The organism is Streptomyces sp. NPDC047017, assembly GCF_040644175.1.
Lineage (GTDB): Bacteria > Actinomycetota > Actinomycetes > Streptomycetales > Streptomycetaceae > Streptomyces.
This window is the reverse complement of sequence record NZ_JBEYVW010000005.1, coordinates 113053-169839: the sequence shown is the minus strand read 5'-3', so window position 1 is coordinate 169839 and position 56787 is coordinate 113053. Positions and strand designations below refer to the sequence as shown.

Annotated in this window: 51 protein-coding genes (2 of these 51 cut by a window edge); 15 read left to right on the top strand and 36 right to left on the bottom strand. The window is 72.4% G+C overall.

The features are described from left to right. On the bottom strand, positions 1-69 hold the 5' portion of the coding sequence (locus ABZ858_RS10565) for an ATP-binding protein (RefSeq protein ID WP_361374825.1). Its footprint begins 2256 nt before the window's first position; only the first 69 of its 2325 coding nucleotides appear in the window; its start codon is at positions 67-69; its stop codon lies off the left edge, out of view. 293 nt (positions 70-362) lie between these two features. Here ABZ858_RS10565 and ABZ858_RS10560 point away from each other — a divergent pair, with 293 nt between their 5' ends. The 3 genes from ABZ858_RS10560 to ABZ858_RS10550 all read left to right on the top strand — a co-directional run bounded on the left by ABZ858_RS10560 (position 363) and on the right by ABZ858_RS10550 (position 4687). Continuing rightward, complete coding sequence (locus tag ABZ858_RS10560; RefSeq protein WP_361374823.1) at positions 363-1802, top strand: APC family permease; 1440 nt, start codon at positions 363-365, stop codon at positions 1800-1802. Positions 1803-1904: 102 nt separating this feature from the next. Further along, positions 1905-2927 carry an acetamidase/formamidase family protein gene (locus ABZ858_RS10555; RefSeq protein ID WP_361374821.1) on the top strand — a complete coding sequence of 341 codons (1023 nt, stop codon included), beginning with the start codon at positions 1905-1907 and terminating at the stop codon, positions 2925-2927. 233 nt (positions 2928-3160) lie between these two features. After that, positions 3161-4687, top strand: a complete 1527-nt coding sequence (locus ABZ858_RS10550) for a glycosyl hydrolase family 18 protein (RefSeq protein ID WP_361374819.1) — start codon at positions 3161-3163, stop codon at positions 4685-4687. 59 nt (positions 4688-4746) lie between these two features. Here the strand turns inward: ABZ858_RS10550 and ABZ858_RS10545 are convergent, their stop codons facing one another. The 5 genes from ABZ858_RS10545 to ABZ858_RS10525 form a co-directional block, all read right to left on the bottom strand. Next, positions 4747-5793 carry an SAM-dependent methyltransferase gene (locus ABZ858_RS10545; protein ID WP_361374817.1) on the bottom strand — a complete coding sequence of 349 codons (1047 nt, stop codon included), beginning with the start codon at positions 5791-5793 and terminating at the stop codon, positions 4747-4749. 62 nt (positions 5794-5855) lie between these two features. Next, positions 5856-7484 carry a DUF4189 domain-containing protein gene (locus ABZ858_RS10540; RefSeq protein ID WP_361374815.1) on the bottom strand — a complete coding sequence of 543 codons (1629 nt, stop codon included), beginning with the start codon at positions 7482-7484 and terminating at the stop codon, positions 5856-5858. 20 nt (positions 7485-7504) lie between these two features. Next, complete coding sequence (locus ABZ858_RS10535) at positions 7505-8563, bottom strand: protein phosphatase 2C domain-containing protein (RefSeq protein ID WP_361374813.1); 1059 nt, start codon at positions 8561-8563, stop codon at positions 7505-7507. Positions 8564-8565: 2 nt separating this feature from the next. Continuing rightward, positions 8566-9246 (bottom strand): hypothetical protein, encoded by a 681-nt coding sequence (locus ABZ858_RS10530; protein WP_361374811.1) that lies wholly within the window; start codon positions 9244-9246, stop codon positions 8566-8568. A 193-nt stretch (positions 9247-9439) separates the two neighbouring features. Next, positions 9440-10921 (bottom strand): cellulase family glycosylhydrolase, encoded by a 1482-nt coding sequence (locus ABZ858_RS10525; protein WP_361374809.1) that lies wholly within the window; start codon positions 10919-10921, stop codon positions 9440-9442. 193 nt (positions 10922-11114) lie between these two features. On the opposite strand from ABZ858_RS10525, the gene ABZ858_RS10520 reads away from it, so the two are divergent. Together ABZ858_RS10520 and ABZ858_RS10515 are read left to right on the top strand one after the other, a co-directional pair. Further along, on the top strand, positions 11115-12647 hold the full coding sequence (locus tag ABZ858_RS10520; RefSeq protein WP_361374807.1) for a ricin-type beta-trefoil lectin domain protein: 1533 nt from the start codon (positions 11115-11117) through the stop codon (positions 12645-12647). A gap of 179 nt (positions 12648-12826) precedes the next feature. Then, on the top strand, positions 12827-13201 hold the full coding sequence (locus ABZ858_RS10515) for a DUF488 family protein (RefSeq protein ID WP_361374805.1): 375 nt from the start codon (positions 12827-12829) through the stop codon (positions 13199-13201). Between the two features lie 44 nt (positions 13202-13245). Here the strand turns inward: ABZ858_RS10515 and ABZ858_RS10510 are convergent, their stop codons facing one another. Further along, positions 13246-13626 carry an NUDIX domain-containing protein gene (locus tag ABZ858_RS10510; RefSeq protein WP_361374803.1) on the bottom strand — a complete coding sequence of 127 codons (381 nt, stop codon included), beginning with the start codon at positions 13624-13626 and terminating at the stop codon, positions 13246-13248. A 334-nt stretch (positions 13627-13960) separates the two neighbouring features. Between ABZ858_RS10510 and ABZ858_RS10505 the strand changes: the two genes are divergently transcribed. The 3 genes from ABZ858_RS10505 (at position 13961) to ABZ858_RS10495 (ending at position 15438) form a co-directional block, all read left to right on the top strand. After that, positions 13961-14437, top strand: a complete 477-nt coding sequence (locus ABZ858_RS10505) for a GreA/GreB family elongation factor (RefSeq protein WP_361374801.1) — start codon at positions 13961-13963, stop codon at positions 14435-14437. Between the two features lie 78 nt (positions 14438-14515). After that, the gene (locus ABZ858_RS10500; RefSeq protein WP_361374799.1) at positions 14516-14638 is read left to right on the top strand and encodes a hypothetical protein; all 123 of its coding nucleotides are present in this window, start codon (positions 14516-14518) and stop codon (positions 14636-14638) included. Positions 14639-14643: 5 nt separating this feature from the next. Then, the gene (locus ABZ858_RS10495) at positions 14644-15438 is read left to right on the top strand and encodes a pyrroline-5-carboxylate reductase dimerization domain-containing protein (protein ID WP_361374797.1); all 795 of its coding nucleotides are present in this window, start codon (positions 14644-14646) and stop codon (positions 15436-15438) included. Positions 15439-15496: 58 nt separating this feature from the next. Here ABZ858_RS10495 and ABZ858_RS10490 read toward each other — a convergent pair whose 3' ends face one another. The 3 genes from ABZ858_RS10490 to ABZ858_RS10480 all read right to left on the bottom strand — a co-directional run bounded on the left by ABZ858_RS10490 (position 15497) and on the right by ABZ858_RS10480 (position 19249). After that, a complete protein-coding gene (locus ABZ858_RS10490) occupies positions 15497-15922 on the bottom strand; it encodes a hypothetical protein (protein WP_361374795.1) in 426 nt (141 codons plus the stop codon). 254 nt (positions 15923-16176) lie between these two features. Next, entirely contained in the window at positions 16177-17733 is a 1557-nt protein-coding gene (locus ABZ858_RS10485; RefSeq protein ID WP_361374793.1) for a hypothetical protein, read from the bottom strand. A 67-nt stretch (positions 17734-17800) separates the two neighbouring features. Then, positions 17801-19249, bottom strand: a complete 1449-nt coding sequence (locus ABZ858_RS10480; protein WP_361374791.1) for a hypothetical protein — start codon at positions 19247-19249, stop codon at positions 17801-17803. Positions 19250-19271: 22 nt separating this feature from the next. On the opposite strand from ABZ858_RS10480, the gene ABZ858_RS10475 reads away from it, so the two are divergent. Beyond that, positions 19272-20168, top strand: a complete 897-nt coding sequence (locus ABZ858_RS10475; protein ID WP_361374789.1) for an endonuclease/exonuclease/phosphatase family protein — start codon at positions 19272-19274, stop codon at positions 20166-20168. Positions 20169-20289: 121 nt separating this feature from the next. Here ABZ858_RS10475 and ABZ858_RS10470 read toward each other — a convergent pair whose 3' ends face one another. Further along, positions 20290-24294 (bottom strand): CDP-glycerol glycerophosphotransferase family protein, encoded by a 4005-nt coding sequence (locus ABZ858_RS10470; protein ID WP_361374787.1) that lies wholly within the window; start codon positions 24292-24294, stop codon positions 20290-20292. Between the two features lie 377 nt (positions 24295-24671). Here ABZ858_RS10470 and ABZ858_RS10465 point away from each other — a divergent pair, with 377 nt between their 5' ends. After that, a complete protein-coding gene (locus ABZ858_RS10465) occupies positions 24672-25772 on the top strand; it encodes an LCP family protein (RefSeq protein ID WP_361374785.1) in 1101 nt (366 codons plus the stop codon). Positions 25773-25846: 74 nt separating this feature from the next. On the opposite strand, the gene ABZ858_RS10460 is transcribed toward ABZ858_RS10465, so the two are convergent. Together ABZ858_RS10460 and ABZ858_RS10455 are read right to left on the bottom strand one after the other, a co-directional pair. Continuing rightward, positions 25847-26896, bottom strand: a complete 1050-nt coding sequence (locus ABZ858_RS10460) for a hypothetical protein (protein ID WP_361374783.1) — start codon at positions 26894-26896, stop codon at positions 25847-25849. 260 nt (positions 26897-27156) lie between these two features. Then, complete coding sequence (locus tag ABZ858_RS10455; RefSeq protein WP_361374781.1) at positions 27157-28338, bottom strand: MBL fold metallo-hydrolase; 1182 nt, start codon at positions 28336-28338, stop codon at positions 27157-27159. Between the two features lie 113 nt (positions 28339-28451). Here ABZ858_RS10455 and ABZ858_RS10450 point away from each other — a divergent pair, with 113 nt between their 5' ends. Beyond that, positions 28452-29075, top strand: coding sequence for a TetR family transcriptional regulator C-terminal domain-containing protein (locus ABZ858_RS10450; protein ID WP_361374779.1), 624 nt, complete (start codon positions 28452-28454; stop codon positions 29073-29075). Positions 29076-29352: 277 nt separating this feature from the next. Here ABZ858_RS10450 and ABZ858_RS10445 read toward each other — a convergent pair whose 3' ends face one another. Further along, complete coding sequence (locus ABZ858_RS10445) at positions 29353-30138, bottom strand: SGNH/GDSL hydrolase family protein (RefSeq protein ID WP_361375318.1); 786 nt, start codon at positions 30136-30138, stop codon at positions 29353-29355. Between the two features lie 271 nt (positions 30139-30409). Here ABZ858_RS10445 and ABZ858_RS10440 point away from each other — a divergent pair, with 271 nt between their 5' ends. Then, positions 30410-31207, top strand: coding sequence for a tyrosine-protein phosphatase (locus ABZ858_RS10440; RefSeq protein WP_361374777.1), 798 nt, complete (start codon positions 30410-30412; stop codon positions 31205-31207). Positions 31208-31270: 63 nt separating this feature from the next. On the opposite strand, the gene ABZ858_RS10435 is transcribed toward ABZ858_RS10440, so the two are convergent. The 20 genes from ABZ858_RS10435 to ABZ858_RS10340 form a co-directional block, all read right to left on the bottom strand. Next, complete coding sequence (locus ABZ858_RS10435; protein WP_361374775.1) at positions 31271-31396, bottom strand: DUF6126 family protein; 126 nt, start codon at positions 31394-31396, stop codon at positions 31271-31273. Beyond that, entirely contained in the window at positions 31393-32022 is a 630-nt protein-coding gene (locus ABZ858_RS10430; protein WP_361374773.1) for an XRE family transcriptional regulator, read from the bottom strand. Before ABZ858_RS10430 ends, ABZ858_RS10435 begins: the two co-directional genes overlap by 4 nt. A 76-nt stretch (positions 32023-32098) precedes the next feature. Next, a complete protein-coding gene (locus tag ABZ858_RS10425) occupies positions 32099-33481 on the bottom strand; it encodes an aspartate aminotransferase family protein (RefSeq protein ID WP_361374771.1) in 1383 nt (460 codons plus the stop codon). Continuing rightward, positions 33478-35460 (bottom strand): 1-deoxy-D-xylulose-5-phosphate synthase, encoded by a 1983-nt coding sequence (gene dxs / locus ABZ858_RS10420; RefSeq protein WP_361374769.1) that lies wholly within the window; start codon positions 35458-35460, stop codon positions 33478-33480. The genes ABZ858_RS10425 and dxs overlap by 4 nt, the downstream gene beginning before the upstream one ends. A gap of 30 nt (positions 35461-35490) precedes the next feature. Next, positions 35491-36666: a flavodoxin-dependent (E)-4-hydroxy-3-methylbut-2-enyl-diphosphate synthase gene (ispG, locus tag ABZ858_RS10415; protein WP_361374767.1), complete on the bottom strand. Its 1176-nt coding sequence runs from the start codon at positions 36664-36666 to the stop codon at positions 35491-35493. Between the two features lie 4 nt (positions 36667-36670). Further along, positions 36671-37693, bottom strand: coding sequence for an adenosyl-hopene transferase HpnH (gene hpnH, locus ABZ858_RS10410; protein WP_361375316.1), 1023 nt, complete (start codon positions 37691-37693; stop codon positions 36671-36673). Positions 37694-37698: 5 nt separating this feature from the next. Beyond that, positions 37699-38340, bottom strand: a complete 642-nt coding sequence (locus ABZ858_RS10405) for a 1-hydroxy-2-methyl-2-butenyl 4-diphosphate reductase (protein WP_361374765.1) — start codon at positions 38338-38340, stop codon at positions 37699-37701. Beyond that, a complete protein-coding gene (gene shc, locus ABZ858_RS10400; RefSeq protein WP_361374763.1) occupies positions 38340-40364 on the bottom strand; it encodes a squalene--hopene cyclase in 2025 nt (674 codons plus the stop codon). Before shc ends, ABZ858_RS10405 begins: the two co-directional genes overlap by 1 nt. 116 nt (positions 40365-40480) lie before the next feature. Beyond that, on the bottom strand, positions 40481-41620 hold the full coding sequence (locus tag ABZ858_RS10395; protein WP_361374761.1) for a polyprenyl synthetase family protein: 1140 nt from the start codon (positions 41618-41620) through the stop codon (positions 40481-40483). Further along, on the bottom strand, positions 41617-43119 hold the full coding sequence (gene hpnE, locus ABZ858_RS10390; RefSeq protein ID WP_361374759.1) for a hydroxysqualene dehydroxylase HpnE: 1503 nt from the start codon (positions 43117-43119) through the stop codon (positions 41617-41619). Before hpnE ends, ABZ858_RS10395 begins: the two co-directional genes overlap by 4 nt. Further along, positions 43116-43253 carry a DUF6380 family protein gene (locus ABZ858_RS10385; RefSeq protein WP_361374757.1) on the bottom strand — a complete coding sequence of 46 codons (138 nt, stop codon included), beginning with the start codon at positions 43251-43253 and terminating at the stop codon, positions 43116-43118. Before ABZ858_RS10385 ends, hpnE begins: the two co-directional genes overlap by 4 nt. Further along, positions 43253-44203, bottom strand: a complete 951-nt coding sequence (hpnD, locus tag ABZ858_RS10380; protein ID WP_361374755.1) for a presqualene diphosphate synthase HpnD — start codon at positions 44201-44203, stop codon at positions 43253-43255. Before hpnD ends, ABZ858_RS10385 begins: the two co-directional genes overlap by 1 nt. After that, positions 44200-45096, bottom strand: coding sequence for a squalene synthase HpnC (hpnC, locus tag ABZ858_RS10375; protein WP_361374753.1), 897 nt, complete (start codon positions 45094-45096; stop codon positions 44200-44202). The genes hpnD and hpnC overlap by 4 nt, the downstream gene beginning before the upstream one ends. Before the next feature lie 362 nt (positions 45097-45458). Beyond that, positions 45459-46268, bottom strand: a complete 810-nt coding sequence (locus tag ABZ858_RS10370) for an ABC transporter ATP-binding protein (protein ID WP_361374751.1) — start codon at positions 46266-46268, stop codon at positions 45459-45461. Continuing rightward, positions 46261-47190: an ABC transporter permease gene (locus ABZ858_RS10365; protein ID WP_361374749.1), complete on the bottom strand. Its 930-nt coding sequence runs from the start codon at positions 47188-47190 to the stop codon at positions 46261-46263. The genes ABZ858_RS10370 and ABZ858_RS10365 overlap by 8 nt, the downstream gene beginning before the upstream one ends. Before the next feature lie 97 nt (positions 47191-47287). Next, positions 47288-48172: a glycosyltransferase gene (locus ABZ858_RS10360; protein WP_361374747.1), complete on the bottom strand. Its 885-nt coding sequence runs from the start codon at positions 48170-48172 to the stop codon at positions 47288-47290. Next, entirely contained in the window at positions 48169-48948 is a 780-nt protein-coding gene (locus tag ABZ858_RS10355; protein ID WP_361374745.1) for a CDP-alcohol phosphatidyltransferase family protein, read from the bottom strand. The genes ABZ858_RS10360 and ABZ858_RS10355 overlap by 4 nt, the downstream gene beginning before the upstream one ends. After that, positions 48926-49990, bottom strand: coding sequence for an iron-containing alcohol dehydrogenase family protein (locus ABZ858_RS10350; RefSeq protein ID WP_361374743.1), 1065 nt, complete (start codon positions 49988-49990; stop codon positions 48926-48928). The genes ABZ858_RS10355 and ABZ858_RS10350 overlap by 23 nt, the downstream gene beginning before the upstream one ends. Next, a complete protein-coding gene (locus tag ABZ858_RS10345; RefSeq protein ID WP_361374741.1) occupies positions 49978-50730 on the bottom strand; it encodes a phosphocholine cytidylyltransferase family protein in 753 nt (250 codons plus the stop codon). The genes ABZ858_RS10350 and ABZ858_RS10345 overlap by 13 nt, the downstream gene beginning before the upstream one ends. Further along, entirely contained in the window at positions 50727-52538 is a 1812-nt protein-coding gene (locus tag ABZ858_RS10340) for a DUF5941 domain-containing protein (protein ID WP_361374739.1), read from the bottom strand. Before ABZ858_RS10340 ends, ABZ858_RS10345 begins: the two co-directional genes overlap by 4 nt. A gap of 382 nt (positions 52539-52920) precedes the next feature. Here ABZ858_RS10340 and ABZ858_RS10335 point away from each other — a divergent pair, with 382 nt between their 5' ends. Further along, positions 52921-53853 carry a cation diffusion facilitator family transporter gene (locus ABZ858_RS10335; RefSeq protein WP_361374737.1) on the top strand — a complete coding sequence of 311 codons (933 nt, stop codon included), beginning with the start codon at positions 52921-52923 and terminating at the stop codon, positions 53851-53853. Between the two features lie 256 nt (positions 53854-54109). Continuing rightward, positions 54110-54700: an isopentenyl-diphosphate Delta-isomerase gene (gene idi / locus ABZ858_RS10330; protein WP_361374735.1), complete on the top strand. Its 591-nt coding sequence runs from the start codon at positions 54110-54112 to the stop codon at positions 54698-54700. A 30-nt stretch (positions 54701-54730) separates the two neighbouring features. Here the strand turns inward: idi and ABZ858_RS10325 are convergent, their stop codons facing one another. Further along, complete coding sequence (locus ABZ858_RS10325; RefSeq protein WP_361375314.1) at positions 54731-55234, bottom strand: ATP-binding protein; 504 nt, start codon at positions 55232-55234, stop codon at positions 54731-54733. 221 nt (positions 55235-55455) lie between these two features. Here ABZ858_RS10325 and ABZ858_RS10320 point away from each other — a divergent pair, with 221 nt between their 5' ends. Beyond that, positions 55456-56214: an enoyl-CoA hydratase/isomerase family protein gene (locus ABZ858_RS10320; RefSeq protein ID WP_361374733.1), complete on the top strand. Its 759-nt coding sequence runs from the start codon at positions 55456-55458 to the stop codon at positions 56212-56214. Positions 56215-56273: 59 nt separating this feature from the next. Here the strand turns inward: ABZ858_RS10320 and ABZ858_RS10315 are convergent, their stop codons facing one another. Next, on the bottom strand, positions 56274-56787 hold the 3' portion of the coding sequence (locus tag ABZ858_RS10315) for a DJ-1/PfpI family protein (protein WP_361375312.1). Its footprint extends 122 nt past the window's final position; the window shows 514 of its 636 coding nt (coding positions 123-636); the start codon falls outside the window, past its right edge — the gene reads right to left on this strand; the stop codon is at positions 56274-56276.

Below are 56787 nucleotides of genomic sequence, written 5' to 3'. Positions count from 1 at the left end.
GACCGGCCGGCCGTGCCGTCCGCCTTCTCGGCGGTCCGCACGGGCGGCCGGTGCGCGGAGGTGAGACATGTGGTCCTCGTACTGGTCCGTCGGGCCTGTGGGCTCGCGCACGGGACGCGAGCGGGCATGCGCCATCGCTGTGCCGGCCGGCCAGAACACGGCGAAGCGGCTCTGTGTCGCCCGACGGACACTGACAGTAGTCACCCCTGGCGTGCGTCCGGTGGGCTGTTGCGGAAATCCCCCGCGCAAGGTCCCGCTCTGGTATGAGGCATCGCACGAAAGACCGACCGGCGCCCTGCGGCTGGCCGGCAAGCCGTACGCTCTCCCCCGCGGCGCGGGCACTCGACGACGAGGAGAACGTGATGGGCGAACCACCGGCTTCCGACGCGCTCCACGACCACGGCTACCGCCAGGAACTGCGCCGCTCGCTGGGTTTCCGGGACCTGCTCGTCTACGGCCTGGTCTTCATGGTGCCGATCGCGCCCTTCGGGATCTTCGGCAGCGTCTTCCGGAGTTCCGGCGGCATGGTCGCCCTGACCTACGCGGTCGGCATGGTGGCGATGATGTTCACGGCGCTGTCGTACGCGCAGATGGCCGAGGCGTTCCCGATGGCCGGTTCGGTGTACGCGTACGCCGGGCGCGGGATCGCCGCCCCGGTCGGGTTCCTGGCGGGCTGGATGATCCTGCTCGACTACGTGCTGGTGCCCGGGCTGCTGTACCTGATCGCGGGGATCGCCATGAACTCGCTGGTGCCGGCCGTCCCGGTGTGGGTGTGGCTGGTGGGTTTCGTGCTGCTCAACACCGCGGTCAACTACACCGGCATCCGGATGACCGCGCGGGTCAACAAGGTGATGCTGCTCGCCGAACTCGTGGTGCTGGCCGTCTTCGTGGTGATCGGTGTCGTCGCGCTGGCCCAGGGCAAGGGCCGCGGCTTCGACTTCACCGCGGTCTACAACGGCGCCACCTTCTCCTGGTCGCTGGTGTTCGGTGCCGTCTCCGTCGCCGTGCTCAGCTTCCTGGGGTTCGACGGCATCTCCATGCTGGCCGAGGAGAACAAGGACTCGGCGCGGGCCATCGGGCGGGCGATGGTGGCGGCGCTGCTGCTGGCCGGTGTCCTGTTCATCGCGCAGACCTGGCTGGCCTCACTGCTGGTGCCCGATCCCGGCCGGCTCGCGAGCCGGGGCGATCCGGGCGGTACCGCCTTCTACGACGCGGCCCGGGTGGCCTCCGGCGGGTGGCTGGCCACGCTGACCGCCGCGGCCACCGCCGTGGCCTGGGGGTTCGCCAACTCCCTTGTGGCGCAGGCCGCGACCTCCCGGCTGCTGTACGCGATGGCCCGGGACCGCCAACTGCCCGCGTTCCTGGCCGAGGTCCATCCGCGGCACCGGGTCCCGGTCAACGCGACCCTGCTCACGGCCGCCGTCTCGCTGGCGCTCGGCCTCTACATGAACTCCCGTGACGACGGTGTCACGTTGCTGAGCAGCCTGGTCAACTTCGGGGCGCTGACCACCTTCCTGGTCCTGCATGTCTCGGTGGTCGTCCACCATCTGATCCGGCGGCGCAGCCGCGACTACTGGCGGCATCTGGTCGCGCCCGCGATCGGCTTCGCCGTGCTGGCGTACGTCGTGGTGAACGCCGACATCGCCGCGCAGCGCCTCGGCTTCGTCTGGCTGGGCATCGGGGTCGTGGTGCTGGCCGGGCTGCTGCTGACCGGCCGCCGCCCGGATCTGGCCGCCGTACGGGCCACCGACGAGCCGGCGGCCGCGCCGCCGGCCGCCGACGACCGGCCCCCGCACCCGTAGCCCGCCCCCTGTCCCTCAAGACCCCCCAAGGCACCTCAAGGCACCTCAAGGCCCCAAGTCTGCGCAAGTCTTCTCAAGACTCCTCAAGGAGGAACCCTTCCCATGAACACACGCCCCCAGGTCGTCCCGGTCCCCGCGGACCCGGAGCGGTACGCCTATTCCTTCGGCGGCGGATCGCCCGTGGTGACCGTGGAGCCGGGCAGTGTCCTGGAGTTGTTCACCGAGGACTGTTTCGGCGGCCGGGTGCGCGGGCCGGCCGATCTGCCCAGCCAGGTGTGCGCCTTCCCGTACCTCAACCCGGTCACCGGTCCGGTCGCGATCGCCGGGGCCGAGCCCGGTGACGCGCTCGCGGTGCACTTCATCGACATCGCACCGGCCCGCGACTGGGGTGTGTCCAGCACGTTCCCGCACTTCGGCGCGTTGACCGCCACGCACACCACGGCGATGCTCCATCCCGCCCTGGAGGAGCGGGTGTGGGTGTACGACCTCGACACCAAGGCCGGTACCTGCCGGTTCGAGGCGAGCGGCGGCGGCTTCACGGTGGATCTGCCGCTGGACCCGATGCACGGCACCGTGGGCGTGGCCCCGGCGGCGGGCGAGCGGCTGATGTCCATCTCCCCCGGCGTGCACGGCGGCAACATGGACACCCCGGAGCTGCGGGCCGGCACCACGGTCTGGTTCGGGGTCAATGTCGAGGGCGCGATGCTGGCTCTCGGGGACGGCCACGCCCGGCAGGGTGAGGGCGAGGTGTGCGGGACGGCGGTGGAGACGGCCATGAACACGGTGGTGGCGGTGGACCTCGTCAAGGGCGCCGCGCCCGCCGTGCCGCGGCTGGAGAGCGACGAGTTCCTGCTGAGCACCGGTCACGCGCGCCCGCTGGAGGACGCGTTCCGCATCAGCCAGCACGATCTGGTGCGGTGGACGGCGGACCTGGCCGGGCTCGATCCGCTGGACGCGTACCAGTTGGTGAGCCAGGCCGGGCTGGCGCCGGCGGCGAACGTCTGCGACAGCCAGTACACGATGGTCGCCAAGCTGCCCAAGCGGGTCCTGGGCGGCGCCCGCGCCTACGACGGTGTCCACGACCGGCTGCGGGAGCTGGGCGCGGAGTACCTGCGGGGTCGCTGATCCGTCATCGGCCTCCCCCGTCCCCTTCCCCCTCTTTTCCTCCTCCACGTGGTCCAGTCCACCTGGGCGCGCCCTGGACAGGAAGGGGACCGGGGAGGCCGCCCATCTGGTCTAGTCCCATTTTGGTCCAGACCATTGACCCACCCGGTGAGCGAGCGCTATCCCATACGCATCAACACCTCTCCGCCGTACGGGATCTGCCACATCCCCCACTCCTCACCCCCGGGACTGACATGAGACGCATGCGTTCCTTCCGCGCGGTCCTCACCGCCGCCGCCACCACGGCGGCCTCGGTGGGCCTCGCCCTGTCGGGCACCGGCACGGCGCAGGCGGCGACACCGCTGCCCGCCCATGTCTTCGCCCCCTACTTCGAAGCCTGGACCGGCGAGAGCCCGGCCGCCCTGGCCGCCCAGTCGGGCGCCAAGCACCTGACGATGGCCTTCCTGCAGACCGCGTCCAAGGGCTCGTGCACGCCCTACTGGAACGGTGACAGCAGCATGCCGGTGGCGGCCTCCACCTTCGGCAGCGACATCAAGACCATCCAGGGCAACGGCGGCGACGTCATCCCGTCCTTCGGCGGCTACACGGCCGACACCACCGGCACCGAGATCGCCGACAGCTGCACCGACGTCCAGCAGATCGCCGCCGCGTACGAGAAGGTCATCACGACCTACGACATCTCGCGGCTCGACATGGACATCGAGGTCGACTCGCTGGACAACACCGCGGGCATCGACCGGCGCAACAAGGCCATCAAACTGGTCGAGGACTGGGCCGCGGCCAACGGCCGCAAGGTGGAGATCTCCTACACCCTGCCGACCACCACGACGGGTCTCGCGGACAGCGGCAAGGCGCTGCTGCGCAACGCGGTGAGCAACGGCACCCGGATCGACGTCGTCAACCTCATGACGTTCGACTACTACGACAACCAGCCCCACGACATGGCGAAGGACACCCAGACCGCCGCGCAGGGCCTGGTCAACACGCTCGGCCAGCTCTACCCGGGCAAGACCTCCGCGCAGCTGTGGGGCATGGTCGGGGTCACCGAGATGCCCGGCGTGGACGACTTCGGGCCGGCCGAGACGTTCAGCCTGGCCAACGCCACCTCGGTGTACAACTGGGCGGTCTCCAAGGGCATCAACACGCTGTCCTTCTGGGCACTGCAGCGGGACAACGGCTCGTGCGCGGGCGGCGCGGCCGCCGACAACTGCTCCGGCATCCAGCAGAACACCTGGGACTTCTCGCACATCTTCGAGCCGTTCACCGGTGGCGGCAGCACCCAGCCGACCAACGACTTCTCCGTCACGCTCGGTTCGTCGTCCGGGACGGTGACGGCGGGCCAGTCGGCCACCGCGGCGGTGAAGACGGCCGTGACCGCCGGGCAGGCCCAGACGGTGAACCTCAGTGTCAGCGGCGCCCCGGCGGGCGTCACCGCCTCGGTCAGTCCCGCTTCCGTCACGGCGGGCGGCTCGGCCACGCTCACGCTGGCCACCACCGCGTCGGCCGTCTCGGGGACGTACACCCTCACCGTGACCGGCGCGAACGCCTCCGGGAGCCACTCGGCGACGTACGCCCTGACGATCACCGGCGGCAGCGGCAACCAGTGCACCGCGGCCCCCTGGAACAAGAGCGCGGTCTACACCGGCGGCCAGCAGGTCTCGTACAAGGGGCACAACTGGAAGGCCAAGTGGTGGACGACGGGCGAGGAGCCCGGCACCACCGGTGAGTGGGGCGTCTGGCAGGACCTCGGCGCCTGCTGACCCCCGGCCGTCGGCCCGCCCGCACGCCGCGGGCGGGCCGACGGCTTTCGTCTTCGCGGTCAGTCCTTGCGGGCCACGATGATGTCGCGATTGATGGCCTGGTCCACCCGGTGGACGAAGCCCTGGTAAGCGGCCGAGTCGCGGACCGTGAAGCCGTTGGCTGCGAGGATCTCGGCGAGCTGCTCCCGCCGCCCCACCAGGGTGTTCCAGGAGATGCCGAGGGCGCCGCCCGGCCGCAGCAGCGGCGCCCACACCGGCACCGCCGCGGCCAGCAGGTCCACCGGGCTGCGGGACAGCCGGCCCGCGTTGCCCCCGCCGTGCGGACGGCTGCCGTGCTGCACGCCGTACGGCGCGTCGGTGACGATCAGGTCGAACTCGCCGCGGCGGAAGAAGTCACCGCTGCGCAGGGTGTCCGCGTTGACCACGGTGACGTCGATGGTCCGGCCCTCGCGGTACAGCTCCTTGGACGCGCCCAGGCTGACCTGGAGCCGCCGCCCCAGGGTGGCCTTCTGGCGGCGGACGGTGCCGCTCTCCGCGCGGTGCTTGAGGCGGCTGTTCTTCAGCCAGGTCCGGAAGAACGCCGAGTAGGCGTCGAAGTCCTTCGGGTCGATGTCCAGGCCCGAGGCGTCCATGCCGTACATGACCGCCTGGTTGAGGGTGGTGCCGCGGCCGCACATCGGGTCGAGGAGCCGCATGGCGCCGGTCAGCAGCCCGGCGGGCGCGTCCGTGGCCAGCGCGGTCACGTTCACCAGCATCCTGGTGAAGTCCTCGTTGGTCTTCCCGGCGTACTTCTGGATGGTGAGCAGGTCGCTGCCGAACAGGTCCAGGGGCTTCCTGGCCACCGGCCGCAGCAGGTCGCCCTCGACGGTGAACAGGGCGTACAGCGACGACAGGTTCGACAGCAGGCGGATCCCGGTGTCGGACAGCGGGTCGGCGGTGAAGGTGACGTAGGGCACGCCGCCGATCTCGGTGATCTCGACGTCCCGGACCCCGCCGTCGATCACCGTCTCGCCGAACGCCTGGAGTTCCGCGGTCGCCAGCGCGGGAGCGGACTGGGCGTACACGCGGTTGTGCGAGGGCGAGACGAGGAACCCGTACCTGCTCATGTGCTGAGAAATCCTGCTTTTCCGGAAGCCGATCGGTGACACGCGCACTTTACCCGAGGGCGTCAGGAGGGGCGGGTGGTGCACACCCAGGTGAGCCAGCGGCCGCCGCCCGCGCGGGAGACGGCGTCGTTGATCGCTTCGTTCTGCGTGTCCCCCCGGCCGCCCCAGTACATGCGGGTGGCCGAGTTGTAGGCGACGGCACCGCAGGCGTTGACGAAGTCCACGAGGACCTTGCAGCCCGAGCCCGTGCACTTGGCGAGGGCGCCCGCGTCGGCGCCGCCGCGGGAGCCGTAGTCCCAGGCCCGGCCGCTGCTGCCGTCGTGCCCCACGGCGATGGCGCCGTAGTAGTACCGGGGCGGGGGCGGCGGTGGGGGTGGCGGTGGTGGGGGTGCGACCGGGACGGGGGCGGTGTCGGGCGGGTCGCTGGGCGCGTCGGGCACCGGGCCGGACCCGGCGCCGTCGTCCGCGTCGTCCGACGGGCCGTCGTACGCCGGGGTGTTAGCGGGGTCGTCGGACGGTGTCAGGTCGGCGCCGGGCGCGGTGAGGCCGTCGCCCGGCGGTGTGACGGCCGGGCCGGGGGTCCAGGAGAAGGCGGGCCGCGGGGACACGTCCGAGGAGGCGCTGGAGCCGTGATGGGCGTGGTACACGCCCCACAGGACGAGGACGCCGAGGACGGCGAGGACCCCGGCGACGCCCTTGACCGCCTGCCAGTCGACGCGGGGCGGGGTGCGTGGCGCCGGGGGCGCGGCCCCGGGCGGCCGGCCCGTGCCGGGGTGGTGCGGGGGCGCCGTCGCGGACGCCGTCCCGCGCGCGCCGCCTCTGGGGGGCGTGGCCGGCGCCTTCGGGCGGGACGCGGTCAGCTGCTCGGCCCAGCGGCCGGGGGACGGCCGGCGGGACGGCTCGGGATCGAGGCTGGCGCGGGCCAGGGCGCCGAGCGGCCGGTCGACGGCGGCCAGGGCGGCGGGGTCGGTGGTGATCTGGTCGCGGGCGAAGAGACGGACGGCGAGCAGGCCCAGCTTGTAGACGTCGCCGGCCCGGGTCGCCGGCGGCTCGCCCGCGGGCAGCTGCCAGTCGGGCGTCTCGGCCTGCGGCAGGACGGTGGCACCCCGCAGCCGTACGGCGTCGCAGTCGATGAGGAAGACCTCGGGTCGCTTGCCGAGGGCGAAGAGCAGGTTCTTCGGGGACAGGTCGCCCACGGCGACACCGAGGCCGTGCAGCCGGGCGAGGGTATCGGCCAGGTCGGCCAGCAGGAGCAGGCGGTCGCGGTCGCTGACGGTGAGGCCGATGCCGGTGACGTAGGAGTCGTCGTTGAGCAGGTACTCCAGGTTGGCCAGACGCCGGGGCCCGGGGGCCGTGCCGGACAGGCTTTTGAGGGTGAAGTGGAAGCGGTCGGGCACGGCGCGCATCAGGAAGCCGCTGGTGTGCCCCTGGCGTTCGACCAGGGCGGCGGGCCAGGCCGTCTTCTCGCACAGCCAGCGGCCGTCCGCGGAGCCGAGTTCGCCCAGCAGCCCGACGACCGACGCCAGCGCGCCGGCGTCGAGGTGCGGCAGCACGGCAGGGCCGTACTCCTTGTAGACGACCTCCCAGCCGCCGCCGTCGGCCTCGTTGATCTTCTTGTTGGTCACCTGGTGGACGGCGCCCTGGCCACCCTGGCCGAGCCGCCGGCCCAGCGCGAGGGTGGCGTGGTCCACGGTCCGGGGTCCCCCGGCGGTCACCGCGTCCCCGCCGCCGTCCGGGGCCACACGGCCAGCAGGGTGCGGTCGTCGTCGAAGGTCTCCCGGGAGAAGTCCAGCAGGTGCGCGAACCACAGCGGCGGCGGCGGTCCGGCCAGCCCGCCGGCGAACAACGCGCCGACCTGGCCGTCCCCGTCGCCGAGCGGGTCGCCGAAGCCGTCGGTGCCCGCCAGCAGGACCTGACCGGGCGCCAGCAGGACACGGGTGTGCTCCACCTGGTCGGGCACGCGGGGCAGCGGCGCCACCTCGTTCGACACCAGCAGGGTGTCCGCACCGGTCTTCGAGTGGAACAGCGGGTCGTAGCCGCCGGTGGCCGGATCGAGGAGCCAGGCCCCGGAGTCTCCGATGCGGCAGAGTTCGGCCAGCGGTCCGGCGGGGCCGGGACGCACCACGCCGGCCACCAGGGTCGTCGCGTGCAGCCGTGCCACCTCGGCCGGTTCGGGCTCGGCGCCACCGAGCCGCCACCGCGTGACCTGCCGCAGCCGCTCGGCCGCGCACTGGGCGACATCGCGGAAGTCCAGCGGCCCGCTTTCCCGGGCGAGCAGGTCCAGCAGCCGCTCCACGGTGGTCCGGCACGCCTCGACGGCGCCGACCTCGGCGTACGTGGCGCTCGACACCCCGTCCGCGACGGCGAACACGACGGAACCGGTCGGCTCGTGCGCCGCGGCACGGGCGGCGTCCTGGCGCGGCTGCCGGTAGTAGCGGTGCTTGGCACCACGGACGGAGGCGAACCGCAGGGTGAGGTCGGGGGTCGACCATCCGTCGCACTCGGTGTCGGGATAGTCGTAGGCGTAATCGCCCGGGGGGCGCGCCTCGAACTCGTGGCCGGGGGTGCCGACGGCGATACGGGCCCAGGGGGCGGGGCCCGGTGGGGACGGCGGGGCCGTGGCCGGGGAGGGGTGCGCGGGTCGCGGGCCCTGCGCGGCGAACGGTGCCGGTGGGGGCGGTGGCGCCGGTGGAGGCGGTGGCACCGGCGGCGGGTCGGGCGGCACCGGCGGGATCGGTGGAGTCGTCGAGCCGTCCCTGTCGCGCCGCACCGCTAGCCGACCTCGTCGATCGCCATGGTGAACTGGTCCGGCCGGTTCACCACCAGTTGCGGATTGCCCGACTGCAGGGCCTGCCCCGAGGCGACCAGGCTGGAGGTGAGCGAGTGGAAGAACTCCGAGATGGCCCGGCCGAGGTCGATGCCGGGCTTGGCGACGAAGGCGAACTCGGGGCGCGTGGCCACCTCCACCATGGTGCTCGCCTCGGCGTTGCCGATGCCGCACGCGATGATGTTGGGCGCGGTCGGTGTCCGGGCCTTGTCGGTGAGCTGCGCGTGCGAGGCGCGCCAGCCGTTCCCGTCGGTCGGCTGTCCGTCGCTGAGGAAGAACACCACCGGGCGGTGCACCTTGTAGCCCTGGCCGCGCAGCCACTGCACATCGGCCGGGATCCGGCCCAGCAGGTCGTCGAAGACCGCCCCGTAGTGGGTCAGCCCCCGGATCACCACCCTGGGCAGGGTGGTCTCCGTGCGCATGTCGGCGACGGCGAGGCGGACCTGCACGTCGTCGGAGAAGCCGAGCACGGCCAGCCGCAGCTTGGCCGCGATCATGGGCTCGGCCCGCAGTCCCTCGCACAACGAGGCCAGTCCGTCGGACAGTTCTGCCTGGTAGGGGCCCATCGACCCCGACTCGTCGGCCATCACGTAAGCGGGCAGCAGTACGCCCTTGATCTCCGCCATCCGGCTCCGTCTCCCCGTTTCGTCCCGCGCACGTGGTGAGGCACGCGCCCCACGGGGTCAACTCCTCATGAACAGCCCCGTGGTTGACGTATCTTCCCAAAGGTCGTGGACCGACGGAAGCGATACGGGGGAGTTGCCGTGGCGGACCGCCACGGGTGAATCGGAATCCGGACAGCGGAGGCCACCGGGCGTCTCAGGACGCCCCGCGCACCACGGTGACCGTGACCGTGACCTCGCCGCCCGGGACGGCCAGCACCCGTGCCCTGCCCGCCGTGTCCCGCCGTACGCTCGCCCGGCCGCCGGCCGTGACCCGCCACCGCCCCGGCGGCAGGGACAGCTCGGTCACCCGTGAGCCGTGCCGGGCCGCGGTGTACGTCAGCCGGTACACGCCGGACGTGGCGTCGTACCCGGCGGAGCGGACCGTGCCCGCCACCGCCTCGGCGTAGGGTTCGGCGGTCAGTTGCTTGTTGGGGCGGAAGGCGCCGGTGTCGTCGAGAGCGCAGTATCCGCCGCCGTGGCACCACACATAGCCCGCCCAGCCCGAGGTGTACCGGCCCAGGGAGGCCATCGCGTCGCGGTAGAAGCGGTTCATGTGCGGCAGGCCGCTGTCGGGCGGCCCCCACTCGCCGACCACGACCGGGACCCGGTACTGCTCCGGGTACCGGGTGACGGCCCGCTCGTACGCCTCGATCCAGCCGGCCGCCGGATCGTAGTCGGCGCCCGCCTCCATCGCCGTGTTGTAGAAGTGCGGGGCGTACACCACCTCGGGGTCCTCGATCCGGCCGAGTCCGGTCGGTACGCCCTCACCGACGACGGGGGTGGGTTCGACGAAGAGCCAGGCGTGCGGGTCGGCCGAACGGACCGCGTGGGCCAGGCGGTTGTACATCGGGGTGAGCTGGTCGTGCTCGATCCGGCGGGCCGCCGTCGCCAGGTCCTCCCCCGGCCGCATCTCGCCCATCGGCTCGTTGATCAGGTCGTAGCCGAGGACGGCCGGGTGGCGGGCGAACCGGCCGGCGAGGACACGCCAGGCGTCCGCCTGGGCGCGCCGCAGGTCCGGGTCCGTGTAGAGGTGGGTGAAGGCGCGCTGCACGGCGGGTTCGAAGTACTCGGCGAACCAGTCGTCCGGATGCGCGGTGAACGCCAGCCCGTCGGTCCTGGTCGCCCAGGCGGGTACGCCGCGGTGACCGAAGGCCGGTCCGTAGACGTCCTGGTGGAGGTCGATCACCACCTTGACGTCGTAGCGGGCGGCCCAGTCGAGGACGCGTCCCACGCGCCGCAGGTACGTCTCGCTGTAGCGGCCGGGCCGCGGCTCCAGGTCGTCCCAGAAGACCAGCAGCCGGGCGAAGTCGAAGCCCTCGGCGCGCAGTTCGCGGAAGTCGTCCTCGGTGACGGCCGACAGGGCCTGGTCGCCGCGGTGCGCCTTGTCCTCGACGTTCCAGCCGCGCAGGGTCAGGGCGCGTCCGTAGCGGTCGGTGAGCGGGGGGATGCGGGGGGCGCCGGGGACGCCGGGGGTGACCTGCTCGGCCAGCCGGGCGGGAGCGGTCGGCCGGGCGGGGGCGGCCGGCCGGGCGTGCGGGGTCGCGGGGGTGAGCAGCGCGGCGACAACCGCGCCCGCCGTCAAGGTGGTTCGCAGCACGGGGACCTCCGGCTCGTCGGTGTGCACGGTGCCGCGCATCCCATCAGCCCCCGGGGCGCCTCTTCAAGACATCGTGCGAGACGTCGTGCGGGATGCCGTGCGGGGCGTCCTGCGGGATGCCGTGCGTGACCGTGGTGCGGAACGTGCTGCCGCAGTTCTCGCCGGGGGTATTCCCAAAGCCCTTACCGACCAGTAAGAACCGTGGGTAACCCCATACGACCAGGAGGTGCCCATGAGACGCTCCCGGTACAGACTCCGGTGGACGCTCGCCACCGTCGCCGCCACCGCCGGCCTGCTCGGTACGGCGGCGGCCGCCGTCCCCGCGGCGGCGGCCGGCCAGGGCGGGGCGCGGCCTGCGTCCGCCACCGCGCTCCCGCCCGAGCTGGAGGCCGTCCGCGCCGCGGAGGCCACCGCCCTCTACGGCGACCCGGCGGTGCGTCCGCTCGCCGACCGCAGGACCGCGCTGATCTCGCTGGGCGACAGCGAGATCTCCGGGGAGGGCGTCGGCACGTACGAAGCGCCGACCAACGGCCCCGCCAACTGGTGCCACCGCTCCCCCGACGCCGCGATCCACCGCACCGGCATCCCCGCCGACGTCACCTACAACGTGGCCTGTTCGGGCGCCTACACCGGCAACATCCGCGTCGGCGGCGCGAAGCAGTACGCGGACGAGCTGGTGCAGAGCGACAGCCTGGCCGTCAAGGCGCGCAACACCCGGATCAAGATGGTGCTGCTGGTGGCGGGCGCCAACGACGACCTCCAGTTCGGTCCCGTCATGACCGACTGCGTCGAGCGCTACCTGCTCTCGCAGGGGCCGTGCGCGTCCAAGTACGGTCCTGGCTGGCAGGCCCGCGTGGACGCCCTGGTCCCCAAGGTCGAGCAGACCGTGCGTGACCTCAAGTCCGTGATGAGCGACGCCGGTTACGCCGACGGGGACTACAAGCTCGTCGTCATGAGCTACCCGAGCCCCATCGGCCCCGACTTCCGCGACAACCCGGGCTTCCCCGGCAAGCTGGCCTGCGGTGGCCTCGGCTACGACTCGGACACCGCCTGGGGCCGCAATGTGGCGGTGCCCGCCTTCGAACGCGGCATCCGCAAGGCCGCGGCCGACACCGGCGCGTACTACCTCGACGACTCGCGCCTCTTCCAGGGCCACGAGGTGTGCACGGAGAGCACCTGGGCGCGCGGTCTCTACATCGACCTGTCCAAGCCCGGGCTCCCGGACGAGAACTCCGTGCGGCAGTCCTTCCACCCGAACGCCGCCGGGCACGCCGCGTTCGCGTCCTGCCTGACCCAGTTCTACGGTTCCGGTCTGCGCGAGGCGGGGTGCGCCGACGTGAACTCCGCGGGCACGCCCACGCTCTTCCCGCAGGCCTGGGACGACGCGTTCAAGCCGGTGCGCAACCAGGCGACCGGCAACTGCGTGGACGTCGACTCCTCGCAGAGCGCGAACGGCACCGCGGTGCTCGGCTGGGACTGCGGCGGGACCCGCAATCAGGACTGGTGGTACGACTCCACCCGGCAGACCTTCCACACCGCGCTGACCCAGGACCGGTGCCTGGACGTGCCGGGCGCCAAGTACCAGGCGGGCGCCGCGCTGATCGTCTGGAACTGCTCCGGTGCGGCGAACCAGAAGTTCGTCCGGGACGGCGGCACCGTCCGGCCCGCGGCCGCGACCGGGCTCTGCCTGACCCAGACCGCGGTCCGCCAGCCCCTGCGGCTGCAGAACTGCGACGGCTCGGCCGCCCAGCGCTTCACCTCGTAGTCCGGCGGGACCCCGCCGCCGACCGATCGCCCGCCCGGCCAATCGACCAGTCGCCCGACCGTCCGCCTCGCGGAGCGTGCCCCGTTCCTCGGCCCGCTCCGCGAAGGCATCCTCGTTACACTGGCCTGGCCGGGTCCGGCACGCCCCGCGGGGCGACGCAGGCGACGGAAGGTGCCGTCATGGCCGTACGGGTCAGCTACCGCAGGATCTACGAGGACGCCGCGCCGGGCGACGGCAAGCGGGTCCTGGTCGACCGGTTGTGGCCCCGGGGCATGAGCAAGCAGGACGCGCGGCTGGACGAGTGGCTGCGCGATGCCGCGCCCTCGGCCGACCTGCGCCGCTGGTACCACCACGACCCGGAGCGCTTCACCGAGTTCCGCCGCCGCTACCTCGCCGAGCTGGACGACTCCGCGCACCAGGCGGCGGTGGAGCGGCTGCACGACCTGGCGGTCCACGGCCGGGTCACGCTGCTCACGGCGACCAAGGACGTGGACCACAGCGAAGCCGCCGTCCTCGCGGACTGGCTGGGCCACGGCGCGTCCGAGTCCACCTGACCCTCCGCGCACGGCCCCTCGCCTCCCGCCCCGCCTCCCGTCGCTCACACCGGCGTATGGCCCCGCAGATAGCGGCGGACGGCTTCCGGCAGCTCGACGGAGGCCACCTCGCCCAGCGGGAACCACCGCATCCGTTCCGGGGCGAGCCGCGCCCCCGACGAAGGTGACTCGCTCAGCAACTGGCACACCACCGCCGTCACCGCCTCGCCCTCCGCCGCCGCCTCCGGCCCCAGCACGGAGGAGCCGTCGACGAGGTAGCCGGTCAGCTCGTAGACACAGCGGGCGGCGGCCGCCTGCGCGGACTCGGCCGGCTCCGGTCCTCCCGACGGCAGCGCCCAGTCGTCCCGCTCCCCCACCAGCAGCAGCCGCCCGTCGTACACGACGACCGCCTGCACCGTGCCCGGAGCCGCCTGCTCCAGCGCCATGGTCCCCGCCCCCCTCGCTCCGCCCCGGCCCGCGGGGCCGGCCGCCCTCCGCGACGGGCCCGGGCCCGCTGCTTTCCTACCCTTCCCCCGGCGGTTGACGCCGCCCGCCCGACCCGAGAGGGGTTCCGCCCGAGAGGCGTCCGTCCCGAGGGGCGTCCGGCCCGGTGTCGGCCTAGACTGGAGCGGCGGTCAGTGGCCGCCGGTCACCGCCGCCTGCCGTGCGCGGGCGCGCCACCGTCGCCGCCAGAGCCGGGGCCGCGAGCCCGCCGGACTGGCCGTACCTCCTCGCCGCCGGCCGCCCCGCCGCCCGTCGCGCCTGCACGAGGGAGCTGAGATGACCGGTGAACCCGAGCCGATGAGCGCGGCGGCCCGCCGGGCGCTCGAACGGGAACTCGCGGACCTGCGCGGCGAACGCCAGGCGGTGGCGTCGACCCTGCGGGACAGCGACACACCGGGGGACGCCGCCGACCAGGCCGACGAGTTGCAGCGGGCCACCCAGCTGGAACGCCTCGACGCCCGCGTCACCGAGCTGACGGTACGGCTGCGGCAGGCGGCCGACGCCGGTCCGCCCCGTACCGACGCGGTGGGGGTGGGCAGCACCGTCACGGTGCGGTTCGAGGACGGCGGAGTGGAGACGGTGCGGATCGGTGAGATCGCCGAGGACCCGGAGCAGACGCTGGTCACCGCCGACAGCCCGCTCGGCCACGCGCTGCTCGGACACCGGGACGGCGACCGGGTCAGCTACGAGGCGCCGGACGGCCACGCGTCCCTGACGGTCCTGTCCATCGGCGACCACCGGCCCGGAGGCTGAGCGCCCGCCACGATCCTGAACCCGGCACCGCCCCGCGAAGTGTGACACCGCAGCCGCGACACCCAGGAGGCACGCTCCGTGGCCGACCCGCAGTCCGTGATCGCCCCGCCCGCGCACACCGCGGCGTCGGAGGGTTCCCCGACCCATCTCCTGAACGGCATGGCCCGCAGGACGGGTTCGGTACGCGAGCGAGGAGCGTGACGGCTGTGGAGCAGCGCATCGTCGTGGTCGGCGCCGGCCATATGGGGACCGTGATCGCCAGGCGCCTGCTGGAGGGGCCGCCGCGGGCGCGGGTGGCCGTGGTGGAGCCGGCGGACGAGCGCCGGGCCGCGCTGCGGGACGTGCCGGGCCTGTGCGTCGAGGCGTCGTACCGGCCCGAGGCAGGTGACATGGTGGTCCTCGCGCTGCCTCCGCAGGCGTTCGGGTCCTTCGTGGACGCGCTGCCGGCGAACGCCTTCGCGGCGGCGACGGCGGTCTCCATCATGGCCGGGACCCGGCTGGAGACGCTCGCGTCGGGCCTGGGCACGGGCCGCGTGCCGCGGGCCATGCCCCATCTCGCCTCCGAGGTCGGCCAGAGCATGACCCTGCTGTGCCCCGGCCCGGACCTGCCCCCCGGCGAACTGGAGCGCGCCGAGCGGGCCCTGTCCGTGATCGGCCGGGTGCTGGTCGTCCGTGACGAGTCGCTCCTGGACGCCGGCACCGCCGTGGCCGGCAGCGGTCCGGCGCTGGTCGCCTATCTCACCCAGGCGTTCACCGACTACGCCCGGCAGGCGGGGTTCGACGACGCCGACGCGCGAGTGCCGGCCTGCCAGGTCCTGCGGGGTACCGCGGACGTACTGGAGGGGACCGGGACCGGCCCCGAGGCGCTGTACCGGCGGGCGAGCACCCCGCACGGCACCACCGAGCAGGGCATCGCCTGCCTGCGGGAGCACGAGGTGCGGGCCGCCGTCCGCACCGCTCTGGAACGGACGGCGGCCCGCGCCCGGGAACTGGCCGGCTGAGCGCGCGGCCGCGGGCAGTGGTCGTACGCACCGACTGCTCACGGCCGCGCTACCGGATTCAGCGGACGGTCACCGTCACCGTGCTCGAAGTCCGCTCACGGACGGGGTGCTTGTCGTCCTTGGTGAGCAGGCCGTACGCCACCGCGCGGTACTGGAGCGCGCCCTTGCTCGCGGCCTTGACGTGCGTGGTGGCCTGGGCGTCGCCGCTCCGGTCGACCACGGCGCCGCAGGTGAGCTGCCGCCACGCCTGCGTGCCGGTGCGGCCCTCCAGGCACACCCGCAGGTAGTCGGCCGCGTCGTCGTCGCCGTGGGCCGTGACCGTGAAGGTCTTGCCGACCTGCGCGGTGTGCGGGGCCGTGACGGTCACATCGCCCTTGGCGAACGCGGGCACGGCGGCCAGCGCCACCGAGGCCACACCCAGCGCGCCGATCACGGCCGCACGGCCGCCACGCGCCTTTATCCCGGTCTTCTTCGTCCTGGTCATGGACGGGTCCCTTCTCTGTGGATCTTCCCCGAGGGGGTGAGATCCATCCCCTTGCGAAGGCGCTCGGTGCGCCTTGCTGACCAACCAGATGAGCGCTCCACCGGCCTCGTTGCGGCCTTCCGGGCGCCGTTACAGATCCAGGACAAAACCCTGTGACCGCACGGGCGTTCGGCGAGGGGCCCGGCGCCCGGGCAGATCAGGGAGACAAGGCCGGCGGGACCCGGTGGCGCCGCGCCCTCTTCGGGGCGGCCGCGTCAGAGAGCGCCGCCGTAGTAGGCGGCCGTCGGTTCGGCCGCCAGGGCGCCCATCACGGTGAACGGGACCCGGGTGGCGGGGGATTCCGTGCCGGAGGCGTCCACGGAGAACACGTCCACCACATGCATGCCGTCCGGCCAGCCCCAGCCCGGCTCCCACGCCCACCTGCCGTCGGAGGTGACCGGTGCGGCGCCCAGCAGTACGCCGTTCTCACGGAACCCGACCTGGGCGGCGCCCGGCGCTGCGCCCGAGAACGGCACCCGTGCGCTCATCATCTGCTCGTGGGCCACGGGTTCGAGCACCGCGGGTCCGGCCGCGCCATGGACCGCGGTCGCGACGGGGGACGGCGTGGGAGCCGCCGGTGACGGGACGGCCGGACCCGGGCCGGGCGTCCCCGTACCCGCCGGTGCCAGGGCGGTGGCGACGGCGTCGACCGCGACGAAGTTCACCTCGGTCCGCTCGGTCTGGTAACCGGCCGCGTCCACGGCGTAGATCCGCACCGGATGCTTGCCCTTGCTCCAGGCCCTGCCCAGCTCCCAGGTCCAGGCGCCGCCGGGAAGGACGTCGGCCTGCCCCAGGTATTTGCCGTGCTCCCAGACGATCACGCGCACGGCGCCGGGAGCGTGGCCCGTGAAGAGCACGCGGTCCCGGCCGGCCTCCTCCTGGGCCGCCGGTGAGGTCACCACCGGCGGCGGGAACTCCGCCCCCCTGACCACCGAGGTCGAGCCGAGATAGGCGTCGATGGCCGACCGGTCACGGTCGGGTTCCTCGTAGCCGTTGCGGACGAAGCCGAGGCGCGGGGGCATGCCGTCCGCGAGCAGGTTCGCGAGGCCCATGAGAGCGGGCACGTTGCGCCGGGTGACCTGCGTGTGGTCGGTGATGAACGGCGATTCGCTGAAGATGAAGTTGAAGTTCTCGTAGTGCTGGAAGAGGCCGAGGAAGGGTTCGACCTGCTCCGGGTACTGCTCGTCCTGCGGTGAGGACAGCAGGTAGATGTTGGCGGAGCGATGGGTCCCGGACCGCACCAGATCGGGCAGGATCGCGTCCACGGCCCGCACGTTCTCCTCCGGTACGCCCTCCCCCAGCATGAAGGCGGCCACCTGGGGATGGACCTTGCGGACGTACGAGCCGATCAGGAACTGGGGGACGAGGGAAACGATGTTCCGGAAGCCGTAGCGCAGCCCGAAGTACAGGGCCGCGCTGCCGCCCTTGGAACCGCCCCACAAAGTGACGTCACCGGGAGTGAGCGAGAGGGCCCGCATGACGTGGGAGATCAGCGTGGCGACGGACTGCTCAAGCGAGAAGTCCATGTCCTTGCACAGGTAGTAGCTGTTCATCCCGTGGAAGCGGTCGCGGATCCAGAGGATGTTGGCGCGTACGTTGTCGAAGACCCCGTTCGACCAGCCGTAGTCGCCCGGCGCCGTGAAGTTGGCGAAGACGACGAACAGATGCCGGTTGCCGTTCTTGGCGTGGGCGAAGCGGTACTCGACCGGGAAGGTCCCGGCGGATTCGATTCCCGTGACCAGCGGCCGCCCCTTCGAGGGTGCTGGGGACATGTGCGGACTCCACTCTTCTGTGCTTGGCGTCGGGGCGACCGACGGGGCCCCTGGGCAGGGCCGGACCTCAGTAGCCGGTGTGTGCCGTGCCGACCGCGGCGCCCAGGACCACGAAGGTCGCGGCAGTCGCCGGGGACTCGGCTCCGGCCGCGTCCACCGCGAAGACCTCCACCGTGTGCGTGCCCTCGGGCCAGGCCCCGCCCGGGGCCCAGGACCATCCGCTCTCCGGAGCCACCACGGTCGAACCGAGCAGCATCCCGTTCTGCCGGAAGCCGACCTGGGCGGCGCCCGGCGCGAAGCCGCTGAACGCCACGGCGGTTCCTGGCACCTGCTGGTACGCGCCGGGCGTACGGACCACCGGCGCCATCACACCGACGTGCGGATCGGTGTACTCGGCCACGGCGAACCGGACGTCGGTGCGCTCGGACTGGTAGCCGTTCGGGTCGACGGCGAAGAGCCGCACCAGATGGTCGCCCGTACTCCACGGCTGCTCCCGGTCCCAGGCCCAGGCACCGTCGGCGCCGACCGGGGCCGACGCCAGGTACTTGCCGTTCTCCCAGATGCTGACGCGGACGGCGCCCGGTGCCCAGCCCGCGAAGTGCACGGACCCGGCGGGCGTCGCGGACTGCGCCGCGGGCAGGGTCACCGTCGGCGGGGCGACGGAGTTCTGCACCACGGAGGTGGAGCCGAGGAAGGCCTTGATGCCCGAGCTGTCGGCTTCGGGCTGTTCGTTTCCGTGGCGTACGGCTCCGATGCGCGGGGCGATGCCCTCGACGAGCAGGTAGGCGATGCCCAGCAGAGGAGGAGTGTTGCGCTGGGTCACCTTTCCGTGTCCCGTGATGAGCGGGGAGTCATTGAAGAGGAAGTTGAAGTTACGGTAGCGCTGCAGCAGCCCCAGGAACGGTTCCACCTGGGAGGCGTACTGCTCGTCCCGCGGCGAGGACACCACGTAGAGGTGTGCGTCCGGGTTCGCCCCCGCGCTCAGCAGGTCGGGAAGTACCGCGTCCAGGACGCCCACGTTGTCGTCGGTCATGGACTCGCCCAGCATGTGCCGGCCCGTGTCCGGGTAGACGTCGCGCACGAACGTGCCGATCCGCAGCTGCGGCACGCTGGCGACGACGTTCCGGAAGCCGTACCGCAGTCCGAAGTAGAGTGCCGCGCTGCCGCCCTTCGAGCTGCCCCACAGGGTGACGTCGTCGGGTGTCAGCCCGAGCGACTTCATGACCCGTGAGATGAGCCCGATCACCGACCTCTCCACGGAGAAGTCCATGCCCTTGCACAGGTAGTAGGTGTTGCCGCCGTCGAACCGGTCACGGATCCACAGAACGTTCGACCGCAGGCCGTCCAGGACCCCGGTGGACCAGCCGTAGTCGTCGGGGGCGAAGATGTTGGCGAAGACGACCACCAGGTGCCGGTTGCCGTTTCGCGCATGGGCGAAGCGGTACTCGACGGGACACCCACCGGAGGCATCGATTCCCTGGACGACCGGCCGCCCCTTGACGGCTGCTTCAGACATGCTGCGGTTCCACTTTCCTCGGATGCTCAGGCGCCGGATGGACGCCGTGCCCCGGACGGCACGGAAGATCATCGCCGCCGTGGCGGCGCTGCTGGCCGTCGTGGGCCTGGTGGTGATCGCGCACACCACCGGGAAGGCCCGCTCCGGCGTGCCCGGGTCGCTGACGGTGGCCACCTGGAACATGTGCGGTGTGCGGCAGTGGCACTGTACGGACTTCGGTGCTCCCAGCGCGAAGAAGGCCCAGCTCGAACGGCTCGCCACCCGCTCCGGTGTCCGGGCGTTCTTCCTTCAGGAGACCTGCGCCGGTGACCTGGAGGCGGTGCGCGCGGACCTCGTGGGCTCCTGGCACACCCTGTTCCGGCCCTACACCTCGCGCGACGCCACCGGGCACACCAGCACCATACGCTGCGCCGGTTTCGGGCAGGGCGCCGCCGGTATCGCCCTGCTCTCGGCGTACCCGCTGTCCGGCACCGCCTCGGTGCCCGCGCAGCAGCCCACCGTGGGACTGCGGCGCGGCATCCTGTGCGCCACGGTCGCGGCGTACCGCGTGCGGCTGTGCACCACTCACCTCAGCCGGCCGGGCGACGACCGCGCCCACCCGCACTGGGAGTTCCGGGACGACCAGCTGAGAGCGCTGGTGGCCGCGGCGCCCTCGCCGCGCACGGTCTACGGCGGTGATCTGAACCTCGACCCGCCGGGACCGCGCAATCCCGCTTCCTGGGTGTGGCCGGACGCGCCCTACCGCGCCGACCGGGAGTGCGACCAGAAAACGGCCTCTTCCCGGGCCGGCCGACCCACCCATGTCTCGGGCCACAAGATCGACTACCTGTTCACCGGTCTGCCCCGCACCGGCTGCTCGGTGCACGAGACCGGTGCGTCCGACCACTACGCCCTGCTGATGCGGGTGCGGACCGGCTGAGGGACGGCACGGCCGGCCGTCGTAGGGGTGCGCCGGGACACCGGGGACGGCGGTCGGCCGCCGATGGTGCGTCGGGACGTTCATGAGCGCCGGCGACCGTTCGCGTGCGCGCGGACCGGTGTCACACGACCACGCCCTCGTAGATCCGGCCGTCCGGCGGCTGTACCACCCCGGGAGCGGACCCGAACGGCTCCTGGAAGCGCGCCGGTACCAGTCGCGGTACGTACGACTGCGGCTGGCGGTCCGTGTCCTCGCCGACCGGGGGGTGGCGCCTGGCCGGTGCCTGGTACGCGTCCGGTGCGGGCCGGTGATCGGGGCCGGGCTGGCCGGGCACCGCGTCCATGAGGTGGGGAGCGGCAGCTCCGTGGGCCTGCGGCACGGCCGGCCCGCGGGGGCCGAACCAGCCGGGTGCGGGCCGCCGGATCGGGGTGAGCGCGCGCAGGGTGCGGCGGGTGTCGACGGTGCCGACCGCCGGGGCGTGCGCGTCCCCGGGGGCGAGGTCGCCGCCCGCGACGAGCATCCGGTCGGCGAGCCGCGCGGAGGCGAACCCGTCGTCCAGGTCGCAGAACTCGCGCTGGAACCAGCGATATCGCTCCGCGTACGTGTCCTGGATGCGGTCGATGTCGCGCAGGGCCGTCACCAGATCCTGCGAGGTGTACACCAGCGGTCCCGGCGCACTGTGCTCGAAGTCGAAGTAGAAGCCCCGCAGGGTGTCGCGGTAGTGGTCCAGGTCGTAGGTGAAGAAGAGGATCGGGCGGCCGGTGTTGACGTAGTCGAACATCAGGGACGAGTAGTCCGTGATCATCACATCGGTGATCAGGGAGAGGTCCGCCATGTCCGGATAGTCGGACACGTCGAAGACGAAGCCGTCACCGGCTCCCGGCACCGGGTCGACCACGTTGGGGTGGCGGCGGACCAGGAGGACGTGGTCGGCGCCGAGCCGGGCGCGCGCGTCGGCCAGGTCGATACGGAAGTCGAGCTTGTACTTGCCCGGGGCGTAGTACTGGTCGTCGCGCCAGGTCGGGGCGTACATGACCACGCGCTTGCCCTCGGGCAGCCCGATGCGCCGGCGGATCTCCTGCTCGCGCTGCTCCATGCCGGGCCGGCGCAGGATGTCGTTGCGCGGGTAGCCGCTCTCGACCATCTCGCCGGGGAAGCCGAAGGCGCGCTTGAGGATCGGGGTGGAGAAGCTGTTGGGCGAGACCAGCATGTCCCAGTTCTGCACCTCCTTCTCGACCCGCTCCAGATAGCGCTGGTCGGCGAAGTGGATGGCCTCGATGTCGTGGCCGATCTTCTTCAGCGGGGTGCCGTGCCAGGTCTGTACGACGACCTGGCCGTCGCGCTTGTGGAACCAGTCGGGGAGGTGGTTGTTGGCGACGACGTACCTGCTGGTGGCCATCGCCTCGTACCACTCCGGGGACCACATGCGCACGGGTGTGGCGGTCGGGGGCACGTCCACCTGGTCGTCGCGCACCACCCAGAGCTGGTCGAGGGGGACGCCGCGCCGGACCAGTTCCTCGTGCAGGGCCCGGGGGTTGTCGGAGTACTGGGTGCCCTTGAACGCGTCGAAGAGCACGGCGGGGCGCACCGGCGTGCGGCGGGCCGCCGGGTAGGCCTTGGTGCGCAGGAGCTTCTGGCGGTAGGGGCCGCGGGCGTGGTCGGGCATGGCGGAGTGGACGAGGAGGGACAGCCGGTCGTACGCCTCCGCCTGCAGCTCGTAGCGGCGCTCGTGCTCCCCGTACTCCTGCGGGAAGGCCCGCACGAGACCCTGCTCGATCTTGATCATCAGGTCGTCGAGCCGGTCCTCGCGGGCGACGGCGGAGAGGTCCTGGCGGCGCAGGAAGAAGTCCCAGCGGCCGGCCGCGAGCGGGATCTCGCCGGCCAGCGTCCGCATCGCGGCCGGTGACAGCACGCTGCGGAAGTTCCGCCCGTCCCAGGCCAGCGGCACGCTGCGTTCGGCGCCGTGCGCCCGCGAGCGCACGACCAGATGCGCCGCCCGGTGCTCCTGCGCGGAGAGCCGGTCGGCGGCCGCGTACCGGCCGAAGATCTCCAGCGAGCCGTCCGGGTGCCAGGCGAAGTCCGTCGCCATGGGCAGGGTCGCGCGCTCGAACAGGACGAGGTAGCCGGCGCCGTTGCGGTGGACCACGACCTCGCGGTCGCCCTCGCGGGTCTGCAACGAGGCGGGCATGCGGTACCGGCCGTCCGGGGTGTCCTCGGCCATGACCGGGTAGATGGTCATCTTCCGGCCCTCGACGTGGAAGGTGGTCTTCCAGCCGTTGCTGCCCATGTTCCAGGACTGCGGGATCTCCCCGTCGGCCTGGGCGGTGGCCCGGAATCCCGGGACCAGGGCCCGCAGGGGCAGCCGGGTGGTGAAGGTGCACCAGCCTTCTCCGCCGGGCGTGAAGCGCACCTTCGCGTCGTGCCGTCCGGCGCCGTTCATGCCGGTGACGCGCAGTCTGCCCGATTCGGGCACCGTGGGGCCGAGGTAGACGCCGCGCAGTTCGAGCTGTTCGCCGACGAGCCGGTGCCCGGTGATCCGGCACCGCACGATCTCCACGCGCAGCTTGAGCTTGTCCTGGAGGAACAGCGGCAGGATGCGGATGTTGCGGTCGACGTACCGGTAGGGGGGATTGGCGGCGCTGCCCGACCCGCCCCGGCCGATGCCCCGGTAACGGAAGAGCCCGCGGCTGAGGACACCGGCGGCGACGTCCCAGGTGCCCTCGACCCACTTGCCCTTGCGCTTGAGCCGGGTGGTGTCGATGTGCGCCTCGAAGCCGGCCCAGTCGTAGCAGTAGCGATTCTGCTGAGAGTGCTCGGTGGCCTGCGGCGCGTAGGTGGTCCTGGCCGACGACAGGACCATGCGCCCGTGCTTCTTGTCGCGCAGGGCGATCGCCTTGACCGACATGTGCTTCTTGTGGACGTTGATGAACCGGACGTACGCGGTCCCGGTGAGCGTCAGCATGTCGGAGTCGCCGTTCCAGTGGGCTCCGCCGAGGGAGCCGTGGAGGGAGAGTTCCTTGTCGAGGCGGTACGCCTTGCGGTCGAGGCCCACCTGCCGGTCCCCGAGGTAGGGGTACTTCAGATAGCGGCGGAACCGGCGCTGCACGGGCATCGGGCCGCCGCGCCGCTCGAACTCGATGACGTCGAGGAGTTCGGCCAGCCGCCATTCGCGCACCAGGAGCCACTTGACCCGGGCGTCGGCGGGCAGTTCGTCGATGATGGCCGGGTCGGCCTCGTCGAGGAACTCGTTGGCCCACTCCATGAAGGCCGTCCGGTACTCCTCGTCGGCGTCCGGCAGCACCTTCAGATGCAGCATGAGGTCGGACTTCAGGCAGGCGAGGTCGTACTTGCGCTTGCTCTCCTCGTACAGCCGCGAGCGCCGCTCGGCGAGGAAGCGGCTGACCGACTGCACGGCGGCGACCCGGTCGCGCAGGTTGGACAGTTCGGTGTGCCGCTGGGTGATCGAGGGGGCGGCCCCGCCGTCCCGGCGCCGCCAGAAGTAGACGATGTCCGTGATGACGTCGACCTTCTCGGCCCGGAAGTGGGCGAACATGTTGACCCAGGAGTCCTCGTACAGGACGCCTTCGGGGAACTCGATGAAGTGGTAGTCCCAGAAGGACCGCCGGAAGAGCTTGTTCCAGACCGTGCGGTCGTAGATCAGGGCCTCGAACTTGGTGATGTGGGTGCCGCGCCGGTTCTTCTGCATCGGCCCCTTGTGCAGGGGGGACTGCCACTTCTTGGTGGAGTTCATCATCTGCACGTTGCCGGAGACGAAGTCCGAGCCGGACTCGTCGAGCGTGCGCACCAGGAGTTCGTAGGCGTACTCGGGTATGACGTCGTCACCGTCGACGAAGGCCAGGAACTCGCCTCGGGGGTGCATGGCGCGCAGGCCGGTGTTGCGGGCGTGCCCGGGTCCGTGCGACTCCTGGCGGACGAGCCGGAAACGCCGGTCGCGGGCGCAGAACTCGGCGGCGATCTGGGTGGACCGGTCGGTGGAGCCGTCGTCGACGAGCAGCACCTCGAAGTCGCGGAACGACTGACGCGCGATCGACTCCAGGCACTCGGCGAGATAGACCTCCACGTCCTGGAACGGCACCACAACACTGAGACGCGGATGATCCGCCAACTCTGACTCCTAGCAACACGTGCCGCCCACCGGAGAGCGCACACCGCTCCCGGGCGGGCTGCCCACCCCCCTGTTCCGCGCGACCGGCCGGCCCCCTTGCCGTCTCGGTGACGCGCCCTGGTGACGCCGGTAAAAGCCCCCTCCTCCGATCATCACAGGGACACCACATCTTATGAAAATCATAAGATAGGTCAAGAGGCGCGTAAGAAGCGGTCCATCCCCGGGTCATGCCGAAGCCGCCTGCCCGTAAAGCCGGCATGTCGTGCCGCCTATAGTTCTCGCACTGCATTGACCGCATCAGTTGGGCCGGTCTCCCCCACCCGGGCCCCAGCCACTCCGCCGGCGCGGAGCCCGTGAGGAGAGGAACCCGAAGCACGATGACGCCCGACGCCACCACCGAGACCCGTCGTTCCCGCAGGAGTTCGAGCGGCAGGAGTTCGGGCGGGGGGCGGCGCGCCTCCCGTCCGAAGAGACGCTGGGGACGCGTCGTCCTGCTGACCGTGCTGGTGCTCGTGCTGGCCGCGGGCGGCACCGGCTACTGGCTGTACCGGGACCTGGACGGCAACATCAAGGGTGTCGACATCGACAAGGCGATCGGTGACAACCGGCCCGAGAAGCTGCCCACCTCCGGCCAGAACATCCTGATCCTGGGCTCCGACTCGCGGGCCGGGGCCAACGCCGCCCTGAACACCGGCGACGTCTCCGGCGCGCGCTCGGACACCGCCCTGGTGATGCACATACCCGAGGGCCGTACCAAGGCCGTCGCGATCAGCATCCCCCGCGACACCCTGGTCACCCGGCCCGCCTGCACGAAGAAGGACGGCACCCGGGTGCGGTCGGCGACACGGGTGATGTTCAACTCCATCTACTCCGAGGCCGGTCCGGCCTGTGTCGTCCAGACCGTGGAGCAGATCTCCGGGGTCCGCATGGACCACTACATGGAGATAGACTTCGCCGGCTTCAAGGGACTCGTGGATGCGATCGGCGGGGTGACCGTCGACGTGCCGCAGGACATCCACGACAAGTCGAGCGGGCTGGACATCACCGCCGGCCCCCACCGGCTGAACGGCACGCAGTCCCTGGAGTTCGTCCGCACCCGGCACGGCGTCGGTGACGGCAGCGACCTCGGACGCATCAGCCTCCAGCAGCAGTTCATGCTGGCGCTGCTGAGCGAGATCAAGAAGCAGGACCTGCTGGGCAGCCCCACCAAGGCGTACAAGATCGCCGACAAGCTCACCGCGGCCCTCACCACCGACTCCGACCTGGCCTCCCTCACCAAGCTGGCGGAGTTCGGGCGCAGCCTCAACGGCGTCGACCCCGCGACCATGGAAACGATCATGCTGCCGGTGCGGTACGACAAGGCCGACCCCAACCGGGTGGTCGCGGCGGAGCCGCAGGCGGGACAGCTGTGGAAGGCGATCCGTACCGGCTCCACCATTCCCGAGTCCGCGAAGAAGTCCCCCGCGCACGGCGGTTGAGGTGCGGCGCGGGCCGTCCTCGCCGGTCGCGGACGGCCCGTGCCCGGCGGACCCGAGGGTCCCGTCCGGGCGGATCAGAGCCGGTGCCACCGGGTGAAGGCGAGCCCGCCGCTCTCCTCCTGACGCGCGACCTTGGGCGTGCCGTCCGGCCCGACGAGCGCCACCACCAGGCGTCCGAGACCATCCCGGGCCAGGGCGGGCCCTCCCTGGCACGCCTCCGCCAGGTCGTACCACCAGAAGCCGTTGCCCTCGTTCTCGGTGCCGCCCACACCGAGCACCGCCGAGCCCTGCCGGCCGCGGTGGGCCAGGACGACGCAGTCGTACCCGTCCAGCGACAGGCGCGAGGCCGCGAGCGGCCCTTCGGACAGGCTGCCTCCCAGCTCGACGGGCCATCCGCCGGTCCGCCAGGCCGCCACTCCGCCGCCTGCGGCGTCCGCCCAGAAGAACGTGGGCCGGTCGGGACCGGTCTGCACCGCCGCGACGGTGCCCGGCACCGGGCTCAGCGAGAAGCCCCGGGGGCCCGTGAAGTCACCGCCCGGCTGCTGCTGACGCCAGACCAGCAGCCCCGTCCGGGCGGCCGCGCAGACCTCCAGCCGCCCTCCGGCGAGGACCACGGCCGCGGGGGACGCCTCGGCGCCCGCGCCGCCCAGGTCCTCCCAGCCCTTCCACCGGCCGTTGGAGTCCTCGCGGCGCAGCGCCAGTCCGCCCCGCGCGCTGCGCACGAAGACGTGGACGGTCCCGTCGTCCGCCGTCGCCCCGACCGGCGCGCCGAGTCGCGCGCCCTCCTGACGGTCCTGATGCGGATTGCCCAGCGAACGCCAGTCGGTGACGGCGAGTCCCGTCTGGTACTGGATGGCGTGCACGACATCGACGTTCGGCGAGCCGTCGGCTCCGGTACGCACCCGGCGGCCGAGGAAATGCACATAGCCGTCGGCGCCTTGCGCCACGCTCAGGTGGGTGAGCCCGGCCACGGCCACGAAGTACGGCCCGCCCCAGCCGGCTCCGCCGACGACCGACTCCGTCCAGCGCAGCAGGCCGCCGTCGGCAGGGGCGTAGAGGCTGAGCCGGCCGTCCTTGCCCCGGCTGAGCCAGCTGCCGTGAGCGGCTCCGGAGGCGACCCGCACCCGCCGCGCGGTGCCGGTCCCGGCCTCTCGGGTAGCTCCCCGGGAGCCTGACGCCCTTCTCCGCATGGCCTGGTGCACCTTCCTGGAACCCACCGCCCGGCCTACCACTGGCAGGGCTCGGCGGTCTCGAACCGGAACATGATATGCGGCGCGTCCACCCGCCCCGGCGGCTCCCGGGCGTCATCGCTTCTGCCGGTGCCAGCTTCCTTGGGCCGTCGGCGCGTCCGTGCCGCGCCCCGGTTCCCCAGGTCCGCGAACCGTCATTCCTCGACGGCCAGATCGAGCCCGCGCGCCGTCCTCAGCCCCAGCTCCGGCACCGGCCACTTGCGGGTGGCCGTCTGCGCCACGTCCCGCCACCACGGCAGCGACGGGACCTCACCGGCGGGCTCGAAGGGCCAGCCGGGCACCGGCAGCGCGACCGTCTGCCCGACCGCCTCGCCCGCGGCCAGCGTCCACTCCCCCGGCTCCGCCCAGGCGTGCGGGGCCAGGTTGAAGGTGCCCCAGTGGATCGGCAGCATCACCCCGTGCGCACCGCCGCCCTGGAGGTCGAGGTGGGCGCGCATGCCCTCCTCGGGGGTCATGTGGATGTCGGGCCAGAACTCGGAGTACGCCCCGATCTGGATCATCGTGGCGTCGAACGGGCCGTGGTCGGCGCCGATGTCCTGGAAGCCGTCGAAGTAGCCCGTGTCGCCGCTGTGGTACACGCGGTGCTCCTCGCCCGCGACGGCCCAGGACGCCCACAGGGTGTGCTGGGTGTTGCGCAGGCCCCGGCCGCAGAAGTGGCGGGCCGGGGTCGCGGTGAGGGTGAGCCCGCCGACCTTGGCGGCCTCGTGCCAGTCCAGCTCGCGCAGCCGGTCCGCGCTCACCCCCCAGTGTTCGAGGTGGGCGCCGACACCGAGCGGCACGGCGAACACGGTGTCCGTGCCGGCCAGCGCCTTGATCGTGGGCATGTCCAGGTGGTCGTAGTGGTCGTGGGAGATGACGACCACGTCGACCGGGCCCAGCTCGGCCAGCGGCAGCGGGACCGGGTGCAGCCGGCGCGGCCCGGCGAAGGGGAACGGCGAGCAGCGCTCGCCCCACACCGGGTCGAACAGGACCCGGTGCCCGTCGATCTCCGCGAGCACGCTGGAGTGGCCCAGCCAGGTCAGCCGCAGCCCGGTGGCCGCGGGCCTGGCCAGGTCGGCGTACGTGGTGGGATGCACCGGGACGGTGCCCTGCGGGGAGCGGCGGGGCCGCTGCTCCTTGTCGAAGTAGAGCTTGGCGAACTCCCGCATCGAACCGGAGGGGCGGGTGCGGGCCGTGCCCCCGGGGTTCTGGAAGACGCCGTCCTTGAAGTGGGGTGACCGGCGGATGCGCGCCATGCGCGCTCCGGCGGGGTCCGCGCCGAAGGCCGCGGGCCGCAACGGGCCGAGCCCGGAACTCAGGGGACGGAAGCCGGCCACGATACCTCCAGTGGGGTGGGTGAGGTTTTCCATTATGGACGGCTCGGGTCCGGCCCCGCGGACGGTCCTCGCACGCCCCTTGCCCGCGGGGCAAGACCCATTAGGGTGACCGCGTGGCGAGAGTGCGGTTGAGCGTGGCGGAGCGGCGTGCGGAGTTGCTGCGGGCGGCCATCGGGCAGATCGAGGCCCGTGGCGTGGCGGCGGTGCGCATCGCCGACGTGGCCGCGGTGCTCGGCGTGAGCAACGCGCTGGTGCTCTACCACTTCTCGACCAAGGAGAAGCTGGTCTCCGCCGCGTTCGCGCACGCCGCCGAGGACGATCTCGCCCGCCTGCGCAGGCTGCTCGCGCGGCGCACGACGGCCCTGCGCCGGTTGCGGGCCGCGGTGCGCTGGTACGCGCCCACGGGGACCGCCAAGGGCTGGCGGCTGTGGATCGAGGGGTGGGCCGTCGCCCTGCGCGAGCCCGCCCTGCGGCAGGTCACCCGGGACCTCGACCGGGAGTGGAAGGCGGCGCTCACCGAGGTCGTCGCCGAGGGGGTGGCCGCGGGCGAGTTCCGCTGCCCGGACCCGGCCGGTACGGCCCTGCGCCTCACCGCGCTCCTCGACGGGCTCGCCGTACAGCTGACCTCGTACGGCGGCACGGTCTCCCGCGCCCGGGCCCAGGGGTGGGTCGACGAGGCCCTGGCCCGCGAACTCGGCCTGCGGCGCGAGCAGGTGACGGCGGGCGCCGCCCGCTGATCCGCTGTCGGGCCTTTGCCGGCGAACGGCCGCCCGCGCTGCGACCACGAGCGAGCCGCGCCAGGACGGCGTACCGTCTCGGCCCCCGTACGGACACGGGTACGGGGTACGTCTACCAGTCCCCGCCTGATTTCCAGTCCCGGCGGGGCCCCGCACCCCGCGATCACGACCGGGTCGCACCGACCTGCTGCGACCCGGTGACCGGACCAGACACGGCTGGACCAGGGGCGGAACCACCCCGCCCCACACCACCCACGCCGCCGGGCGCCCGCCGCCCTCACGCCACCGAAGCGATCCGCGTCCTGATGGCGTCCGGGGACAGGGCGCCCTTGGCGGTCACCGCGTCGCCGGAGGATTCGCCGCGCAGGCGGCGGCCGATCCACGGGACCAGGAACTCCCGCGCCCACTGGACGTCGTCGCGGCGCACCTCAAGCGTGCCGCGCGGCGGCAGCGGGGGCCAGGGCTGCTCGGGGTCGGCCGGGATGTCGAGGCCGAGCACCTGTCCGGCGCGCAGGGCCACGCGGGTGTGCCCCTCGGGCGAGAGATGCAGGCGGTCGTGGTCCCAGGCGCGGCGGTCCTGGACGGTCTTCAGGGACCACAGGTCGAGCACCGGGCAGCCGTAGCGGTCGGCGATCGCCCGCACGTGCCCGTTGTACGTGGCGATCTTGCCGCGCAGGTGCTTGAGCACGGGCACGCCCCGGGTGTCGAACCCGGTGGTGACCATGACGGTGCCGGCCGCGGAGGCGAGGCGGGCGACCGCCTTCTCGAAGCGCTCGGCCACGTCGTCGGGGTCGGTGCCCGGGCGGATGATGTCGTTGCCGCCGGCACAGAACGAGACGAGGTCGGGGGCGAGTTCGGCGGCTCGCGGGATCTGGTCCGCCACGACCTGGTCGAGCAGTTTCCCGCGTACGGCCAGGTTGGTGTACTGGAAGTCGCCCTCGGGTCGCCGGTCGGCGAGCAGGACGGCGAACCGGTCGGCCCAGCCGACGAACGCCCCGTCGGGGCCGGGGTCTCCGACGCCTTCGGTGAAGCTGTCCCCCACCGACACGTACGACCCGATCACTGATCTGCTGTCACTCTTCGAATCGTCTGCCACGTCGGCCCATGATTCACCTTGGAATGTGACCTACGCGACCGTAGGCAGGGGTTGACGTGCGGTGAGATAAGCCACTGCGCGCATGTCCGCCGATCAGGAATACGCCGCCGACCAGCGGCGTTGACGGCTCGACCGCCACCCGCGCACACGGCTGGGTTGCCTCGGGCACCCATGTCGTATCGTCGAAGCGCACCCCGTCGACGAGCCGTGAGGGCGGGGCCGAGAGCGAGGAGCCCCCGTGACGCAGCAGGTGCCGTCGACCGAGCCGGAACTGTCCGGAGTCCGCAATTTCCGCGATGTGGGCGGGCTGCCGACCGTGGACGGCCGGCGGGTACGGCACGGGGCGCTGTTCCGCAGCGGCCACCTGGCGCACGCCACCGGTGAGGACGCGGCCTTCCTCGCCTCGCTGGGCCTGCACACGGTCTTCGACTTCCGCAACGCGGCGGACCAGAAGCTGGAGGGCCCGGACGTCGAGCTGCCCGGCGTGCGCAATGTGAACCTGCCGCTGAGCGACCCGGCCGACGGCGCCGAGTTCTGGAGGATGGTCCGCGACGGCGACCTCGACCAGCTGCGGGCGGTCCTGGACGACGGCAAGGGCGCCGCCCGGATGACCGCCTCCTACCGGGAGATGATCAAGCAGCGCACCGCCGAGCACTCCCAGGTGCTGCACGCGCTCGCCGAGGACAGCGTCCCCGCGCTGATGCACTGCGCCGCCGGCAAGGACCGGGCGGGCCTGTCGATCGCGGTGACGCTGCTCGCCCTGGGTGTGGAGCGGGAGGCGATCGTCGCGGACTACCTGGAGTCCAACGCCACGCACCGCCGCTACAAGGTGCGCCGCAGCGAGACCTCGGCCGCGGCCCACTCCGCCGAGATCATGGAACTGCTCAGCCCCCTCTTCGACGCCCGCGCCGAGTACCTGGCGGCGGCCCTGGAGACCATCGAGGAGACCTGGGGCGGCGTCGACGCCTACCTGGAGCAGGGGCTCCGGCTCGCCCCCGAGACCCGGCAGCGGCTGCGGGAACGGCTGCTGGACTGAGCCGTTCCCGCCCCTCCCGTCCCCGTTCCTGTCCCCGCCCCGTCCCCGGCGGTCACCGCCGCCTCACTTGGCCCCGATCGCGAACAGCAGCCAGATGAACGCGGCGAAGAGGTGCCCGACGGCGATGTAGATGAGCAGCCGGACCCACAGGGCGCGCGGGAACTTCTCCTCCATGTTGCTGTTGCTCATGGCGTCTCTCCAAGGTGGGGGCCCAGGCACAGCGCGGCCGTGGGACTCTGCAGCAGGGTGTGGACGAACAGCAGGTCGAGCCCGTCCGGGTCCTCGGCGGCGATCCGGTGCGGGGTCAGCGAGTCGAAGTGCGCGCTGTCCCCCGGGCCGAGCACATGGGTGGCGTCGCCCAGGCGCAGCCGCAGCCGGCCCTTGAGGACGTACAGCCACTCCTCGCCGGGGTGCACCCGGACGATGTCGCCCTGGGAGCCGTGCGGGACGCGCACCCGCAGGGCCTGCATGCCGCGACCGGAGGCGCCGGCCTGCCAGTACGTCCAGCCGCCGGCCCGGGTGGGTTCCATGCCGGCGGCGCGCACGATCGCGTCCCGGTCGGGCACGGTCTCGCCGAGCAGTTCGGCGACCGTCGTGCCGTAGACGCGGGCGAGCGCGAGCAGCATCGGCAGCGAGGGCTGGCGCTGCCCGGTCTCCAGGCGGGAGAGGTGGGCGGGCGACAGCGCGGCCGCGCGGGCCGCGGCCTCCAGGGTGAGGGAGGCCCGGCGGCGCAGCGCACGCAGCCGGGGCGCGACGGCGGGCAGGTCCTCGGCCGGTCCCGCCGGGCGCTCGGGATCGGGCTCGGGAGCACTCATGTCTCCCATTCAGCCGCAGCTTTGCCTCTGCGGCAAATTTATTGCCTCAGAGGCAAAGTGGGCCTCACCGGCACGGCTAGCGGTTGGCGACCGCCTGCTTGACCAGTGTCTTGCCGAAGTCCCACATCAGTCCACCGCCGTGCGCGTCGTCCATCACGGCGGTGAAGGCGTCCACGAACCGGTCGACGTCCTGTTCCCCGATGACCAGCGGCGGGATCAGTTTGATCACCTCCAGGTGGTCCCCGGAGACCTGGGTGAGGATCCGGTGGCGTTGCAGCAGCGGGACGACGACCATCTGTGCGAACAGGCCCTTGCGGGCCGCCTGCAGCATGGTCCAGCGGCCGCGCAGCTTGAGCGACTTGGGCCGGCCGAACTCGATGCCGATCATCAGGCCCCGGCCGCGGACGTCGGCGAGCAGTTCGTAGCGGTCGGTCAGCGCCGCCAGCCGCGTCTTCAGCAGTTCGCCCATGGCGCGGGCGTTCGCGACGACCTGCTCGTTCTCCATCACGGACAGCACGGCCAGGCCCGCCGCCATGGCCTGGGCGTTGGACCCGAAGCTCGCCGAGTGGACCAGCACCCGGTCGATCGAGGAGTAGACCTTCTTGAAGATCCAGTCCTTGCCGAGGGTGGCGCTCACCGGCACGTACCCGCCGGACAGGGCCTTGGCGACGCACACGAGGTCCGGCTCCACGCCGTCCTCGTGCTGGTAGGCGTAGAAGTCGCCGGTGCGGCCCAGGCCGGTCTGCACCTCGTCGGCGATGAGCAGCGCCTTGTGCCGGTGCAGCAGTTCCTGCGCGGCGCGCAGATAGCCGGGCGGGGCCTCGTGCACGCCCTTGCCCTGGATCGGCTCGACGATGAGGGCGGCCACGTCGCCCTTCTTCAGCTCGCGGGCGAGCGCGTCGAGGTCGCCGAGCGGGACGCCGGTGTCGGGCAGCAGCGGGGCGAAGCCGTCCCGGAAGCCGTCCTCGCCGTTGACGGAGAGCGAGCCGGTGGTCAGGCCGTGGAAGGAGTGCTCGCAGTACAGGACGCGTGGCCTGCCGGTGGCGCGGCGGGCGAACTTCAGCGCGGTCTCCACCGCCTCGGTGCCGCTGTTGCCGAAGAACACCCGGTCCAGGTGCGGGCTGTGGGTGAGCAGCCGCTCCGCCAGCAGGCCGGGCAGCGGCTGGCAGTCGAAGCGGGTCAGGTCGGCCAGGGAGGCGTCCAGCACGTCGTGCAGCGCCCTGCGGACGACCGGGTGGTGCCGGCCCAGGCCCATCACCCCGAACCCGGCGAGCATGTCCAGGTAGTCGTTGCCCTCGGTGTCCCAGAAGTGGGCGCCCTCGGCCCGCTCGTAGACCTTGTCGAAGCCGATGGTGTGCAGCATGCGGGGCAGTTGGTGGTTCAGGTGCCTGGTGTGCAGCTCGTAGCGCTCGGCGCCGCGCTCGGCCAGCAGCGCGCCGAGGTCGAACTCCGTGGTCATTCCGTCTTCTCCTTGACTGCCATGTCGGCCCCGGCGGCCCCGGCGGACTCCTCGGCCGGGACGGCGCCCGGCTGCCGGGGTACGGGCTGCCGGGGTACCGGTCCGGCCTGCTCCCGGGCGGCGAGGCTCGCGCCGATCCGCCCGGCCACCTCGACCGGGGTGAGACCGATGTCGGCCAGTACCTCACCGCGCTTGGCGTGGGCGAGGAACTGCTCGGGGATGCCGAACCGCCGTACCGGTACGTCCACTTCGGCGTCGCCCAGCGCGAGCGCCACCGCGGAGCCCACCCCGGCCGCCCGGCTGTTGTCCTCCACCACGGCGACCAGCCGGTGTGCGGCGGCCAGCTCCGGCAGCGCCGCGTCGACGGGTTTGACCCAGCGCGGGTCGACGACCGTGCAGCCGATGCCGCGCGCTTCGAGCAGTCCGGCGGCCTGGAGGCACACCGGCGCCATCACGCCGACGGCCACGAGCAGCACCTCGGGCCGCTCCGCCCGGTGCAGTACGTCCATGCCGCCCACGCGGTCCACGGCCGGGATCTCCGGGCCGGCCGACTCCTTCGGGAAGCGCACCAGCGTCGGCGCGTCGTCCACGGCGACCGCCTCGCGCAGCTGGGCCCGCAACTGGCAGGCGTCGCGCGGCGCGGCGATCCGCAGACCGGGCACGACCTGGAGGACGGACAGGTCCCACATGCCGTTGTGCGAGGCCCCGTCGACGCCGGTGACACCGGCCCGGTCCAGGACGAAGGTGACGCCGCAGCGGTGCAGCGCCACGTCCATGAGCAGCTGGTCGAAGGCGCGGTTGAGGAAGGTGGCGTAGACGGCGACGACCGGGTGCAGGCCGCCGGTGGCCAGGCCCGCCGCGGAGACGGCCGCGTGCTGTTCCGCGATGCCCACGTCCCACACCCGGCCGGGGAAGCGCGCGGCGAACTCGCCCAGGCCCACCGGGTGCAGCATGGCCGCCGTGATCGCGACGACGTCCTCGCGCTCCTCGCCGATCCGTACCATCTCGTCGCCGAACACGGAGGTCCAGGACGGGGCGCCGGTGGGGGTGAGCGGGGCGCAGGTGAGCGGGTCCATCGCGCCGACGGTGTGGAAGTGGTCCGCCTCGTCGGCGAGGGCCGGTTCATAGCCGCGGCCCTTCTCGGTGAGGCAGTGCACGAGGACCGGCCCGTGGAAGCGTCTGGCGCGGCGCAGCGCCGACTCCAGGGCGGGTACGTCGTGGCCGTCGATCGGGCCGACGTACTTGAGCCCCAGGTCCTCGAACATGCCCTGCGGGGCGAAGGCGTCCTTGAAGCCCTTCTTCGCGCCGTGCAGCGATTCGTAGAGGGTGCCGCCGACGACGGGGGTGCGCTGGAGCAGGTCCTTGCCCCAGGCGAGGAACTTCTCGTAGCCGTCGGTGGTGCGCAGGGTGGCCAGGTGGTTGGCGAGGCCGCCGATGGTCGGGGCGTAGGAGCGCTCGTTGTCGTTGACGACGATGATCAGCGGCCGGTCGGGGGCGGCGGCGATGTTGTTCAGCGCCTCCCAGGCCATGCCGCCGGTCAGCGCGCCGTCACCGATGACGGCGACCACATGCCCGTTCTCCCCCCGCACCTCGCGCGCCTTGGCGAGGCCGTCGGCCCAGCCCAGCGCGGTGGAGGCGTGGCTGTTCTCGATGACGTCGTGCGCGGACTCCTCGCGCGAGGGATAGCCGGACAGGCCCCCCTTGCCGCGCAGCTTGGAGAAGTCCTGACGTCCCGTCAGCATCTTGTGTACGTAACTCTGGTGGCCGGTGTCCCACAGGATGCGGTCCACCGGCGAATCGAAGACCCGGTGCAGTGCGACGGTGAGTTCCACCACGCCCAGGTTGGGCCCGAGGTGGCCGCCGGTCCTGGCGACCGCGTGCACCAGGAAGTCACGTATCTCGTCGGACAGTTCGCCGAGTTCCGCCTCGGACAGCGCCTTCAGGTCGCGTGGTCCCCGGATGTTCTCCAGAATGGTCACGCTGGGCCCCCTCTCGCTCCGTGCCGTACATCAACTCACCGTCACCGTGGGCGCTCCCGTGGCGGTGGGGGCGTCTGCCGCGACGCCGTCTCGCTCCATCTGCCCGGCGAGCTTCATGGCCTCCTCGATCAGGGTCTCCACGATCTTCGACTCCGGAACGGTCTTGATGACCTCACCCTTCACGAAGATCTGCCCCTTGCCATTGCCGGACGCCACCCCGAGATCAGCCTCACGCGCCTCACCCGGACCGTTCACGACACACCCCATGACCGCCACCCGCAGCGGGACCTCCATACCGGTCAGACCCGCCGTGACCTCCTCGGCCAGCTTGTACACATCCACCTGCGCCCGCCCACAGGAGGGACACGACACGATCTCCAGACCCCGCTGCCGCAGATTCAACGACTCCAGAATCTGGATACCGACCTTGACCTCCTCCACCGGCGGCGCCGACAACGACACCCGGATCGTGTCACCGATCCCCTGCGACAACAGCGCACCGAAAGCCACCGCCGACTTGATCGTCCCCTGGAACGCCGGACCGGCCTCCGTCACCCCCAGATGCAGCGGATAGTCACACTGCTGCGCCAACTGCCGGTACGCCTCGATCATCACGACCGGATCATTGTGCTTCACCGAGATCTTGATGTCCCGGAAACCATGCTCCTCGAACAGCGACGCCTCCCACAGCGCCGACTCCACCAGCGCCTCCGGCGTCGCCTTCCCGTACTTCTGCAGCAACCGCCGGTCCAGCGAACCCGCGTTCACCCCGATCCGAACCGGCGTCCCATGATCCTTCGCCGCCCTCGCGATCTCCCGCACCTGATCGTCGAACTTCTTGATGTTGCCCGGATTAACCCGCACCGCCGCACAGCCCGCCTCGATCGCCGCGAACACATACTTCGGCTGAAAATGAATGTCCGCGATCACCGGAATCTGCGACTTCCGCGCGATCACCGCCAACGCGTCCGCGTCATCCTGCGTCGGACACGCCACCCGCACGATCTGACACCCCGATGCCGTCAACTCCGCGATCTGCTGCAACGTCGCCCCGATGTCCGACGTACGCGTCGTCGTCATCGACTGCACCGACACCGGCGCATCCCCACCCACCGCCACCGACCCGACCTGGATCTGCCGCGACACGCGCCGCGCTGCGATCGGCCGGGCCGGCACCTCGGGGACGCCGAGGGAAACGGCGGTCATGGCCTCACTCCCGGTTTCCGGAGACGGTCTCGCGCATGGCGCGCAGCGACTCCTTGAGGGACCCCATCGTGGCCAGGACGGCGGTGGGCTCGTAGCCGCAGTGCGCCATGCAGTTGGCGCAGCGCGGGTCCCTGCCGCGGCCGTACTTGTCCCAGTCGGTCTTCTCGATGAGTTCCCGGTACGTCGGGACGTAGCCGTCGCTCATCAGATAGCAGGGGCGCTGCCAGCCGAAGAGCGAGTAGTTGGGGATCGCCCAGGCGGTGCACGGGAAGTCGACCTTGCCCTCCAGGAAGTCCAGGAAGAGCGGGGAGTGGTTGAGCCGCCACTTGCGCCGGTTGCCGCCCGAGAACGCCTTCTTGAACAGCTCGCGGGTCTGCTCGACGCCGAGGAAGTGCTCCTGGTCGGGTGCCTTCTCGTAGGCGTAGGCGGGCGAGATCATCATCTCGTCGACCTTGAGGTCGTCGTTGAGGAAGTTGAGGACCTCGACGATGGTCTGCGGGGTGTCGGTGTTGAAGAACGTGGAGTTGGTGGTCACCCGGAAGCCGCGGCGCTTGGCCTCCTTGATGGCGGCCACGGCCTCGTCGAAGACGCCCTCCTTCGCCACCGACTCGTCGTGCCGCTCGCGCAGTCCGTCGATGTGCACGGCGAAGGCGAAGTAGGGGGACGGCTTGAACTTGTCCATCTTCTTGCGCAGCAGCATGGCGTTGGTGCACAGGAAGACGTATTTCCGCTTGGCCACCAACTGGCGCACGATCTCGTCGATCTGCGGGTGCATCAGGGGCTCGCCGCCCGCGATGGACACCATCGGCGCACCGGATTCCAGGACCGCGCCGACGGCCTGGGCGACCGGCATGCGCTGCTTGAGCACTCCGGCCGGGTGCTGGATCTTGCCGCAGCCCTCGCATTTCAGGTTGCAGGCGAAGAGCGGCTCAAGCTCCACGATGAGCGGGAACTTGTCCCGCTTGCGCAGCTTCTGTTCGGCCAGATATGTAGCGACTTTGATGGACTGGCGCAGCGGCATGGCCATCTGGCTCACCTCCTGGGGAGCAGCACATTACGGTGCCATTCGAAGAAAGTCGGCAGTACGGATCGGAGAACGCGGAAAGCAGATATTCCACCGCGCACCGTGCCGATGCGTACGAGTTCGTGTTCTGGTGCGTCCACGACCACCCGGACGGCGGCAACCGGGCGCGTGCCGGTGCGCACGGCGCTCAGCAGGGTGGCCGCCGATTCCATGTCGGCCGCGATCGCGCCGGTGGCGCGCAGGCCGGAGCGTTCCGGTCCGCGCACCACGTGGTCGGAGCCGGTGAGCGGTCCGGTGTGCACGGTGCGGCCGGGCAGGGTGCGGGCGAGTTCCTTGACGAGCAGTTCGGTGCCGACGCAGGTGACCGTGCCGCCCGGGTCCCGGGTCTCCTCGGCGACGACCAGATCGCCGGGGTGCATGCCGGGGGCGAGTCCCGCGCAGAAGCCGGTGGCCAGCACGGCGGTCCGCGCCGCCGCGGGGCCGGCCAGGGCCCGGGCGACGGAGCGTTCCGCCGCCCGGGGGCCCATGCCGGTGCGCAGGAAGGTCACCGGCCCGCCGGCGCCGCGGTGGTCGCCGGCGCGCAGGGCGAGGTGCTCGATGCCGAGCGCGCAGGCGATCAGCAGCGGGTCCGCGGCGGGCTGCGTCCTCATCAGCCCGCCTTGGCCTCGGTACGGGGCCGGTCCGCCCGTACCCGGTCGGCGAAGGGCTCGCCGTGGACGTACCGGCCGAGCGCGGTGAGCGGGAAGACCTGGCGGTAGAGGTGGTAGTTGATGGAGAAGTCCCAGGGGAAGCCGGTGCCGGTGAAGTACGGCTCGTCCCAGGAGCCGTCCTCCCGCTGGGTGGCCGCGAGCCACTCGATCCCGCGTTCGACGGCCTTGGAGTCCTTCTCCCCCGCGGCGAGCAGGGCCATCAGCGCCCAGCCGGTCTGCGAGGCGGTGGAGGCGCCCTTGCCGCTCCACTTCTTGGAGTCCTGGTAGGAGCGCAGGTCCTCGCCCCAGCCGCCGTCGTCGTTCTGCACGCGCTCCAGCCAGGCCACCGCGCGGCGGATCGCCGGGTGGGAGCCGGGCAGGCCGGCCGCGGTCAGGGCGGGGACGACGGACCCGGTGCCGTAGACGTAGTTGACGCCCCAGCGGCCGAACCACGAGCCGTCCGGCTCCTGTTCGGCCAGCAGCCAGTCGATGCCGCGCCGGGTGCGCGGGTCGTGGGACAGGCCCTCGACGGCGAGCATCTCCACGACGTGCGCGGTGACGTCGGCCGACGGCGGGTCGATGACCTCGCCGAAGTCGCAGAACGGCAGCCGGTTGGGGAACGGGCTGGTGTTGTCGACGTCGAAGGCGCCCCAGGCGCCGTTCCTCGACTGCATGCCGAGGTTCCAGCGCACGCCGCGGCCGATCGCCCTGTCCAGCCGCTCCGGGTCGTGGTGCGCGACCCGGCGCAGCGCGAGGACCACCTCGGCGGTGTCGTCGATGTCGGGGTAGTTGTCGTTGTGGAACTCGAACGCCCAGCCGCCGGGCGGCAGTCCGGGGCGGCGCACCGACCAGTCGCCCGGGCGCACGATCTGCTCGCCGAGCATCCAGTCGGCGGCCTTCACCAGCTGCGGGTGGTCGGCGGGCAGGCCGGCGTCGGCGAGCGCGATGGCGGCCAGGCAGGTGTCCCAGACGGGTGACTGGCACGCCTCGATCATCCGGGCGCCGTCCTCGCGCCACACCGCGAAGCGGTCGAGGGACTCCAGGCCGGCGCGCATCACCGGGTGTCTGAGGTCGAAGCCCATCAGGTGCAGGGCGATGACCGAGTACACCGCGGGCGGCTGGATGCCGCCCCAGCAGCCGTCGTTCTCCTGCCGTTCGACGATCCAGCGGACGGCGGAGTTCATCGCGGCCTTGCGCAGGCGCCTCGGCGCCACCTTGCGGAACGCGTGCAGGGCCTTGTCCAGGCGCTGGAAGGCGCCCTCCCAGCTCGTCGCGGAGGCGAGCGGCCGGGGCGGGTTGGGCCGCAGCGGGTCGGTGTGCAGCTCGTCCAGCGCGAACGGCGCGGGACGCACCGGGCGCTTGGCGGAGACGACGGTGAGCGGCACGATGGTCTGCCGCGCCCAGCAGCCGAAGTCGTAGATGTTCAGCGGCATCCACTGCGGGAAGTAGATCAGCTCCGGCGGCATCTCCGGCAGGTCTTCCCACTTCCACCAGCCGAACAGGGCGAGCCAGATCCGGGTGAAGACGCGGGAGGCGGCGATGCCGCCCTGGGCGCGGACCCAGGCCGAGGCCCTGGCCATGTGCGGGGCGTCGGGCGCGTCGCCGGCCAGGCGGAGGGCGACGTACGCCTCGACGGTGGCGGACAGGTCGCCCGGGCCTTCGTAGAAGGTGGCCCAGGTGCCGTCCGCGCGCTGCTCGCCCCGGATGAAGAGCGCGGCGGCGCGGGTGGTCGCCTCGTCGGCGATGCCCAGGAACTGGCGGAGCAGCAGGTCCTCGGCGTCCATGGTGACGTTGGTCTCGAGGTCGCCCTTCCACCAGCCCTCGGCGTCCTGCTGGGCGAGCAGGAAGTCGCTGGCCCGCCTGGCGGCGTGTGCGGCGGCTTCTTTCACCCCGGCCGCCACGGGGGTGGTGAGTACGGTTTCACTGGCCGCGGCAGCGCGGGACGGCAGTGTGGCCCCGGTGCTTCCGTCGGTCGTCGCTGTCATGGCTTCCCCTTCGTGCAGTCGTGCGAGTCGTGCTGCTGCGGGTCCGCCGTCGGCCGGTGCCCGAAACCTTTCGGCACCGGCCGGCGACTACGCGAGGTGGGTTCGACCGATAGGGATCATCTCTTCCGTACGACGACGAAGTCGGCGAGCGCCGTGAACGCGGCCCGGACCTGGGCGGGCATGTCCACGGCGTCGAGGGTTTCGATGGCGATGGTGTGCTGGCGGCGCGCCTCCTGGGCGGTCCACTCGCGGCCGCCCGCCTCCTCGATCAGGGCGGCGCGGGCCGCGAACTCCTCCTCGGAGAAGTTCTCGAAGTCGCTGCTCTTGGCGTCGGCGGCGAGGATCTCGCCGAGCCGCCGGGAGGCGTCGCCGCCCGCCGCGAGCGCGGCCACGACCGGCAGGGACTTCTTGCGCTGGCGCAGGTCGCTCCAGGTCTGCTTGCCGGTGGCCTCCGGGTCGCCCCAGATGCCGAGGAGGTCGTCGACGGCCTGGAAGGCCAGGCCGAGGTGGTAGCCGTACTTCTCCATGGTGTCGGCGGTCGCGTCGTCGGCGCCGCCGAGCACCGCGCCGATGGAGCAGGCGCAGGCGAGCAGGGCGCCGGTCTTGTTGCCCTCCATCTCCAGGCACTCCTCGACGCTGACGCGGTCGCGGTGCTCGTAGGAGATGTCCTGGGCCTGGCCGTCGATCAGGGCGCGGCTGGCGCTGGTCAGCCGGCGGGCGGCGCGGCCGGCCTCGGCCGTGCCGAGTTCGAGCAGGACCTCGTTGGCGAGGGCGAACAGGGCGTCGCCCACCAGGATGGCCTGGGCCGGGCCGTGCACCTTCCAGACGGTGTCGCGGTGGCGGCGCTGCTCGTCGCCGTCCATCAGGTCGTCGTGCAGCAGCGAGAAGTTGTGCACGAGTTCGACGGCGACCGCGCCGGGCACGCCGGCCTCGGGGGCGGCGCCGGTGACCTCGGCGGAGAGCACGGCCAGCGCGGGGCGCACCGCCTTGCCGCCGTCGCCGTCCGCGGGGTTGCCCGCCGCGTCGATCCAGCCGAAGTGGTAGGCGGCGACGGTGTCCATCGGCGGGGCCAGACGGTCGACGGCCGCCCGCAGGACCGGTGTGGCCAGGGTCCGGCCGCGCTCCAACAGCGCGGTCACGTCCACCGCGGTCCCTCGCGCTGGCGTCGAGGCCGGGGGCACAGTGGGCACAGTCTCTCCTCTTGTCGCGGTGCCGGCGGTGCGGGGGCCTGCCGCGGGCTGCTGGTCGGCCTTCACCGGATCCCGCCTCGCTGGGCGGCGCCGGTCTGTCCCGGTTGTCGGCCGGGGCCCCGGGGCGTGTCTCCCGGGGAGCTGCGGTGGGCCGCCTCCTTCAGGGCGAAGAGGCGGCTCGGGCGGGGGCGGCCCAGGGCGCGCAGCGCGGCGTCGGCCGCGCCGACGCCGCTGCGGACCGCGCTCTCCATGGTCGCGGGCCACCCGGTGGCGGTCCACGCTCCGGCCAGGTACAGGCCGGGTGCCTCGGTGCGGGCGCCGGGCCGCAGCCGTCCGACGCCGGGGGCCGGGGCGAAGGTCGCGGTCCGCTCCCGGGTCACGAAGAAGTCCCTGACCTCGGCGCCGCGCGCGTGCGGCAGCAGCCGGCGCAGTTCGGGCAGGTAGCGTGCGCGCAGTTCGGCGACGGGTGTGTCGATCTCGTGCTGCGCGGTCGACTGGGACAGGGCCAGGTACTGCCCCTGTCGCAGCCCGGACGCCTCGGTGCGGTCGAAGACCCATTGCACGGGGGTGCCGAGGGCGGCGACGAAGGGCCGGGCGAGGACCTTGCGGTCGTAGACGACGTGGACGTTGAGGATGGGCGCGGTGCCGATGCCGAGGAGCCGTTCCGGGGCGGCGAGGGCACCGGGCGGCAGCAGGTCGTACGCCTCGCGCTGGGGCACGGCGAGGACGACGGTGTCGGCTTCGAGCCGCTCGCCGGGAACCTGGACGCTCCAGCGGCCGTTGTCGTGGTGGGAGACGGAGGTGACGCGTGTACGGACCTCGGTGCGGACGCCGGCGGAGTCGAGCGCCTTGCGGGCGAGGCGGTCGTGCAGTTCGCCCAGCGGGACGCGGGCCCAGCCGATGTCGGCCGCGCCCGGGTCGGACAGCAGACCGGTCTTGAACACCATCGCGGCCAGCCCCAGTGAGGCGTCGGAGGCGACCGCGTTGAGGGTGGCGACCCCCACGAGGTCCCACAGTGCCTCGATGGCACGCGCCGACTGGCCGTGCGCGGCCAGCCAGCTGCCGAAGTCCTGGGCGTCCAGGGCCGGGTCGGCGGGGTCGAGTGTCTTGAGGGCGAGCGCGGCGCGGCCGACCCGGGCACGCTCGGCGAGCGAGAGGTGCGGGTAGGTGGCGAGGCTGCGCCCGAGGTGCAGGGGCACGGGCAGCGGGTCGCGCCGCAGTCTGCCCAGCCGCCGTCCCTCGGGTCTGGCGGCGTCCAGCACGGGCACGTCGAGCCGGTCCTGCAGCGGGGCCAGGTCCGCGCCCCCGATCCGGTCGAGGAACCAGCGGTAGGCGGTGCAGCAGCGCAGGTAGACGTGCTGGCCGTTGTCGATGGTGAGGTCGCCGCGCCGGAAGGAGAAGGCGAGGCCGCCCAGGCGCGGCCTGCTCTCCAGCAGGGTCACGCGGACCCCGGCGTCGGCCAGTGCCAGCGCGGCGGTCACGCCCGCCAGGCCGCCGCCGACCACGACCGCGTGCCGTCCGGGCACCGCCGCCGGTGGTCCGTCCGGTCGCGTACCGTCGCTCATCGTGCGCCCTCCCCTGTGCGTCCGCCGCGGTGGGCGCGTGGTCCCCGGCCGGCCGTCGCCGTCAGGGACGCCGTCCGGCACCGGCAGGTTGCCCGCGGGGCCCCCGCGGGCCGGCTGCGGGTCCAGCGGCCCATCAGGCGCGCCTCCTGACGGTCTGCCGGGTCACGTGCCGGGTGTCCAGGCCGGACAGCCCGCGTACGGCGACGTACGCCTTCTCGCGTCCGGGCAGCGAGACCCGGCCGCGCAGCACGGCCTCGGGCTCGCGGGCGATGCGGTCGAGCAGACGGCGGTAGATGCCGGCCATGGCGGCGACGCAGGCGCCGCTGCGCCGGTCCAGCATCGGCAGCAGCTGGTAGCCCTCGGCGAACAGGGCGCGGGCGCGCCGCACTTCGAAGTGGACCAGGCCCGCGAAGTCGGAGCCCTCCGGCGGACGGGGGCCCTGGAACCCGGCCGAGCAGCCGAACTTGGCGAGGTCGTCGGCGGGCAGGTAGGTGCGGCCGCCCTCGGCGTCCTCGCGGACGTCCCGGAGGATATTGGTCAGTTGCAGCGCGAGACCCAGCGTGTCGGCGTACTCGGGGGCGCGCTCGGCGCCGCGTGCGCCGGGTTCGGTGCCGAACACGCCGAGCGAGAGCCGCCCGATGGCCCCGGCGACGCACCGGCAGTAGACCTTCAGGTCGTCCCAGGTCTCGTAGGTCTCGCCGCGCACGTCCGCGAGGACGCCGTCGATCAGCTCGTCCAGGCCGCCGAGCGGGATCGGGAAGGTGCGGGCGGCGTGCGCCAGGGCGACCGCGACGGGGTCGGTGTCGTCGTCCTCGACGGCGCCCTCGCGGACCCGGCCGAGCAGCGCCCGGGTGTCCTGGAGCCGGGCCGCCTTCACGTCGTCGGCCAGCGCGCCGTCGCCGATGTCGTCGACGCGCCGGGAGAACGCGTACAGCGCCGACATCGCGCGCCGCTTGGGCGCCGGCAGCAGCCTGATGCCGTAGGCGAAGTTACGTGCCTGCCGGCCGGTGACGGCCTCGCAGTAGCTGTAGGCGGCGAGTACCGGTGCGGACGCGTGCTGTTCCGACTCCACGGCCCGGATCACCCCTCTCCTCGCAGTGTCACGCCCACCTCGCGCAGCAACTGGATCTTGCCGGGCTTGGGCGGGCCGGGAAGTACGTCGTATTCGGCGGCGACGATCGCGCGGATCGCCGCCCTCCCCCCCGCGACGAACCCCGCGAGCAGCAGCTTCAGCCTGCCGTGGACGCTACCCACCAGGGGGGCGCCTTCATTCAGGAGTTCACGGGCGCGTTCCGTTTCGTACGCGACCAGGGCGCGCGCCGACGCGCCCGCGGTGGGCGCGGCGAGGTCCGCCTCCTCCACGTGGAAGCGCTTCAGGTCCTCGGCGGGCAGGTAGACGCGGTCGCGGCCGAGGTCCTCCTTGACGTCCTGGAGGTGCTCGACGATCTGCAGGGCGGTGCAGATCGCGTCGGAGCGGCGGACCCGCTCGGGGGTCGAGGTGCCGGTGATGCCGAGGACCAGGCGGCCGACGGGGTTGGCGGACAGCTCGCAGTAGCCGAGGAGGTCGTCGTAGGTCTCGTACCGGGTGACGAGCTGGTCCTGGCGGTTGGCGGCGATCAGGCCGAGGAACGGCTCGGGGGGCAGCGCGCAGCGGCGGACGGTGGGCTGGAGCCGGCGCAGCAGCGGGTGGTGGGGCGTGCCGTCGAAGACCCGGCGCAGGTCGGTCTCGAAGGCGTCGAGGAGGACGAGGCGGTCCTGCGCGTCGGCGGCCGGCACGCCGAGCAGGCGGGCGTCGGCGCCGCCGGGGGCGAGGTCGCCGTCGCCGATGTCGTCGACCAGCCGGGCGAAGCCGTAGACGGCCATGAGGTCGGCGCGCCAGGCGCGGGGCAGGAAGAACGGTGCCACGGGGAAGTTCTCACCCGCGGCCTTGTCCAGGGTGGCGCGTTCCGGGTCGTGCGCCGTGTTCCTCCGCGTCATCGTCCGCTGCCTGGCACGGGGACGGCACGTGCTGCGGTGAGCAGGGGAGTTTCCGTAGCCATTGCCGTCACATCTCCCGTTCTACACTGCCGAGCCAACACACACTATTTCGGACACGCCGCCCGGCCGTCCGCAGGGCGGCCCCCGGCGCAGGGTGTCGCGGATTATCTCCCCACTTGCCGCTTTCCGGGACCGCTACAGCTTACGTTGTACAACGCATCGAGCTTCAGGGGGGTGTCCCGGAGATCACAACAACGCACCGATCGGCGCCAAGATTCCTCGCCACGGCGCGAGTTGACGTTTCCTTTACGCACGAAGGGGCCCGCCGGAACTGTTTCCTGCGGGGCCCGCCTCGGCCCGCGCTATTTGCCGGTGAACTTCTCGTACTCCTTGAGCACCTCTTCGGTGGGACCGTCCATCCGGAGTTCTCCGCGTTCCAGCCACAGCACCCGGTCACAGGTGTCCCGGATGGACTTGTTGTTGTGACTGACCAGGAAGACCGTGCCGGCCTCCGTGCGCAGTTCCCGGATGCGTTCCTCGGAGCGCTTCTGGAAGGCGCGGTCGCCGGTGGCAAGGGCCTCGTCGATCATGAGGACGTCGTGGTCCTTGGCAGCGGCGATGGAGAACCGGAGCCGGGCGGCCATGCCGGAGGAGTACGTCCGCATCGGCAGGGTGATGAAGTCGCCCTTCTCGTTGATGCCGGAGAAGTCGACGATGTCCTGGTAGCGCTCTTTTATCTGCTCGCGGGACATGCCCATGGCGAGCCCGCCGAGGATGACGTTGCGCTCGCCGGTCAGGTCGTTCATCAGCGCCGCGTTCACACCGAGCAGGGAGGGCTGGCCGTCGGTGTAGACCTTGCCCTTCTCGGCCGGGAGCAGGCCGGCGATGGCCCGCAGCAGGGTGGACTTGCCCGAGCCGTTCGAACCGATCAGGCCGATGGCCTGGCCGCGGTAGGCGGTGAAGGAGACGCCCCGGACGGCGTGCACCTTGCGCACGCCCCGCCGGGTGTCGTCGGAGCCGCGCTTGAGGATGCGGCTGAGGGCGGCGGTGGCACTGCCCTTGCCGGACTTGGCGCCGTTGACGCGGTAGACGATGTGCAGCTCGTCCGCGATGACGGTGGGGACGTGCGCCCCGGCCCCGCGGGCGGCGGTGTCCTGGTGGTGCTCAGCCACGGCCGTACCTCTCTTCCGCCTTCCAGAAGTACACGAAGCCGCCGGCGAACACGGCCACGGCCCAGAACACGGCGAGGGCCCAGACGTGCGGCGGCAGGTGCGCGGCGCCGTAGCCGTCGATCAGCGCGAACCGTATGAGGTCCATGTAGACCGCGGCCGGGTTCACCTGCATCAGCCGCACCAGCCACTCCGGCTTCCCGGCCAGCATGGTGCTGATGGAGAACATCACGCCGGAGGCGTACATCCAGGTCCGCATGACGAACGGCATCAGCTGGGCGAGGTCGGGGGTCCGGGCGCCCATCCGGGCCAGGATCAGCGCGAGCCCGGAGTTGAACAGGAACTGCAGCGCCAGCGCGGGCACGATCAGCAGCCAGGACAGGCCCGGGTAGTTGCCGAACGCGACCGTCACGACGAACACCACGACCATCGAGAAGAGCAGCTGCTGGAGCTGCTGCAGCGCGAACGACAGCGGCAGCGAGGCGCGCGGGAAGTGCAGCGCGCGCACCAGCCCGAGGTTGCCGGAGATGGCCCGCACGCCCGCCATGACCGAACTCTGGGTGAAGGTGAACACGAACACGCCGGTCACCAGGAACGGGATGTACGTGTCGTGGCCCAGGCCCTTGTTGGCCTTGAGGATCAGGCCGAAGATGAAGTAGTAGACGGCCGCGTTCAGCAGCGGGGTGGCCACCTGCCAGACCTGGCCGAGTTTCGCCTGGCTGTACTGGGCGGTCAGCTTCGCCTGGGAGAAGGCGAGGATGAAGTGGCGCCGGCCCCAGAGCTGACGTACGTACTCCATGAGCGGGGGGCGGGCGCCGCTGACGGACAGCCCGTACTTGGCGGCGAGCCGGGCCGGGGGCAGGCCCTCGTCGGGCGACGGAGCCGCGCCGAGGGCGACGCCGCCGTCATGCGTTGTCTCACTCACAAGGGGATACTTTCGTCTTCGTGACTGCGCGGCCGGAGCGGATGGGCGGGCCGGGGTACGGGTCCGGGCGGGCCGGTGCCGCCGGGGAACGAGCTTCTCAGATGACCGGCGGCCGGCCCAGCCGGGTGAGCCGCCACACCGTACGCCACCGCATGGGCCGGCGCGGTCCGCACGGCGTGGCCCAGCCCTCCCGAAAGCCCCCGAACCAGGCCCGCAGGGCGGGGCGCGAGGGACGGCGGGCGAGGGTGAGCAGCAGCCAGACCCCGAGGTAGACCGGGACCAGGGGGGCCGGCAGGTTGCGGCGGGCCAGCCAGACCCGGTTGCGGGCGACCATGCGGTGGTAGACCGCGTGCCGCGAGGGCGCGGTCGTGGGGTGGTTCAGCACCATGTCGGACCGGTAGTCGATCATCCAGCCCGCGTCGAGGGCCCGCCATGCCAGGTCGGTTTCCTCGTGTGCGTAGAAGAATGCGTCCGGCAGGGTGCCGACTTCCCCGAAGACCTCGGTGCGCACCGCGTTCGCGCCGCCGAGGAAGGTGGTGACCCGGGAGGAGCGCATCGGGTCGGAGGCGCGCAGCCGGGGCACGTGGCGGCGCTGGGTGACGCCGGTGTCCGGGTCGGCGATGCGGAAGCTGATGATGCCGAGGTCCGGGTCGTCCGCGAAGGCGCGCCGGCACAGCTCGGCGGTGTCCTGGCGGGCGAGCAGGCCGTCGTCGTCGAGGAAGAGCAGCACGTCGACGTCCCGGCCGCCGGGGCCGAACGCCTCGATGCCGACGTTGCGGCCGCCGGGGATGCCGAGGTTCTCGGGCAGCTCGATCGTCCGCACGCCCTCGGGGACGTCCGGGACGGGCGAGCCGTTGCCGACGACCACCACCTCGATCCGGTCGCCGTCCTGCTTGGCCACCGAGTCGAGCAGGGCGCGCAGCTCGTCGGGGCGGTTGCCCATGGTGATGACCACCGCGCCGACCCGCATGGCCGCGCTCACTTCAGCCTGCTGGAGGCGAGGATGGACACGAGGTGCAGCAGCGTCTGCAGCAGCGCGACGCCGGCCAGGACGGCGGTGCCGAGGCGGGTGAAGAACAGGTCGCCCCTGAGCTGGTCCACGATCGCGAGGACGAGGATCAGCAGGGACGCCTCGATGCCCAGGATCAGCCGGTGGAACTTGAGCGCGGCGGCGGCCCGGCGGGCCAGCGCCATGCCGGAGGAGCGCGGCTCGGCGGCGGCCTCCTTCACCGGCGGCAGGCCGCCCTGGTGGCGGGCGACGCCGACGAGGTCGGTCTCCGCCTTGACGAGGATGGCGCCGAGCGCGGCCAGGGTCCCGAGGAACGCCCACAGCCAGTCGATCCGGCCGCCGCCCCACAGGTCGGCGGCGCGCAGGCCGAGCCCGACGAGGACGGCCGCGTCGGTCAGGTAGGCGCCGACCCGGTCCAGGTAGACCCCGCCGAGCGAGAACTGCTGCTTCCAGCGGGCGATCTCGCCGTCGACGCAGTCCAGCAGCAGGTACAGCTGGACCGCGACCACCCCGAGGACGGCTCCCCAGATCCCCGGCACCAGCAGCGCGGGGGCGGCCAGGACGCCGCACAGGGTCATCAGGTAGGTGAGCTGGTTGGGGGTGACCCTGGTGCCCACCAGGTAGCGGTCGACGCGCAGGGACACCTCGCGCATGTAGAGGCGTCCCGCCCAGTGCTCCCCGCTGCGCCGGTCCTTGACCCCGGCGGGGTGGACGACCGGTCTCAGTTCAGCTACCGATGGCCTTGACATAGTCGGCGTAGACGTCCTTGATCTGGTCGGTCGTGAGGGCGAGGTGTTCGAGGATCGTGTAGCGGCCGGGCCGGGTCTCCGGGGCGAACTCGACGGCTTGGACGAACTCGTCCGGGCTGAAGCCGATGTCCTGCGGCAGTACCGGCAGGCTGTGCCGGCGCAGCACCTGGGCCATCTGCCCGGCCGTCTCCGTGTCGCCGCGCAGATACGTGGCGAACGCGCCGCCGAGGCCGCACTGCTCGCCGTGCAGCGCGTTGCGCTTGGGGAAGCGGAGGTCGAACGCGTGGCTGATCTCGTGGCAGGCGCCGGAGGCGGGACGGCTGTCCCCGGCCACCGACATGGAGATGCCGCACAGCACCAGGGACTCGGAGAGCGTCGTCAGGAACGAGTCGTCACCGATGCCGCCGGGGTGGCGCAGCACGGCCTCGGCGGCCTGGCGGGCCATCGCGGCGGCCAGGCCGTCGACCTTCTCGCCGGTCTCGCGGTGCGACAGCTCCCAGTCGGCCACGGCGGAGATCTTGCAGATCACGTCACCGATGCCGGCCCGGACGAAGCGCAGGGGTGCCTCGCGGATCACATCGAGGTCGATGACGATGCCGATCGGGTTGGGCACGCCGTAGGAGCCGCGGCCCGCGTCGTTGTCCAGCGTGGCGACCGGCGAGCACAGTCCGTCGTTGGCGAGGTTGGTGGCCACCGCGACCAGCGGCAGGCCCACGCGGGCCGCCGCGTACTTGGCGCAGTCGATGACCTTGCCGCCGCCGAGGCCGACCACCGCGTCGTAGCGGCCGGCCTTCTTGATGGAGTCGGCGAGGCGGACCGCGCCGTCGATGGTGCCGTCGGCGTCCTCGAACCAGTCGGCGTCCGGGAAGGCCGGCGCGAACCGCTCGCGCAGCACCCGGCCGGAGCCGTTGCTGATGGCGAAGGCCAGCCGGCCCGAGGGCGAGATCCGCTGGTCGGAGAGGATCGCGGCGAGGTCGTCGAGCGCTCCGGGGCGGATGTCGACGGCGACCGGCGACGGGATGAGCCGCGTCAGTACCGGCACGCGATCTCCCGGCCCCTGGCGAGGTCGTCGTGGTTGTCGATCTCGACCCAGTCGACCTCGCCGATCGGCGCCACGTCGACCTTGAAGCCGCGGTCGACCAGCTCCTGGTAGCCGTCCTCGTAGTACAGCTGCGGGTCGCGTTCGAAGGTGGCCTTCAGCGCGTCCGCCAGCTCCTCGGCCGCCTCGCCCTCGATCAGGGTGACGCCGATGTACTCGCCGGTGGCCTCGGCCGGGTCCATCAGCTTGGTGATCCTCTGGACGCCCTTGGCGGGGTCGACGACGACCTTCATCTCCTCCTCGGCGAGCTGCTTGACCGTGTCCAGCGCGAGGATGATCTTCTTGCCGTCGCCGCGGGCGGCGAGCAGGGTCTTCTCGACGGAGACCGGGTGGACGGTGTCACCGTTGGCGAGGATCACCCCGTCCTGGAGGGCACCGCGGCCGCACCACAGGGAGTAGGCGTTGTTCCACTCCTCGGCCTTGTCGTTGTCGATCAGGGTGATCTTCAGGCCGTACTTCTGCTCCAGGGCGGCCCGGCGCTCGTACACGGCCTCCTTGCGGTAGCCCACGATGATCCCGACCTCGGTCAGGCCCACCTCGGCGAAGTTGCCGAGGGCGATGTCGAGCACCGTGATGCTGTCCTCCGCGCCCTCGGGCCCCACCGGCACCAGCGCCTTGGGCAGGGTGTCGGTGTAGGGGCGCAGGCGCCGTCCGGCGCCGGCGGCCAGCACGAGGCCGATCATGCGGGTTCTCCTTCATCGTGTACGGCGGGTGCCCCTGCGGACACCCAGAAGCGGATGCTCTCGGCGAGCACCACGAGCGCCACGGCCACGGCGAGGACCGTGAGCGCGACCCCGAATCGGTCGGCGGTGAGCAGCGCGGCGAGCACGGCGACGAGCAGCGTCCGCCCCTCCTGCCCCCCGATGGCGCGCACCAGGCGGGCCGGCGGCGCTCCGGCGTTGCCGCGGATGCGGTACACCGTGTCGTAGTGATGGTAGGCGACGGCCGCCACCAGCCCGAACGCCGCGGGCAGGGCTCCGGGTACGTCGGCCCGGGCGGCCAGGGCGAGCACGGTGCCGTACTCGGCGGCCCGGAAGAACGGCGGGACCAGCCAGTCAAGGGCGCCCTTGAGGGGGCGGGAGACGGCGAGCGCCGAGGTCAGGACGTGGACGAGGGCGGCGACGACGGGCCAGGGGCCGCCGAAGCCGGTCAGGGCGCTCACCGCGGTGACGGCGAGGGCGCCGAGGAGGGCGAGGGCGGGCGCGGTGACAGCGGGCAGCCGGCGCGCGGGGGCGCGCAGGGCGCGGGTGAGGCCCTCGGTGAGCGGGCCGCTGTCGGCCAGGTCCGCGAGCGCCCGCGCGGCGCGGTCGGTGCGGTGGGCCCGGCGGGTCACCGAGCGCAGCACGCGGCCCGCGGTGGTGTAGGCGGCCGCGAAGGCGCAGCCGGCCAGCAGCGCGTAGAAGGTGACGCGGGGGGTGGTGGCCGCGGTGAGCACGGCGATCATCGCCCAGCGCTCACCGATGGGCAGCACGATCATGCGGCGCAGCCAGACCGTCCAGCCGACGCTGTCGAGCTTGTCGGAGAGGGCGGCGGTGGGGCTGGTGTTGGCGGTGGCGTCGTGGTTGGCCTCGTTGAAGGAGAAGTCCACGACGTGCCGACAGGTCTGCAGGACCATCGCGCCGAGCGCGAGCGCCCATACGTCGTCATGGCCGCCGCGGGCGGCGCCGAGGGCGAGGCCGGCGTAGTAGGCGTACTCCTTGGCCCGGTCGAAGGTGGCGTCGAGCCAGGCGCCGAGGGTGGAGTACTGCAGGGAGTAGCGGGCGAGCTGGCCGTCGGTGCAGTCCAGCACGAACGAGGCGATCAGCAGGACGCCGGCGGCGACGAAGCCGGCGCGGGTGCCGGTGGCGGCGCAGCCGGCCGCTATCAGCGCGGTGAGCAGGGAGGCGGTGGTGACCTGGTTGGGGGTCAGGCCGCGGCGGGCGCACCAGCGGGCGAGGTGGCGCGAGTAGGGGCTGATGCAGAAGGTGGTGAAGAAGCCGTCGCGGGCCTTGACGGCCGACTTGAGGCGGACGGCCTCGTCGTCGACGGCGGCGACGGCCTGCCGGGCCTCGTTGCGGGCCTGGGGGTCGGCGGGGACCGCGGCGACGAGGCTGCCGAGGTCGGGGTGGTGCACGGCGGAGCCGTCGGCGTCCAGGGCGGCGGTGATGCGGTCGGCGAGGCTGTCCACGGCGAGCGCGGTGCCGCCCGAGGCGGTGTTCTCCCGGGCCATCGCCCGGGTGAGGGCCTGCCGGCCGGCCGGCCGGGCGGTGACGGCGCCGGGTACGGCGGCGAGCGGGAAGCGGGGGTCGGTCAGGCCCAGGCGCAGGGCGTGCGGGTGGCCGACGAAGCGGGCGTCGACGACGGCGACCCGCTGGTCCCCGGGGACCTGGGCGAGGAGCGTCTCGGCGTCGTCGGCGTCGGCGGCCGGCCGTACGTCGAAGCCGAGGGACCGCAGATCAGCCTCGATCGACGATCCGGGGACCGGCTGGCCGGTGAGGATGGCGGTCGACAACCGAAGTCACTCCCTGGTGCCGACGCGGCGCGCCGGTCATGTGCATGGTGGGGGTGCCGCTCGCCTGCGGCACCCGGGCGGCATGTCGGCAGAGGCTATCGGATGCCGGGAAGCCCGCGTTCACCGCCCGTTCAGGGGCCGGTCGACGCGGTCTGCCGCGGCCCGCGCCGCGATCATCATCGGTGATCGGGGGGCCGGGCCACAAACTCCGTACCAGACCGGGCATTCGCCCCATCCGCCGCGCCGCCCGCCGAAACGTTCTGACCTGCGCTTCGTTTGCGCAGGTCAGAGCACATGACAACGGTGTTCAGTGCCGCGTTGCCCGATACCCCCCACCCGTAGTTCACTGGGGCCCCGGGCGGAACACAGGAAGGTGGACAGCATGGGGGCCGGTCACGACCACGGGCACACGCACGGCGCCACCGGCACGGCGGCGGCGGCGCACCGCGGCACACTGCGGATCGCGCTGTCGATCACGCTCGCCGTCATGGTGGTGGAGATCGTCGGCGGGGTGCTCGCGGACTCGCTGGCCCTGGTGGCGGACGCCGCCCACATGGCCACCGACGCCCTCGGGCTCGGCATGTCGCTGCTCGCCATCCACTTCGCCAACCGGCCGCCGAGCCGCAACCGCACCTTCGGCTACGCCCGCGCCGAGATCCTCGCGGCGCTCGCCAACTGCCTGCTGCTGCTCGGCGTCGGCGGGTACGTCCTCTACGAGGCGGTGCAGCGGTTCCTGGTCCCGGCCGACACCCACGGCGGGCTGATGATCGTGTTCGGCCTGGTCGGCCTGGTCGCCAACTCGGTCTCCCTGACGCTGCTGATGCGCGGCCAGAAGGAGAGCCTGAACGTGCGCGGCGCGTTCCTGGAGGTGGCCGCGGACGCGCTCGGCTCGCTCGCGGTCATGATCTCGGCCGCGGTGATCCTGCTCACCGGCTGGCAGGCCGCCGACCCGGTCGCCTCCCTCGCCATCGGCCTGCTGATCGTGCCGCGCACGGTCAAGCTGCTGCGCGAGACGCTGGACGTGCTCCTGGAGGCGGCCCCCAAGGACGTCGACATGGACGAGGTGCGCTCGCACATCCTCGCGCTGGAAGGGGTGGAGGACGTGCACGACCTGCACGCCTGGACGATCACCTCCGGGATGCCGGTGCTGTCGGCGCACGTGGTGGTCAGCTCGGAGGTGCTGAACGCCATCGGGCACGAGAAGATGCTGCACGAACTCCAGGGCTGCCTGGGTGTGCACTTCGACGTGGAGCACTGCACCTTCCAGCTGGAGCCGGGCGGGCACGCCGAGCACGAGGCACGGCTGTGCCACTGAGCGCACGAGGCACGGCTGTGCCGCTGAGCGGCTGAGCCCGCGTCGCCGGGTCACCGGGCGGCCGAGCGCCTGCCCCGCGACCCTCCGCGCGCCGTCGCGCCGGGTGCGCGGCGGTTCCGGCCCGCTCCCCGCGGGCATGATCAGCCACCGGGCCCCCTCCGGTACGGGACATGCGGGTGCGCCGGTGCCGGTAAGCGCCGGGAGTGCCGGTCCGGTACGGCAGACTGGGGCCCGAGGACCGATGCGAAGGATGGGTATGCCGATCACACCTGCCACCGCGACGCACAGCTCGTCGAACGGCACCGCGGACGCGATCTTGCTGGAACTCGTCGACGAGGACGGCGCGACGATCGGCACCGCGGAGAAGCTCGCCGCCCATCAGCCGCCGGGGCAGCTGCACCGCGCCTTCTCCGTGTTCCTCTTCGACGAGCAGGGCCGGCTGCTGCTCCAGCAGCGGGCGCTCGGCAAGTACCACTCCCCCGGCGTCTGGTCCAACACCTGCTGCGGCCACCCCTACCCGGATGAGGCCCCCTTCGCGGCGGCGGCCCGGCGCACGTACGAGGAGCTGGGTGTCTCACCGAGCCTGCTCGCGGAGGCGGGCACGGTCCGCTACAACCACCCGGACCCGGCGTCGGGCCTGGTGGAGCAGGAGTACAACCATCTCTTCGTCGGCCTGGTGCAGTCGCCCCTGCGGCCCGACCCGCAGGAGGTCGGCCGGACCGCGTTCGTGTCCCCCGCCGAGCTGGCGGAGCGGCACGCGCAGGACCCCTTCTCGGCCTGGTTCATGACCGTGCTGGACGCGGCCCGGCCCGCGATCAGGGAGCTGACCGGACCCGCCGGCTGGTGACGCCGTGCCCGGGCGAATGCTTTCGGCGGCTCAGGGCGCGGGGGTGAGCGGCAGGGCGGCCCAGATCACCTTGCCGCCGGTCGCCGTGTGCTCGACGTCGCAGACCCCGCCCGCCTCCCGGGCGATCTCTTGGACCAGCAGCAGTCCCCGTCCGCCGGTGCGGGCGTGATCGGTCTCCAGCGCGGTCGGCCGGTAGGGGTGGGCGTCCTCCACGGACACCCGCAGCCACTCGGCGCCGACGGCGACCTCCACGGCGAGCGTGGGCGAGAGCACCGCCGCGTGCCGTACCGCGTTCGTGACCAGCTCGGACACGATCAGCAGCAGGCCGTGGACCAGCTCGGCGGAGGCGGGCACGCCCTGGCGCCGCAGCAGGTCGCGCACCGCGTGCCGGGCCTGCGGCACCGAGGCGTCGACGGCGGGTGCGGTGAACCGCCAGACCCCCTCGTACGGCAGCGGCACCGGTGGCCCGGTCGTCGGGGGCGCCTCCGTACCGCCTGCTGGGCGCGGACCGTCTCCGCGCCCATGATCGTCCATTGTCCGCTCGCCACCCTCGCGCTCGATTGTCACCACCCGTCGAGTGTTGGTAACGCAGCGCGCCACCCCAAGGACTGAACGCAAATCGGCGGGTTTACCGCGCGTTACGACCGTTTCAGATCGATCACGCCTGAAGTTCGACCGATTGTGCGCGATCCGCGGCGACTTCGGGCACTCTTCGGTTTGTACGGGTTCACCGGCCGCCCGATAGCATCCGGCGCATGGAGCCGCAGCTGCTGCACGACGTCACCGACACGGTCGCCACCGTCGTCGTCCACCATCCGGCCAAGCGCAACGCGATGACGGCCGGCATGTGGCGGGCGCTGCCGCCGCTCCTGGAGCGCCTGGCGGCCGACCCGGGTGTGCGGGTGCTGGTGCTGACCGGCGCGGACGGCACGTTCTGCGCCGGCGCGGACATCTCCACGCTGCGCCACTCGCCCGAGGAGGCGCAGACCCTGGCGGTGGCCGCCGAGGAGGCGCTCGCCGCGTTCCCCAAGCCGACCCTCGCGGCGGTGCGCGGGCACTGCGTGGGCGGCGGCGCCCAGCTCGCGGCCGCCTGCGACCTGCGGTTCGCGGAGGAGGGCGCGCTGTTCGGGGTGACACCGGCGAAACTCGGGATCGTCTATCCCGCCTCCGCGACCCGGCGCCTGGTCTCCCTGGTCGGTCCGGCCACCGCCAAGTACCTGCTGTTCTCGGGCGAGCTGATCGACGCGGAACGGGCGCTGCGCACCGGGCTGGTCGACGAGGTGCTGCCCGAGGGCGGGCTCGACAAGCGTGTCGCGGAGTTCGCCCGGACGCTGACCGCGCGCTCGCAGCTGACCCAGGCCGCGGCGAAGGAGTTCGCGGACGGCCGCACGGACCGGGACGCGCACTGGGCCGGGCAGGCGCGCGCCGGCGGCGACACCGCGGAGGGGGTCGCCGCCTTCCTGGAGCGCAGGGCGCCGCACTTCACGTGGAGCGTGCCGACGCCGAGGTCCTGACCCCTGCGTCTTGACTCCTGCGTCTTGATCCCTGCGTCTCGGTTCTCACGTCTTGATCCCTACGTCAGATAGGGGCGGCTGTCCGCGCGGAACTTCTCGACGAGGTGGGCGGGCGCCTTGTCCGGCGAGCCGGCGTCGTAGGGCGGCTGGGGGTCGTACTCGGTGAGGAGCTGGACGGACTGGGCGGTCTCGTCGCCCGCGATCCGGCCCAGCAGGGTGAGGCCCATGTCGATGCCGGCGGAGACCCCGGCGGCGGTGACGTACTTGCCGTCGACGACCACCCGTTCCCCGGTCGGCTCGGCGCCGAACGTGGTCAGCACGTCCAGGGCCAGCCAGTGCGAGGTCGCCCGGCGGCCGCGCAGCAGCCCGGCGCCCGCCAGCAGCAGCGAGCCGGTGCACACCGACGTGGTCCAGGTGCTGGTGGCGTCGGCGGCGCGCAGCCAGTCCAGCAGCACGCCGTTGTCCATCTGCGCCCGCTGGCCGGGGCCGCCGGGGACGATCACGATGCCGGGGGACGGCACGTCGGCCAGGGTGCGGTCGGCGGTGAGCGCCAGGGCGCCGGTGTCGGTGCGC

Bases quoted from the DNA above. Each gene is read 5' to 3' on its own strand.
- ABZ858_RS10560 (WP_361374823.1), top strand. From the start codon at position 363: ATGGGCGAACCACCGGCTTCCGACGCGCTCCACGACCACGGCTACCGC.
- ABZ858_RS10555 (WP_361374821.1), top strand. From the start codon at position 1,905: ATGAACACACGCCCCCAGGTCGTCCCGGTCCCCGCGGACCCGGAGCGG.
- ABZ858_RS10550 (WP_361374819.1), top strand. From the start codon at position 3,161: ATGAGACGCATGCGTTCCTTCCGCGCGGTCCTCACCGCCGCCGCCACC.
- ABZ858_RS10545 (WP_361374817.1), bottom strand. From the start codon at position 5,793: ATGAGCAGGTACGGGTTCCTCGTCTCGCCCTCGCACAACCGCGTGTAC.
- ABZ858_RS10530 (WP_361374811.1), bottom strand. From the start codon at position 9,246: ATGGCGGAGATCAAGGGCGTACTGCTGCCCGCTTACGTGATGGCCGAC.
- ABZ858_RS10525 (WP_361374809.1), bottom strand. From the start codon at position 10,921: ATGCGCGGCACCGTGCACACCGACGAGCCGGAGGTCCCCGTGCTGCGA.
- ABZ858_RS10520 (WP_361374807.1), top strand. From the start codon at position 11,115: ATGAGACGCTCCCGGTACAGACTCCGGTGGACGCTCGCCACCGTCGCC.
- ABZ858_RS10515 (WP_361374805.1), top strand. From the start codon at position 12,827: ATGGCCGTACGGGTCAGCTACCGCAGGATCTACGAGGACGCCGCGCCG.
- ABZ858_RS10510 (WP_361374803.1), bottom strand. From the start codon at position 13,626: ATGGCGCTGGAGCAGGCGGCTCCGGGCACGGTGCAGGCGGTCGTCGTG.
- ABZ858_RS10505 (WP_361374801.1), top strand. From the start codon at position 13,961: ATGACCGGTGAACCCGAGCCGATGAGCGCGGCGGCCCGCCGGGCGCTC.
- ABZ858_RS10490 (WP_361374795.1), bottom strand. From the start codon at position 15,922: ATGACCAGGACGAAGAAGACCGGGATAAAGGCGCGTGGCGGCCGTGCG.
- ABZ858_RS10485 (WP_361374793.1), bottom strand. From the start codon at position 17,733: ATGTCCCCAGCACCCTCGAAGGGGCGGCCGCTGGTCACGGGAATCGAA.
- ABZ858_RS10480 (WP_361374791.1), bottom strand. From the start codon at position 19,249: ATGTCTGAAGCAGCCGTCAAGGGGCGGCCGGTCGTCCAGGGAATCGAT.
- ABZ858_RS10475 (WP_361374789.1), top strand. From the start codon at position 19,272: ATGCTCAGGCGCCGGATGGACGCCGTGCCCCGGACGGCACGGAAGATC.
- ABZ858_RS10465 (WP_361374785.1), top strand. From the start codon at position 24,672: ATGACGCCCGACGCCACCACCGAGACCCGTCGTTCCCGCAGGAGTTCG.
- ABZ858_RS10435 (WP_361374775.1), bottom strand. From the start codon at position 31,396: ATGAGCAACAGCAACATGGAGGAGAAGTTCCCGCGCGCCCTGTGGGTC.
- ABZ858_RS10430 (WP_361374773.1), bottom strand. From the start codon at position 32,022: ATGAGTGCTCCCGAGCCCGATCCCGAGCGCCCGGCGGGACCGGCCGAG.
- ABZ858_RS10425 (WP_361374771.1), bottom strand. From the start codon at position 33,481: ATGACCACGGAGTTCGACCTCGGCGCGCTGCTGGCCGAGCGCGGCGCC.
- ispG (WP_361374767.1), bottom strand. From the start codon at position 36,666: ATGACCGCCGTTTCCCTCGGCGTCCCCGAGGTGCCGGCCCGGCCGATC.
- hpnH (WP_361375316.1), bottom strand. From the start codon at position 37,693: ATGGCCATGCCGCTGCGCCAGTCCATCAAAGTCGCTACATATCTGGCC.
- ABZ858_RS10405 (WP_361374765.1), bottom strand. From the start codon at position 38,340: ATGAGGACGCAGCCCGCCGCGGACCCGCTGCTGATCGCCTGCGCGCTC.
- shc (WP_361374763.1), bottom strand. From the start codon at position 40,364: ATGACAGCGACGACCGACGGAAGCACCGGGGCCACACTGCCGTCCCGC.
- hpnE (WP_361374759.1), bottom strand. From the start codon at position 43,119: ATGAGCGACGGTACGCGACCGGACGGACCACCGGCGGCGGTGCCCGGA.
- ABZ858_RS10385 (WP_361374757.1), bottom strand. From the start codon at position 43,253: ATGGGCCGCTGGACCCGCAGCCGGCCCGCGGGGGCCCCGCGGGCAACC.
- hpnC (WP_361374753.1), bottom strand. From the start codon at position 45,096: ATGACGCGGAGGAACACGGCGCACGACCCGGAACGCGCCACCCTGGAC.
- ABZ858_RS10355 (WP_361374745.1), bottom strand. From the start codon at position 48,948: ATGTCAAGGCCATCGGTAGCTGAACTGAGACCGGTCGTCCACCCCGCC.
- ABZ858_RS10345 (WP_361374741.1), bottom strand. From the start codon at position 50,730: ATGATCGGCCTCGTGCTGGCCGCCGGCGCCGGACGGCGCCTGCGCCCC.
- ABZ858_RS10335 (WP_361374737.1), top strand. From the start codon at position 52,921: ATGGGGGCCGGTCACGACCACGGGCACACGCACGGCGCCACCGGCACG.
- idi (WP_361374735.1), top strand. From the start codon at position 54,110: ATGCCGATCACACCTGCCACCGCGACGCACAGCTCGTCGAACGGCACC.
- ABZ858_RS10325 (WP_361375314.1), bottom strand. From the start codon at position 55,234: ATGGACGATCATGGGCGCGGAGACGGTCCGCGCCCAGCAGGCGGTACG.
- ABZ858_RS10320 (WP_361374733.1), top strand. From the start codon at position 55,456: ATGGAGCCGCAGCTGCTGCACGACGTCACCGACACGGTCGCCACCGTC.